This is a genomic window from Mesorhizobium sp. CA6 (assembly GCF_020165035.1).
In the GTDB taxonomy this organism is placed as follows: domain Bacteria; phylum Pseudomonadota; class Alphaproteobacteria; order Rhizobiales; family Rhizobiaceae; genus Mesorhizobium.
In genome coordinates, this window is record NZ_JAIUHI010000012.1 from 53580 (window position 1) to 110505 (window position 56926).

Annotated in this window: 52 protein-coding genes and 1 pseudogene (1 of these 53 running past the window's edge); 29 read left to right on the forward strand and 24 right to left on the reverse strand. The window is 62.1% G+C overall.

The window, feature by feature from the left end; all coding sequences use genetic code 11:
- Positions 1–159: 159 nt before the first annotated feature.
- From LB526_RS18995 to LB526_RS19025, 7 genes and pseudogenes are all read left to right on the forward strand, one after another.
- Positions 160–420 (forward strand): hypothetical protein, encoded by a 261-nt coding sequence (locus tag LB526_RS18995; RefSeq protein ID WP_140721212.1) that lies wholly within the window; start codon positions 160–162, stop codon positions 418–420.
- Positions 417–782: a hypothetical protein gene (locus LB526_RS19000; RefSeq protein WP_224629154.1), complete on the forward strand. Its 366-nt coding sequence runs from the start codon at positions 417–419 to the stop codon at positions 780–782. The genes LB526_RS18995 and LB526_RS19000 overlap by 4 nt, the downstream gene beginning before the upstream one ends.
- An 86-nt stretch (positions 783–868) precedes the next feature.
- Positions 869–1111, forward strand: a complete 243-nt coding sequence (locus LB526_RS19005; RefSeq protein ID WP_224629337.1) for a hypothetical protein — start codon at positions 869–871, stop codon at positions 1109–1111.
- 387 nt (positions 1112–1498) lie between these two features.
- Positions 1499–2317, forward strand: a complete 819-nt coding sequence (locus tag LB526_RS19010) for a transglutaminase-like domain-containing protein (RefSeq protein ID WP_224629156.1) — start codon at positions 1499–1501, stop codon at positions 2315–2317.
- Positions 2318–3368: 1051 nt separating this feature from the next.
- Positions 3369–3683, forward strand: a pseudogene (locus LB526_RS19015) (hypothetical protein); the annotation flags it as partial.
- A 1051-nt stretch (positions 3684–4734) separates the two neighbouring features.
- Positions 4735–7833: a CheR family methyltransferase gene (locus LB526_RS19020; protein ID WP_224629158.1), complete on the forward strand. Its 3099-nt coding sequence runs from the start codon at positions 4735–4737 to the stop codon at positions 7831–7833.
- Positions 7834–7852: 19 nt separating this feature from the next.
- Entirely contained in the window at positions 7853–8239 is a 387-nt protein-coding gene (locus LB526_RS19025) for a response regulator (RefSeq protein WP_224629161.1), read from the forward strand.
- A gap of 1158 nt (positions 8240–9397) precedes the next feature.
- Here LB526_RS19025 and LB526_RS19030 read toward each other — a convergent pair.
- Genes LB526_RS19030 through LB526_RS19050 form a run of 5 tightly spaced genes read right to left on the reverse strand, consistent with a single transcriptional unit; the run spans position 9398 to position 14667 of the window.
- Positions 9398–10504, reverse strand: a complete 1107-nt coding sequence (locus tag LB526_RS19030) for a class I SAM-dependent methyltransferase (RefSeq protein ID WP_224629164.1) — start codon at positions 10502–10504, stop codon at positions 9398–9400.
- 15 nt (positions 10505–10519) lie between these two features.
- Positions 10520–11098: a DUF3726 domain-containing protein gene (locus LB526_RS19035; protein WP_224629166.1), complete on the reverse strand. Its 579-nt coding sequence runs from the start codon at positions 11096–11098 to the stop codon at positions 10520–10522.
- A complete protein-coding gene (locus tag LB526_RS19040; protein WP_224629168.1) occupies positions 11095–12744 on the reverse strand; it encodes a hypothetical protein in 1650 nt (549 codons plus the stop codon). The genes LB526_RS19035 and LB526_RS19040 overlap by 4 nt, the downstream gene beginning before the upstream one ends.
- Entirely contained in the window at positions 12741–13745 is a 1005-nt protein-coding gene (locus LB526_RS19045) for an Ldh family oxidoreductase (protein WP_224629170.1), read from the reverse strand. The genes LB526_RS19040 and LB526_RS19045 overlap by 4 nt, the downstream gene beginning before the upstream one ends.
- A gap of 13 nt (positions 13746–13758) precedes the next feature.
- Entirely contained in the window at positions 13759–14667 is a 909-nt protein-coding gene (locus tag LB526_RS19050) for a LysR family transcriptional regulator (RefSeq protein WP_224629172.1), read from the reverse strand.
- 100 nt (positions 14668–14767) lie between these two features.
- Here LB526_RS19050 and LB526_RS19055 point away from each other — a divergent pair, with 100 nt between their 5' ends.
- The 3 genes from LB526_RS19055 to LB526_RS19065 all read left to right on the forward strand — a co-directional run bounded on the left by LB526_RS19055 (position 14768) and on the right by LB526_RS19065 (position 18364).
- Positions 14768–16216 (forward strand): aldehyde dehydrogenase family protein, encoded by a 1449-nt coding sequence (locus LB526_RS19055; RefSeq protein WP_224629174.1) that lies wholly within the window; start codon positions 14768–14770, stop codon positions 16214–16216.
- Positions 16213–17211, forward strand: coding sequence for a membrane dipeptidase (locus tag LB526_RS19060; RefSeq protein WP_224629176.1), 999 nt, complete (start codon positions 16213–16215; stop codon positions 17209–17211). Before LB526_RS19055 ends, LB526_RS19060 begins: the two co-directional genes overlap by 4 nt.
- Before the next feature lie 664 nt (positions 17212–17875).
- A complete protein-coding gene (locus tag LB526_RS19065; RefSeq protein WP_224629178.1) occupies positions 17876–18364 on the forward strand; it encodes a hypothetical protein in 489 nt (162 codons plus the stop codon).
- A 47-nt stretch (positions 18365–18411) separates the two neighbouring features.
- Here the strand turns inward: LB526_RS19065 and LB526_RS19070 are convergent, their stop codons facing one another.
- The gene (locus LB526_RS19070; RefSeq protein WP_224629180.1) at positions 18412–18726 is read right to left on the reverse strand and encodes a hypothetical protein; all 315 of its coding nucleotides are present in this window, start codon (positions 18724–18726) and stop codon (positions 18412–18414) included.
- A gap of 705 nt (positions 18727–19431) precedes the next feature.
- Positions 19432–21867 carry a putative bifunctional diguanylate cyclase/phosphodiesterase gene (locus tag LB526_RS19075; protein ID WP_224544522.1) on the reverse strand — a complete coding sequence of 812 codons (2436 nt, stop codon included), beginning with the start codon at positions 21865–21867 and terminating at the stop codon, positions 19432–19434.
- Positions 21868–22356: 489 nt separating this feature from the next.
- On the opposite strand from LB526_RS19075, the gene LB526_RS19080 reads away from it, so the two are divergent.
- The gene (locus tag LB526_RS19080; RefSeq protein ID WP_224629339.1) at positions 22357–22659 is read left to right on the forward strand and encodes a hypothetical protein; all 303 of its coding nucleotides are present in this window, start codon (positions 22357–22359) and stop codon (positions 22657–22659) included.
- A gap of 37 nt (positions 22660–22696) precedes the next feature.
- A complete protein-coding gene (locus tag LB526_RS19085; RefSeq protein ID WP_224544521.1) occupies positions 22697–22951 on the forward strand; it encodes a hypothetical protein in 255 nt (84 codons plus the stop codon).
- Positions 22952–23297: 346 nt separating this feature from the next.
- On the opposite strand, the gene LB526_RS19090 is transcribed toward LB526_RS19085, so the two are convergent.
- From LB526_RS19090 to LB526_RS19120, 7 genes are all read right to left on the reverse strand, one after another.
- Positions 23298–24269, reverse strand: coding sequence for an ABC transporter ATP-binding protein (locus tag LB526_RS19090; protein WP_224629194.1), 972 nt, complete (start codon positions 24267–24269; stop codon positions 23298–23300).
- Positions 24266–25276 carry an ABC transporter ATP-binding protein gene (locus LB526_RS19095; protein ID WP_224629341.1) on the reverse strand — a complete coding sequence of 337 codons (1011 nt, stop codon included), beginning with the start codon at positions 25274–25276 and terminating at the stop codon, positions 24266–24268. The genes LB526_RS19090 and LB526_RS19095 overlap by 4 nt, the downstream gene beginning before the upstream one ends.
- Positions 25276–26193 (reverse strand): dihydrodipicolinate synthase family protein, encoded by a 918-nt coding sequence (locus tag LB526_RS19100; protein ID WP_224544519.1) that lies wholly within the window; start codon positions 26191–26193, stop codon positions 25276–25278. Before LB526_RS19100 ends, LB526_RS19095 begins: the two co-directional genes overlap by 1 nt.
- 10 nt (positions 26194–26203) lie before the next feature.
- Positions 26204–27064, reverse strand: coding sequence for an ABC transporter permease (locus LB526_RS19105; protein ID WP_411967826.1), 861 nt, complete (start codon positions 27062–27064; stop codon positions 26204–26206).
- Between the two features lie 26 nt (positions 27065–27090).
- A complete protein-coding gene (locus tag LB526_RS19110) occupies positions 27091–28050 on the reverse strand; it encodes an ABC transporter permease (RefSeq protein WP_224629207.1) in 960 nt (319 codons plus the stop codon).
- Between the two features lie 78 nt (positions 28051–28128).
- Positions 28129–29703: an ABC transporter substrate-binding protein gene (locus LB526_RS19115; RefSeq protein ID WP_224629209.1), complete on the reverse strand. Its 1575-nt coding sequence runs from the start codon at positions 29701–29703 to the stop codon at positions 28129–28131.
- 21 nt (positions 29704–29724) lie between these two features.
- Complete coding sequence (locus LB526_RS19120; protein WP_224629212.1) at positions 29725–30438, reverse strand: FadR/GntR family transcriptional regulator; 714 nt, start codon at positions 30436–30438, stop codon at positions 29725–29727.
- Positions 30439–30555: 117 nt separating this feature from the next.
- Between LB526_RS19120 and LB526_RS19125 the strand changes: the two genes are divergently transcribed.
- The 5 genes from LB526_RS19125 (at position 30556) to LB526_RS19145 (ending at position 34971) form a co-directional block, all read left to right on the forward strand.
- A complete protein-coding gene (locus LB526_RS19125) occupies positions 30556–31527 on the forward strand; it encodes a Gfo/Idh/MocA family protein (protein WP_224629342.1) in 972 nt (323 codons plus the stop codon).
- On the forward strand, positions 31524–32519 hold the full coding sequence (locus tag LB526_RS19130; RefSeq protein WP_224629213.1) for a Gfo/Idh/MocA family protein: 996 nt from the start codon (positions 31524–31526) through the stop codon (positions 32517–32519). The genes LB526_RS19125 and LB526_RS19130 overlap by 4 nt, the downstream gene beginning before the upstream one ends.
- Positions 32509–33258, forward strand: a complete 750-nt coding sequence (locus LB526_RS19135; protein ID WP_224629215.1) for a hypothetical protein — start codon at positions 32509–32511, stop codon at positions 33256–33258. Before LB526_RS19130 ends, LB526_RS19135 begins: the two co-directional genes overlap by 11 nt.
- Positions 33259–33265: 7 nt before the next feature.
- Positions 33266–34204, forward strand: coding sequence for a dihydrodipicolinate synthase family protein (locus LB526_RS19140; RefSeq protein ID WP_224629217.1), 939 nt, complete (start codon positions 33266–33268; stop codon positions 34202–34204).
- Between the two features lie 476 nt (positions 34205–34680).
- On the forward strand, positions 34681–34971 hold the full coding sequence (locus LB526_RS19145) for a hypothetical protein (protein ID WP_224629219.1): 291 nt from the start codon (positions 34681–34683) through the stop codon (positions 34969–34971).
- Positions 34972–35437: 466 nt separating this feature from the next.
- Here the strand turns inward: LB526_RS19145 and LB526_RS19150 are convergent, their stop codons facing one another.
- From LB526_RS19150 to LB526_RS19175, 6 genes are read right to left on the reverse strand one after another with little or no spacing between them, the layout of a single operon-like run.
- A complete protein-coding gene (locus tag LB526_RS19150; RefSeq protein WP_224629221.1) occupies positions 35438–36697 on the reverse strand; it encodes an ABC transporter substrate-binding protein in 1260 nt (419 codons plus the stop codon).
- 47 nt (positions 36698–36744) lie between these two features.
- Positions 36745–37167 (reverse strand): hypothetical protein, encoded by a 423-nt coding sequence (locus tag LB526_RS19155; protein WP_224629222.1) that lies wholly within the window; start codon positions 37165–37167, stop codon positions 36745–36747.
- Positions 37168–37172: 5 nt separating this feature from the next.
- The gene (locus LB526_RS19160) at positions 37173–38228 is read right to left on the reverse strand and encodes an aldo/keto reductase (protein ID WP_224629224.1); all 1056 of its coding nucleotides are present in this window, start codon (positions 38226–38228) and stop codon (positions 37173–37175) included.
- Positions 38225–38578, reverse strand: a complete 354-nt coding sequence (locus LB526_RS19165) for a TIGR04076 family protein (RefSeq protein ID WP_224629226.1) — start codon at positions 38576–38578, stop codon at positions 38225–38227. The genes LB526_RS19160 and LB526_RS19165 overlap by 4 nt, the downstream gene beginning before the upstream one ends.
- Position 38579: 1 nt before the next feature.
- Positions 38580–39062, reverse strand: a complete 483-nt coding sequence (locus tag LB526_RS19170; protein WP_224629227.1) for a DUF3830 family protein — start codon at positions 39060–39062, stop codon at positions 38580–38582.
- Positions 39059–39793: a GntR family transcriptional regulator gene (locus tag LB526_RS19175; RefSeq protein ID WP_224629229.1), complete on the reverse strand. Its 735-nt coding sequence runs from the start codon at positions 39791–39793 to the stop codon at positions 39059–39061. Before LB526_RS19175 ends, LB526_RS19170 begins: the two co-directional genes overlap by 4 nt.
- A gap of 127 nt (positions 39794–39920) precedes the next feature.
- Here LB526_RS19175 and LB526_RS19180 point away from each other — a divergent pair, with 127 nt between their 5' ends.
- The 5 genes from LB526_RS19180 to LB526_RS19200 are packed head-to-tail and all read left to right on the forward strand — an operon-like array spanning position 39921 to position 44638.
- A complete protein-coding gene (locus tag LB526_RS19180) occupies positions 39921–40721 on the forward strand; it encodes an ABC transporter ATP-binding protein (RefSeq protein ID WP_224629231.1) in 801 nt (266 codons plus the stop codon).
- A complete protein-coding gene (locus tag LB526_RS19185) occupies positions 40718–41464 on the forward strand; it encodes an ABC transporter ATP-binding protein (protein ID WP_224629233.1) in 747 nt (248 codons plus the stop codon). The genes LB526_RS19180 and LB526_RS19185 overlap by 4 nt, the downstream gene beginning before the upstream one ends.
- Positions 41461–42369 carry a branched-chain amino acid ABC transporter permease gene (locus LB526_RS19190; RefSeq protein WP_224528553.1) on the forward strand — a complete coding sequence of 303 codons (909 nt, stop codon included), beginning with the start codon at positions 41461–41463 and terminating at the stop codon, positions 42367–42369. Before LB526_RS19185 ends, LB526_RS19190 begins: the two co-directional genes overlap by 4 nt.
- A complete protein-coding gene (locus tag LB526_RS19195) occupies positions 42366–43343 on the forward strand; it encodes a branched-chain amino acid ABC transporter permease (RefSeq protein WP_224528556.1) in 978 nt (325 codons plus the stop codon). The genes LB526_RS19190 and LB526_RS19195 overlap by 4 nt, the downstream gene beginning before the upstream one ends.
- Before the next feature lie 5 nt (positions 43344–43348).
- Positions 43349–44638, forward strand: coding sequence for an NAD(P)/FAD-dependent oxidoreductase (locus tag LB526_RS19200; RefSeq protein WP_224629236.1), 1290 nt, complete (start codon positions 43349–43351; stop codon positions 44636–44638).
- 365 nt (positions 44639–45003) lie between these two features.
- Here the strand turns inward: LB526_RS19200 and LB526_RS19205 are convergent, their stop codons facing one another.
- The 4 genes from LB526_RS19205 to nanR all read right to left on the reverse strand — a co-directional run bounded on the left by LB526_RS19205 (position 45004) and on the right by nanR (position 48915).
- Positions 45004–45804 carry a sugar phosphate isomerase/epimerase family protein gene (locus tag LB526_RS19205; RefSeq protein ID WP_224528564.1) on the reverse strand — a complete coding sequence of 267 codons (801 nt, stop codon included), beginning with the start codon at positions 45802–45804 and terminating at the stop codon, positions 45004–45006.
- Positions 45805–45864: 60 nt separating this feature from the next.
- Positions 45865–46710, reverse strand: coding sequence for a phosphogluconate dehydrogenase C-terminal domain-containing protein (locus LB526_RS19210; protein WP_224528568.1), 846 nt, complete (start codon positions 46708–46710; stop codon positions 45865–45867).
- 46 nt (positions 46711–46756) lie between these two features.
- Complete coding sequence (locus LB526_RS19215) at positions 46757–48052, reverse strand: ribulose-bisphosphate carboxylase large subunit family protein (RefSeq protein WP_224629238.1); 1296 nt, start codon at positions 48050–48052, stop codon at positions 46757–46759.
- Between the two features lie 80 nt (positions 48053–48132).
- Positions 48133–48915: a transcriptional regulator NanR gene (gene nanR, locus LB526_RS19220; RefSeq protein WP_224528574.1), complete on the reverse strand. Its 783-nt coding sequence runs from the start codon at positions 48913–48915 to the stop codon at positions 48133–48135.
- A 287-nt stretch (positions 48916–49202) separates the two neighbouring features.
- Here nanR and LB526_RS19225 point away from each other — a divergent pair, with 287 nt between their 5' ends.
- The 7 genes from LB526_RS19225 to LB526_RS19255 form a co-directional block, all read left to right on the forward strand.
- Positions 49203–50222, forward strand: a complete 1020-nt coding sequence (locus LB526_RS19225; RefSeq protein ID WP_224544499.1) for an ABC transporter substrate-binding protein — start codon at positions 49203–49205, stop codon at positions 50220–50222.
- A 72-nt stretch (positions 50223–50294) separates the two neighbouring features.
- The gene (locus LB526_RS19230; RefSeq protein WP_224629240.1) at positions 50295–52763 is read left to right on the forward strand and encodes an ATP-binding cassette domain-containing protein; all 2469 of its coding nucleotides are present in this window, start codon (positions 50295–50297) and stop codon (positions 52761–52763) included.
- Entirely contained in the window at positions 52760–53800 is a 1041-nt protein-coding gene (locus LB526_RS19235; protein ID WP_224629242.1) for an ABC transporter permease, read from the forward strand. Before LB526_RS19230 ends, LB526_RS19235 begins: the two co-directional genes overlap by 4 nt.
- 108 nt (positions 53801–53908) lie before the next feature.
- Positions 53909–54736: a phosphogluconate dehydrogenase C-terminal domain-containing protein gene (locus LB526_RS19240; protein WP_224629243.1), complete on the forward strand. Its 828-nt coding sequence runs from the start codon at positions 53909–53911 to the stop codon at positions 54734–54736.
- 262 nt (positions 54737–54998) lie between these two features.
- Positions 54999–55940, forward strand: coding sequence for a D-ribose ABC transporter substrate-binding protein (locus LB526_RS19245; protein WP_224629244.1), 942 nt, complete (start codon positions 54999–55001; stop codon positions 55938–55940).
- Between the two features lie 81 nt (positions 55941–56021).
- Positions 56022–56684, forward strand: coding sequence for a DUF2291 family protein (locus tag LB526_RS19250; protein WP_224629245.1), 663 nt, complete (start codon positions 56022–56024; stop codon positions 56682–56684).
- A protein-coding gene (locus tag LB526_RS19255; RefSeq protein WP_224629246.1) for a sugar ABC transporter ATP-binding protein crosses the window boundary here: on the forward strand, positions 56681–56926 show its 5' portion. The gene runs 1296 nt beyond the window's last position; the window shows 246 of its 1542 coding nt (coding positions 1–246); it begins with the start codon at positions 56681–56683; its stop codon lies off the right edge, out of view. The genes LB526_RS19250 and LB526_RS19255 overlap by 4 nt, the downstream gene beginning before the upstream one ends.

The following is a 56926-nucleotide window of genomic DNA, read 5'->3' on the forward strand; positions in this document are numbered from 1 at the left end:
GCAGCGCCGGTCCGGCGCACATTTCGTTCCGTTCGAACCCCTGGAATGACATCGACGCTGACCACGGATGTACTGGCAGCCTCGGGCATCATTCCGGTGGTTCGAGTGGGAATGATACGGAAACGCGCAGGCGCGGGTTTCCGCTGAAAGCCGCAACAAATGACCAGCCGCACCACACCAACTATCGTTCGCTTCAAGTCGGCGTTTTCGCTGCCCGGCTTTGATGCACCGCAACCACCCGGGGATTACCGCGTCGATCACGACGAGGAAGCCCTCGAAGGAGCTTCCCTGATCGCGTGGCGCCGCGTCGCCACCTTCATTCACCTGCCGGCGATCTCCGCAAGCGGTGCTACGCGGCAGATGGTGCCGATCGAACCGGCATCGCTCAAAGCCGCACTGGAGCAGGACCAGAGACAATGATGAGAACCACGATGATGCAACGCAACGCACACCCGGTCCGCCGCGAAGCCGCAACGCATCTATTTGCCCTCGGGCAGGCTGTCCGGCTGAAGGGCGGCTTCGGCACGTTTCCAAAGACTTCGGAAATCTACCGGATCACAGCCAGACTCCCGCCGAGGGAAGATTCGGCGCAGTACCGCATCCGCAACGACGGCGAACTTCATGAACGGGTGGCGACGCAAGACAGTCTCGAACCGGTCGCCACATCGCCGGGTGACACCATAGCGCTCATCGACAGGACGTTCGCACATGGCAAAGGGACCGAAACGCTCGAGCCGGGAAATCAGGAAGCCGAAGCAGGAAAAGGCCCTGCCCAAGCCTAAAAGCGTGTTCGGCGCCCACACCAGACTTCCTAACATCAGTACCCCTCGCGGCTAAGGCGAGAACTGACACAGCGAGATGGATGATGATGAAGGTCATGATCGAATTCTATCGCACCCGAGAAGCGGACGATGCGCATGCCGTGCTCGGCCGCGAGACGGCGGAAGCCGCCGACCTCGACGATGCGATCGAAATTGCCAGGCTTTTGGCTGGGACCCTGAACATGCCGCAGCGGCCGGACGCCATGACGATCGCCGATGCGAATGGCGCAACGCTCTATTCGGGCGTTCTCGCCGGGGAGGCGAGTAATGAGGAAAGGCTAACATCATGAGTGGCCATAACAACGAAAGCTGTCGGACCCGCAACTTCGCCGCGCTTGCGGTCTGGGAAAATGAGGGCGGCGCGTCCGGGCGCGATTTCTATGGACCATCAAATGGCCGTCGAGTGGAAGTTGGTCGCTCCTGGACCGACTTCCACGTTTTCAGCGCGCAACGCCGTCCGCCTCACCGATCATGACGGCTTGCTTCTTGGTCGATGTCGAGGCGCTCGCGAAATCGGATATCGCTTTGGCCGAGACCGGGCCTGCTGAAACAAGGTACCTTTCAGCATTCGAGGCCTTGCTGGTGTCCATCCATGATGTTGCTTGCCAAGCCTACTCCCGCAACCGTCGCGAATCCTGCACTCTGACCCCCGCTGATTTCCGGCAGGAAAGATCCACATGCTGATCCGCTACGGCTATGAGATCACGCTGACCTGCCAGCAACCGACCGCATTGGTATGCCTGCTATCGGTCCACGACGACCGCGCGGCCGACATCAGGATCCCCGAAACGGTCTTCACCACGCCCGATGTTCCGACATCGACCTACCATGATGTCTTTGGCAACCGATGCCGCCGGCTTGTCGCGCCCGCGGGCGACCTGACGATGTGGGGCGATGCAACGATCGAGGATGACGGCAAGATAGACAGGCTGCTGCCAGCTGCCCGCGAAGTAGCGGTGTGGGATTTGCCGGACGACTGCCCTGTCTATCTAATGGGCAGCCGCTACTGCGAAACCGATCGTCTCAGCCAGGCGGCGTGGGACATGTTTGGCGCCACTGCCCCAGGTTGGGGCCGCGTGCAAGCAATCTGCGACTTCGTCCACGGTCATATTCCATTCGACTACATGCAGGCCAGATCGACGCGAACGGCCTTCGAGGCGTACCAGGAACGCATAGGCGTCTGCCGCGACTTCGCCCATCTCGCGCTGACTTTGTGCCGCTGCCTCAATATTCCTGCACGCTACGTCAACGGACATCTCGGCGACATCGGGGTCCCGGTCGTCGACCCCATGGACTTCAGCGCCTGGATCGAGGTCTTCCTGGACGGTGCTTGGCATACTTTTGATCCCCGAAACAACACGCCCAGGATTGGCAGGATCGTCGTCGCCCGCGGCCGCGATGCGGCCGACATTCCGCTCATCAACTCCTTCGGCCCGCATGTTCTCAAAGGGTTTCGGGTCTGGACCTACGAAGTGCAGAACCTTCATCTCACATGAACAATTTGCAGGCGGGGCGCGGCCTCTCGATCTGTTGAACTAGGGGCCGTTGCTGGCGCCAAGCGGATCGTCTGCTAGTGGCGTACCATGACTTCCAGCGCGGTCGCCTGGGACGTCCGCTTTTAGACAGGGGCACAGCTAACTTTGAGGACCGAAATTGGGCGCGAAGCGGACATTCTCTGATTAGGGTGGCGCAAACGTCCACGCTTCTGGCGCATCGAAGTGATTGATGGTTGTGGCAATGCAAGCTGCAAAGTTACGCGATGTGAGGTCCGATGTCGCCAGCCCTGACCCCTTCGTTTCATTTGCGATCAGGCAATCCGTCCCTATCCGCAGACGCTCCATATAGGCTCGGTAGGCAAACTGCGGTCACGCTTCTTGCCGGTCGTTTCGACGAGAATTCCAGCTTCAGCCAGCGCTTCGATCGCGAGGGTTGCCGTTGCCTTGCTGGCAGCAAGGCACGGCCATGTTCCTTGCCTGATCCACTAGATACAATCTCTTTACTAACAACGATTGTGAGTCAAGAGATCGTTTCTTAGCGAAAGCCGCTGGAAAAGGCTTCGTCTACAGGACGTTGCCTGGCAAATTTTGACGACGCCAAACCGGAAGAATCGGCTATTGGCCGCCCGCATCTCCCAATGCTCCTATCAGTGCCTGAAATTTTCGAATATGAAACTGCTCTCCCGTAAAATATCCGATTTCTGCCGCCTCCGTATCTCCAGCGTTCTGCCGCCTCATGAGGCTGAGCGCGTTCGGGAGTATATGCTGGATCTGATTGCACAGCGTCGGCAGCCGCCCCGCAAGGTCCGTGTCTACGACTGGAATGAAATCGCCTCTCACTGCGACGTCGACACAGACGCATTAGCCCGCGCACGGAAAGCTATCGAGCCGGGGCTTGACGCTATTGCGCGCGCCCTGAAAAACGACCCAAAGCCTGCCATCCCCTCCCCCCGATCGCACTCTGCAGAAGTGCCCGGCCGGGCTCGAAACGATAGGGGTAAAGGATTACCCGGCCGGCCACCCATTGGTCAGCCCAGCGAGGCACCGAAACAGGAGCACCAGCAAAGATGCGTCTTACGACCAGAACACCTTCTACGAGGCTCGGCGGCTGACGATCCAGCGCTATGGGATCTACAATCCTTACACGAAGCGGGGCGCCATTGCCGGGCTTTTGCCGCACGGACCGCATAATGTGCGTGACGTCCTGGCGACCCATATTCTGAAGCAGACCGGCTCCTACGAGCAGGCCAGCTATGCCATTCAGGACACGCCCGACATGGTCGCCCACCACTACGGGCGCTTTCTACCCCAAGACAAGGCAGCACTCGCTGCGCGAATTCTGAACCAGGTTTGGGAAGCGGCGTGAGTCAGCCCGGACTCTTCGACCATGCGAACGACTGCTGGCGTCATCGAAATCTCTTCTCCTATCAACGCGACGCTCACGGACCGCCTTATTCGTACGCTTTCGAGAAGCTCTGCGTTAAGTGTTGCTGGTGCGATAGCAGAAGAAGGAAACTGGACAACCGGAACGACAATTGAGCAGGCCGGCCGAGCTAACCACCTGTGATGGCACACTAAAATCTGAGGATTTTCGCGTAACCCCTTGATATTTATCATACGGTTGGCCCGGAGGTGTAGTAAGAATTTTGATTTCATTGCGTTTTTCGTGGGCCAAATCTACGACGCTCCCCGTGTCGCTCCGTATGCTTCCGCGAAGCAACCGACGACTACCTGCCCGAAGTCTCCATTGCCGCCGTCTCAGGCCTTGGTTCACAGGTTCAAATAATGGACGCCCAGCCACTGAAACCGACATTCGCTGGTCGTCTGGGTTTGATCGGCCATGGACTCCGAGATGGCGCGGATACCCGGAACTCTCCACCGCTTTCCGGATTGTGATTTTCGGCAGACCACCGCCAAACCGAGTGCTTACCGCGTTATCGCCGCATTCCGAGCTAGCCTCGAGGGACCGGCCTCCCAATGAATGTTCGAGATGATCGAATTGGGGCCAACACCGGACCGGCAGGTCTTGACCGCAATCAGGGAAAAGCAGCGGTTAGGCGAAACACCTTAGTTCGCAGCTTCGGCAGCAGAGAGCCCATGAAAGTCGCAATCAATGCCTGCATGCAAGATGCTGACTGCCTTGAACGTGATTGTCCATTCCGGCAAATCCTGGCAAACCACCCCGGCAGTTGATCGAAATCACAGCCGCTCTTGTACGGTGGTCTTCCAAACGGTACCGGCGACTATAGGGGAAAGGTAGAAAGCCGGTCATTTCGCCCATCCGGCCCCAAAGCGCCGCTGGATATAGAAGCCGCTCAGCCGAACATCGATTCTCTCAGCGACTAAGGCGGGCTCCGCATGTGCCTCAACAATCGGCCTCCGTTGTCGGTGTCATCGCACAGCGCTAGATTAAGCTTATGACATCGCAGACTCCGCTCGTTGTGGGTATCGGCGCCTCGGCCGGGGGTATTCCGGCACTTGAGGGTTTTTTCCGAGAACTTCCGAACGACAGCGGGATGGCATTTATCATTGTAACCCATCTCAGCCCCGAACGGCGTAGCCTGCTGCACGAGGTCATCGGCCGTTATACTGCGATTTCCGTTCTTGTTGCCGAAGAGGGCGCGGAGCTGCGGGCGAACACCGTACATGTCATGCCCGAGGGCAAGATCCTTACGGTAAGGGATGGCAGACTGCGGCTGACGGACGACGATCCCGTGCACCGGGAACGCAAGCCGATCGATATCCTCTTCGCCTCGTTGGCCCAAGATCAGGGCGAGAATGCAGTTGGCATCGTGCTCTCCGGGGGAGATTCCGATGGAACGCTGGGGGTCAAGGCGATCAAGGAGAGCGGCGGCATTACCATGGCGCAGGCGCAAGATGGTTCGGGTCCGCGAAATCCGGAAATGCCCGCCAGCGCCATGGCAAGCGGTCTGATCGACTTTGCCGAGCCGGTCGAGCATATGCCTGAACGACTGCTCCAGATCCGGGACAGCCTCAGCGCATTCGATGGTCTCATCAATCATCAACAGGACCGGCAACGCGACGAAGTTCAGCGCGTTCAAAAAGAGGTTTCGAGCCTGCTGCGCAGCCACGCGGGACACGACTTTTCCGGATATAAGCCTCGGACCTTTATGCGCCGTGTCGCCAGACGGATGAAGGTTGTTCACTTGCAAACGCTCGAGGCCTACCTGCAGCGCCTCCACGATGACCCTTCCGAGGTGCTGGCGCTGTTCCGGGACCTGCTCATCAACGTCACCAATTTCTTCCGCGACAACGATGCCTTCTCAGCACTGAAGGAACAAGTCGTGCCGAGGCTGTTCGACGGGCGCGGTGCCGACGAAACGATCCGGCTGTGGGTGCCCGGATGCGCGACCGGGGAAGAAGTCTATTCGCTGGGCATTCTGATGCGCGAGCAGATGGAGAGACTCGAGATCACGCCCCGGGTTCAGATCTTTGCCACGGATATCGATGAGGAGGCGCTGTCGGTCGCACGGGCTGGACGCTATCCGCCCGCCCTTTTGGCGGACGTGAATGCCGAGAGGCTCAAGCGCTTTTTCCGCCGCGACGGTGTCAGTTATGTCGTCTCCAAGGATGTGCGCGAGATCTGCATCTTTTCTCCGCACAACGTCATCTCCGATCCGCCGTTCTCGCGCATGGACCTCGTCTCCTGCCGGAACCTGTTGATCTACCTCGGCGGTGAACTCCAGAATCAGGTGATCCCGACTTTTCACTACGCTCTCAAGCCGGGGGGCTATCTCTTCCTCGGTACCTCTGAAGGCGTCGCCCGGCACGCCGATTTGTTTGCGCCGCTCGACAAGCAAAACCGTATCTTCCAGGCCCGCGACCATGGCGGCGTGTCGCGGTTGCGCCGTCTACCAATGGCCGTAGACCATTCAGGCCTGCGGCAGCGGGGCGTTACGTCTGATCGGGACCATTTTGATGCAAACGGCGTCCAGCTGCGCCAGCGGGCCGAGTTGCAGGTTCTCGAACGGCATGCGCCGGCGCATGTAGTGATTACTCACGATGGAGAGATCCTCCACTATTCCTCGAACACCGACCGCTTCCTCGGAATGCCGAAGGGCGCGCCCAACCGGCACCTGTTCGATCTAGCACGGCGCGAGCTGCGAGCCGATCTTCGGGCGGCTCTGCGTCAGGCAATGGAAACAGGACGCTCCGCCAGCCGTCAGGTGTTGATGCTCGACCAGAACGGCGAGAGCGGCAATATCACCAACCTGACGATAGAGCCTCTAGGCGGGCCTAAAGGGCGTGAATCGCTGTATCTTGTGCTGTTCACGCCGGTCGGGCACCGGCGGCACCCGTCCACCGTCGAAGGCGCGGAGCGGCAAGCAGAAGAAGCAGAGGCGGCGGCGGAAGGCGAGCTGCAGGAGTTGCGCGAACGTCTCCAGTCCACAATCGAGGAATACGAGACCGCCATTGAGGAGCTTAAGTCGTCCAACGAAGAACTGGTTTCCGTCAACGAGGAGGCTCAGTCGACGAACGAAGAGCTTGAGGCCTCCAAGGAGGAGATGCAGTCGCTCAACGAGGAACTGACGACGATCAACGCAGAACTAGCGAGCAGCGTTGAGGATCTCGATCGCGCGAACACCGATCTGAGGAACCTGTACGCCGCCACGCAGATCGCCACGGTATTCCTCGACGGCAATCTCGTGATTCGTAACTTTACTCCCGCCGCGGCCGATTTCTTCGGCCTGCGTCAGGCGGACATCGGAAGGCCCCTGACCGAATTGGCGGGGGCGTTGCAGTATCCCGATCTCGATACGCAGGTGCGCAAGGTCTTTCGCTCAGGCGAAGGCATCGAACGCCAGCTTTCCGCTGAAGACAGCGGAACGCACTACCTTGTGCGCCTCGCTCCATACCGCAACCACGATGAGGAGGTCGGCGGTGTCGTCATCACCATCGTGGACGTCGCCTCGCTCGTGCGAGCGGAGCAACAGCAGAAGGTTCTGATTTCGGAATTGAACCACCGGGTCAAGAATATGCTCGCGGTGGTCATCAGCATTGCAAAGAGCACACGCAAGACGGCGCCCTCCCTAGAGCAATTTTCGGACACCCTGATTGGTCGCTTACATGGGATGGCCCGCGCCTATTCGCTTCTGTCCGAGGCCGACTGGACGAAGGTGTCGATCCGGGATCTCGTCCGTGCGGAGGCTGAGACGTTCGGCGTAGAGCGCCTGGAGCTGGATGGGGCCGAGGTCGCCCTTGCGCCGCAGCACGCGCTTTCGCTGGGCATGGTGATTCATGAAATTGCGACAAACGCAGCCAAATACGGTGCTCTATCGAACGGGACCGGCGGTGTCTCTGTTAATTGGAAGCATGAGCACGGACGCATCCGGCTTCAATGGATCGAAAAAGGCGGCCCCAAAGTCCAAGCGCCGGAACGAAAGGGCTTCGGCCTTGTTCTGGTCGAGGGACAGGTGAAACAGCAATTGGGCGGCGAGTTGGACGTAAGGTTTCCCCCAGAAGGATTTGTTCTCGAATTGAGCTTTCCGCTGTAAGGCTAAAAGTAATGGACCAATGGTAGAGGGTGAAAAAGATGGCAGGCTGCGGCAGCTTGCTGTCCTGATCGTTGAAGATGAGTGGCTTGTTGCCATGGACCTGGCCGACGAATTGGCGGCGGCGGGATATCGTGTAATCGGACCGGCGCTTTCCGTCTCGCAGGCTCTTGAGCTCCTTGAGCAAACGACAGTCGATGGAGCCCTTCTTGACGTCAATCTGGGGGGAGAGACTTCATATCCCGTCGCGGAGAGCCTACTGGCAAAGGGCATTTCCTTTGCGTTCGTCAGCGGATATGCGGCTAGCCAGCTTCGGGCGGACTTCAAAGATTTCCTTCTGCTCAGCAAGCCCGTGCAGGCCGATGCGCTGCGTAGCGGCCTTGAACGAATGCTGCAACAGGACGTCTAGCCAAACCACATGCCAAAGAAGGTGCGGCACATTCTGTGGGTCTTGCCAGTGTGTGTTGGAAAATGCGTGCTGTTCCTGATCTCCTTTCAATGCAGCCGATGCCCGTGGGTGTCGTCCGCTTACATTTCAGTCCCAACCTTTCTGTACGAGCGACACGAGGCGCAAAGCGGCCGCTTCCGTGACCGGTTCTAACATGCCGCAACACTTTCTCTCGTCGGCCTCTATGAGGGCACAATCACCGAGTGCAGCACAGCTTTAGCAACCCGCCTCACCAGCTTCATGTGTATCAAAGGTCACTCGCGCCTCTCAAAGCAAAAAACCGCCCCGGCTAAATCGGGACGGTTATTGATTTATGATAAAATTGGTTGCGGGGACGGGCGGCACACTGGGAGCCTTCCTACGGCCTTCTGTGAATCAGCACCCTGGCTATCCCGTCATCACCCTGCTCAATGGAAAAGCGCTCATTGCCGGGCCCCGGCGGCCGCGATAGGCTGGCGACCTTCACATCCTCTAGCGATCTTGATCTAGAAGCTGCTTCCCCCGTGCGGTCTTTTGACGTTCCAATTGATCGATAATGATCCCCGACATCGCGTTGTCCAGTGAACGCTGCACAAAGATATCGCCGTAAGTTACCTCCATTTCAAGCCTGCCAGCGGAAGCTCTCTGGCGGCAATGTCTCGACATACACTCCGCGCACTGAAGAAGTTGGCTGGCCGTGACTGCCGCCGAATCTCTTCGACCACGACGCTGCGCATGGACTGCTCACGCCGCTTCTGCGTCTGCTTGGCAAGATCGCCAAATCAAGAGGACGCCATGATCCTCTGATGACTGCACCGCTCCGTTGGCCGCGAACATATGCGAGAAACGGGCCAGTGGCCCCGACGCCATCGGCGAGTGCCTCAAGCTTGCACTACAGCGGGGCCTGCATCCCCGACTTCCTTCACCAATGCCCGCAGTTCGGCTGGCGGCGCGAGGCAGAAAGTTCGAAAGGCTTCCAGGAACCCCAGTCGAAGGCCAATTGTAGACCCACCTGTCCACCGCTTTGGGCCGAAAGCCGACCGGCAGCTAGATGCCGTGAATCTTCTAGAATGGACAGCTGGCCCGGAGGATCGTCATCTGAACGTTTTCAGGAAGCGGCGCGCAAACTCTCGGTACCCCTTACGATTTGACGATCTCCGCCACGCAGTGGACGTAGTCCATGCGGTGACCTTCGGGAGCGTGTGCGACCTCGGCTTCATAAGCGCCGTAAAGATCGTCGACGATTGCGGCACGGTCATTGGCGGGACGCGAGGGATCGAGCGCGTTCGCAAAAACGGTTTCCGACCAGGAGCGGAGCGTCGGCACATAGGCCCTGGCGAAATCCTGCGCGTTGCGATGGACCCGGAAGGCCTCGGCATAGGGGCACGGCGTCACCATGGTGAAGATGTTTTCCAGCCTCAGCCCGGCCTGAGACACCGGCGAAACGGGATCGCGAAAGGGTGCTGCGAACTCGTCCGGCGTCTTGTAGAATTGCTGGAACGTCGCGTTGACATATTCCGCCTCGCTGATCCGCCCCGCCGCAAGCAAATCGCGCCAATGGCGCGCGAAGCTGTCGAACATGTCGACCCCGGTCGTATGTCCGAGATAGCGGCCTTCCTCGTCGACGCAGAAATTGGCCAGCGCCAGCCGGCCGCCGGGCCTCAGCTCACGGGCCCTTGCCAACAGGATCGTCTCCCAGTCGCGCAGCCCCTGGGCGCGAAACTGCGCCCGTTCGGCCTCGGTCGCGCCGACCGCCTGGACATGGTCGGCGATCATGCAGGGCCGCTTGCTGATCCAGTGCATCGCCGTGGCGGAAAAGCCGAACGAGAGAGAATTGTCCGGCAGGATCTGGCGGTAGAAGCTGGTGCCGCTGCCGAAGATGTAAAGGCCGGGCGTCTCGGCCAGCGGAACCTCGGCGGAGGTTCCCAAAAGTCCCTGGCTCAGCCGGAACAGGGTCGAGAAGTCATTATGGGGCAGGTCGGTGTAGGTGATCGATATCGCCCGGTCCGGTTCCCTCTCCCGAACCGCGGAGACCAGCCGCCGCATCATGTCCATCGAGGTGCCACCGTCCGCCGCGCCGAAATCGGCGACGGCGAATGGCTGGCCATCGGCCAGCCGAGGCATCCCGGCGACTGCCTTGACGACGAGATCGCCGACCTTGTCGATGACGTATTTGGCGCCGACGGTGTTGGCCGAGTAGTAGCCCGCCCCACGCATGGCGATCTTCTGGCCGTCGGCTGCGCTCATTTTATTCTCCCCTTCTTATTCGTCGTCCACCCGGCCGCCGCCTGCGCCGCGCATGCGCGATCGCTCGCTTTCCGGCACATAGGTTCTGGCGGCGCAGGAACTGAGCGCTGCAAGGGTTTGCTCGTCTATCGCGCCGCGCCGGCCTGTGGCCGGCTGCTCGATTTCGGCGCGATGTTCGATGACGACATCGGCGCGCTTCGCCAGCCCCGCAGGTCGCGCGACGCGCATGGCCGAGCGGCGCAGCATGGCGTCGAGCCAGACCGGCAGACCGACACCAATGATCGTCAGCGGCAGCGCGCTCGCCGGAAGCGGAGCGTCGAGCAGCAAAGCCGCTGTTCGGATCGGACAGAGCGGCGTTTGGGCAGGCTTGTCGGCCTCGCCCTTTCGCCAGCGCGCTGCGCGAGCAGGATCGGGCGCCGTGAGGGATTGCGCGTTTTCGGCAAGGCTCAGCATGGCCATGCCCCAACTGTCGTCCTCGACGGCGATCCGGCGTGCGGCGCGGCCAATATCCTCGGCTAGTCCCCATGAAAACCCGGCGCCCCGCGCCGCCTTGGCGCTCAGCGTTTCCACCTCGTTGAGCGACAGGTCGATCACGCGGCCTCTCCCGCCATCGTGGCGACATCCTCGATCAGCGGCTCGCCGCTGAACAGCGCGATCCGCAGCCAGCGGTCCGAGCGGGGATCGAAGCTGCGCGCGCCGAAGAAGGCCAGCTTGGCGCGCAATATGTCGACGGGCCGCAACTCGGCGCCGATCAGATTGTCGTGGATCTCGGCATAGGGGAATTTCGCCACGATCTGGGTGCGCCGCACCGCATGGCGCCATTCAGGCCGGCGCAGCAGGAAGTCCGCGACACTGGCCGAGGCCGGCTCCTGCGCGAGCGCGGCCGCCAGGCTGAGCGCGTCGCGCGCGGTGGCCAAAGGTTGTTCGAGCTCGGCGCCGTCCTCCTCGAAGCGTTCGCCAAGCCGGGGCTCGAGCTTCTCCGCCGATACATACCAGAAGCGCGCGTTGGCGGCCGGCTGAGCAAAGTCGATTGCCCTCGCCCATGAATAGCAGTCGAGAAGCGCCTGGCGCAGCGAGCCGCAGTCCATGCCGCCTTTGATGGCATGGCCGGGCGTCTCGTCGGCTTTCATCGTGTCGCCGAGCTCGTCGACCAGCGCCCCGTGCGGCTCGAGGATCAGGGAGACGCAGGCCTCCTGCCCTTCCAGGGAGAAGTGCTCTTCCGCGAAGCAGTAGAGCGCGTCCCAGGGCTGCGGTGTCGCCAGTAGCCGGCCGAGGTTTTCGGCCAGCCTATCGAGATCGGCGGCCAAGGACCGGGTCGCGGCGGCCTGGCGGTTGTCGTCGCTGTGCCAGCGGGCCACGCCCCGCGACAGGTCGGCGAGCGCCCGCTCGAAAATCCCCCGTTCCGCCTCGCCTGCCTGCGGCTCGGCGCGCACCCGCGCCAGCGCGGTTTCGCGGGCGAGGAACCAGCTATGCGTCAGCAGCGGGTGGCGCACGAGGAACGGCGCCATGCCGAGTCCCGTCGCGTTTCCCACGCCGAGCGCCCGGCGCAACTGCGGCGCCAGCCTCGCCGCGCCGGCCGGGTTGCGGCGACGGGCGATATGGTCGACAAGGTCGAGCGTGAAGGATCGGATCAGCCAGACGGTGAGCATCTCGGCCTGGAAGGATCCGGCAAGCTCCGGGCGTGCGGCGATCTCGTCGCGGTCGGCAATACCGAACTTGCCGTTGCCGTAAACGGCCGTGGTGCGCAGCAGATAGCCGACGCCGAGAAGTTGCTCCTCGTCCGGCTGTTGTCCCCGCGCCAGCGCCGACGCAACGTCCTCGAACAGCCGCACGCTCTTGTTGGCGCGCGCCAGCACCAGCTCGCTTCTGGTGTAGCGGCCTGCCTCCTGTAGCGGCGCATTTGCCTCCAGTCGCGCGATTTCGGCGGCGTCCGGCAATCCGTCGTAAAGCACGTAGCTGGTATCCCAGGCCTGCGCGATCACCCGGTCGGATCGCTTCTCGTCGTCGAGCGGCGTCGAGAAGGCGACCAGGCTGTAGGTTCTGGCCGGCGTCTCGACCGCGTAGACCGCGCGCCCAAATCCGTTGTCGTTGAGGTCGAACAGGTGCTTGCGGACACGCCATTTCTCCCTGGAGGCGCGGCGGATCAGCTGGCGCAGGAAACTGAGCCGCGTCGGATGCGCCGCGCCCAGCCGCTTAAGGCGCATGACGACCTCCGGCGGGCGCAGCGCGATCGCCGTCATGCGGCGGTCCCGGCCAGCTTCTCGAGCGTGGCGAGCGTTTCGGCGGCCACCGCGATGCCTTCGGTTGCGTTCCGCTCTCGCGCGTCAAAGCGCTTCGTGCCCGGAAGCCTCGCTTCACCGACAAAGGCGCCGGCGACGGCTTCCAGATTCCCCGCGAATGCCCCGGCCGAGGTCGCATCGGGCGAGATTGCCAGGAAGAACTGCCCGGTTCCCGGCGGGCCACCGGCCGTGCCGGAGAAGGGGCTGGCGACAAGCCCGGGGTTGGCTCCCGTCAGGCATGCGGCGAAGATCTCCACCAAGAGCGCCGAGCCGACGCCCTTGTAGCCGCCCGCCGGCGCCATCGTGCCCTTCAACGCTTCGCCGGCATCGGTGGTCGTCTCGCCGCTTGCGTCGAAAGCCCAGCCGGGTGGGATCGGCTCGCCGGCGCGGGCGCGCTTGATGACCTCGCTCTTGGCGACGACGCTGGCGCTCTGGTCGATGACGAAGCGCGCCCCGCCCTGCCCGTCCGGAACAGCTAGCGACCAGGGATTGGTGCCCAGCGCCGCCTTACGGCCGCCCCAGGGTGCGATTGAGGCCGGCGCGTTGGTGAAGCCTAAACCAACCAGGCCGGCCTGGGCGATCCGCTCGGTGTGGTAGCCGAGCGCGCCGCAATTGTAGGAGTTGCAGATGGCGAGCGCCGCGACACCTTGCAAGCGAGCCGCCTCGATCAGCGCCGTCAGGCCGAGGGCGATGGCCGCATGCGCGAAGCCGTTGGCGGCGTCGACCGTGACGACCGCCGGAGCCGGCCGCGTCAGGCGCGGCTCGGCCTGCCCCAGCACCTTGCCGCAGATCAGGTGTTCGCAATAGGTCGATAGATACATGAGCCCATGCGATTTCAGGCCGTCGCGTTCGGCCGCGGCGATGCCGGCGGCCAGCGCCTCGGCCTGGCCCTCGCTAGCGCCGTGGCGCAGCAACGCGGCGCGGGCGAGCGTTTCGATCCGGGCTTGCGTCAGGCGTGTCATCTCTCACTCACGATCATGCAGCGGCATAGCCGAACTCTCTCTCGCTCGCCCGCGTCTGCAGGCGGATGCACTCGATGAAGCGCAGCGACGCCGGCTGCAGGTTCCGGCCCTTCTTGGCGATCCAGCCGACGGTGCGGCTCGAACGCGGATCGGCAAGCGGCAGGAAGCGCACCGCGTGGCTGGATTTCCAGCGGCAGAGCCTGGGCAGGATGGTGACGCCAAGACCCGCCTCCACCATCGCCAGGTTGGAGCTCACATTCGTCGCGGTGAGTTTCGAGCCGGCGGCAAGCGCTTCCGTCTCGGCAAGCCCGAGCGCGGCGGCCGCGCCGTTGCGGATGAAGCTCTCGCCGTCGAGCTCAGCCCATTTCAGCGGACGCTTCGATTTTGCCAGGGGATGGTCAATCGGGCAGACGAAATCGAGCGGCTCATGGAACAGCGGCTCGAAACGAAGCTGTGGCCGCCTGATCGCAAGCACGCACAAGCCCACCTCCACCATGCCGTTCTCGACCGCCTCGACGATAGCGCTGGAATCGCTGTCGCGGACGTGGATGTCGAACCGGCTGCCTTCGGCGCGGAGCTTGGCGATGGCGCGAGGCAGCAAGGTCACCGCGACTGAAGGCACGCTGGCCACCTCGCAGCGCCCCTGCCGGTCCGCCGCGTAGCTGGTCATTGCCAGACAGGCGCGGTCGTAGTGGGCGATCATCGCGCGCGCCTCGTCGAGCACGACACGGCCGACAAGCGAGAGCGCGCCCTTGCGTTCGCTCTCGAACAGCGGCGCGCCGATATCGTCCTCCAGTTGCTTCAGGGTCATCGACACGGCGGACGGCGTGCGGCCGATCTGGTCGGCGGCGGCGCGCACGCCGCCGGTCTCATAGACCGCGACGAAGCTGCGCATGCCGGTCAGGCTGATGGTTTTGGTCACTGTTAAGCTTGCCTGAACATTTGTGCCAAAAATTGAGCTTGATTGAAGTTCACCGCATTGGTTAGGTCGTTGTCAACCGAATTGATGCAGGTCGAACACGATGCTGAGCGGTCAGAACTTCGTTGCAGGCGAGTGGCGCGACGGTGCGGACTGGGTCGAGGATATCAATCCGTCCGACGTGACCGATGTTGTCGGGCGTTTCGCGCAGGCACGGCCGTCCGACATCCATGACGCCGTCGCGGCGGCGCAAGGCGCGCAACGGGAATGGGCGGCGGCCGGGCTGGAAGCGCGAGCCGCCGTTCTGGACGCCATCGGACGCGAGTTGATGGCGCGCTCGAAGGAGCTTGGCGAGTTGCTGTCGCGCGAGGAGGGCAAGACCCTTCCCGAGGGCGTCGGCGAGGTCTATCGCGCCGGCCAGTTCTTCACCTATTTCGCCGCGGAGGCCTTGCGCAATCTGGGTTCCTCGTCCGATTCCGTCAGGGCCGGCGTGGATGTGCTGATCGAGCGCGAGCCGCTTGGCGTCGTCGCGATCATTTCGCCCTGGAATTTCCCCACCGCCACCGCCTCCTGGAAGATCGCGCCGGCGCTAGCCTTCGGCAATGCGGTGGTCTGGAAACCGGCCAGCATCACGCCGGCCAGCGCCTGGGCGCTCACCGAGATCATCAGCCGGCAGGCGATCCCGAAGGGCCTGTTCAACCTGGTGATGGGTTCAGGATCGACGATCGGCCGCGAGCTTGCCGCCAATGCCGACATACAAGGGCTGAGCTTCACCGGCTCCGGCGCCATCGGCTCCGGCATCGCCGCGCTCGCCGCCGCGCGCTTCGTGAAGCTGCAGCTCGAAATGGGGTCGAAGAATCCATTTGTGATCATGGACGATGCAGACCTCGATCGCGCCGTCGACCTTGCCGTGAACGGCGCCTTCGGCGGCACCGGCCAGAAGTGCACGGCCTCGTCCCGCCTGATCGTCCACCGGCCGGTGCATGACGCCTTTGTCGAGAAGCTGCTGGCGAAAACCAGGGCCCTGAAGGTCGGCCATGCGCTCGAGGCCGGCGTCCAGATGGGGCCGGTCGTCAGCGCCGAGCAGCTCTCGGCCAATCTCGATTATGTGACGCTCGGCATCAGCGAAGGCGCCGAGCTAACGACCGGCGGCGAGGCGCTCGATCTGGCGCATCGCGGCCACTACATGGCGCCCGCAGTGTTCCTCAACGGCCGTTCGCGCATGCGCATCAACCAGGAGGAGATGTTCGCGCCGATCACCTGCGTGATGACCGCCGACGATCTCGACGAGGCGATCTTCCTTGCCAACGATACGCCCTATGGGCTGACGGCCGGCATCGCCACGCGCTCGCTGGCGCGCGCCACGAAGTTCCGCCACGCCTCGCGCTCCGGCTGCGTAATGGTCAACCTGGCGACGGCCGGCACCGACTATCACGTGCCGTTTGGCGGCGTCCGCGCCTCGAGCTATGGGCCGCGCGAGCAAGGCCGCGCCGCGGTCGAGTTCTACACCCAGGTCAAAACGTCCTACATCCACGCGGGCGCGCCCGAATGACCAGCGACGCGGCGCAGGTGCTCATCGATGGGCTGCAATACTGCAACTGGTCGCGCGCAATTTTCGAGGAGATGCGCCGGGGCGGGCTGACCGCGGTCCATGCCACGGTCGGCTATCACGAGGGTTTCCGCGAGACGGTGCGCCATCTCGTCGACTGGCGAACGCGCTTCCGCGACAATGAGGACCTGATCCTCCTGGCGCGCGATGCCGGCGACATCGAGCGCGCGCGGGTCACGAACCGGACGGCGATCCTGCTTGGTCTGCAGAACCCGATGCCGATCGAGGACGATATCGGCCTGATCGAGATGCTTTTCGATCTCGGCATCCGCTTCATGCAGCTCACCTACAACAACCAGTCGCTGCTGGGCTGCGGCTGGATGGAAAAGGAGGACAGCGGCGTGACGCGGATGGGGCGCGAGGCGATCGCCGAGATGAACCGGCTCGGCATGATCATCGATCTGTCGCATGCCGGCGAGCGCACGACACAGGAAACGATCGCGCTCTCGCAGCGGCCGGTGGTCATCAGCCACGCCAATCCGCGCTGGCTGCGCGGCAGCAACCGCAATGTGTCCCGGGCTGTCCTGCAAGCGCTGCGCGAAAGGGATGGATTGCTCGGCCTTTCGCTCTATCCATTGCATCTTCCGAACGGGTCGGACACGACGCTCAACCAATTTGGGAACATGGCTAAGGAAGCAGCTGATCTCATGGGGGCAGATCATCTCGGCATTGGCTCGGATCTCTGCCAGGATCAGCCCGACAGCGTCGTGCGCTGGATGCGCGAGGGCCGCTGGACCCGCGAAATTCAGGCGGCGGCCAATTTCCCGCCGCAGCCATCCTGGTTCAGATCGAACCTCGATTTTCCAGCGCTTTCGGAAGGGCTTCTCTCGGCGGGCTTCAACAAGACGCAAACGGCGCTCGTGCTCGGCGGCGCCTGGCATCGCTTCCTCGAGGCCAATCTGCCTTCGACCCGGAATTCGCAAGCCACCAGCAGTTAGATTTGCCCCGCATGCGTACACGCTAAGCACGGTCTCAGGTTAATACCACGCCAGATCCCGTTAGCACCGCGGCCACTCTGGTCGCCGCCAACGTCTGCTTCCGTCGAGCGGCAAGCCCTGTTTCTACGACCGATTTGAAGCGCACGGCCCGCCAACCTTGGGGCCGCGAGCAGAAAGTCGGCTTTTGGCCTGGTGGACGGCTATCGCGCGAAGGGCGTGACGCATGTGGAAAGCGACGCAGTCCCAAGCGCCGGCCATTACGCGGTGGCCGACAATCCGGACGGTGTGGCCGAGGTGATTGAACGGTACCCCGCGCGATGAGAAGAAGGTGATGACCGAGGTTACAAGCGAGAATATGGCAGCTCCCAAAATCGTCGATCGGAATACGTTCCAGGCCGAACTGGACCTCTAGCGGGAGCGCGAGAAGGCCCAAATGCACGAGGGCGACGCCATCGTTTATACCGATGTTTACGTTCTGGATGCCGAGGAACTTTTCCGCTTGGACCAAGTTGGATCGTATTGGTTGGGAAACAAGGTCATAAGGCATCGCAAAGTCGTAAGTCCGTCAAGGCAGCGCTTACCAATCAGATCGATGCGGTTCGGCTCAGTATTCAGGCGTTTGCCTTGGGGCGGGCGCATCAGCCGCCAAGTAGCAGGAGCTTAGTTGAAACTAGCCGACGAGGTCCGTCATAGCTCTGAAGATATCAGCGACCTCGTCCTGTCCGATGTCGTGTCTGCACTTAATCGACGAGTTAAGGTCAGCCACGAGTTCGATATTCCCTACATTGCTGGGTACAGCAGGGATGCAACGAAGATTTACATCGACCAACATCTGCCGCGCACCATCAGGTGGAGAGGCAAGGACGTGCGGCTCGAACCATTTCTGGTGTGCCACGAAATTGTTGAAAAAGCTCTCCTGGACGAGTTGCGGCTTCATTATCTGCACGCCCACCAAATTGCCTCGCGCATCGAAAGGGACGCCGTCAGAGGGGCTGGCCTGACCTGGCGGCACTACCAAAGCGTCATCAAGGGCCATGAGAAAGCGATCGATGACGAACAGCTTCGCTGTGTGCCGGGAGATTTAGATCTCACACCTTACAAGGATCTGAAGGACTACCCGTTGCTCCGACGCCTGGTCAAAGCATCGCAGTAGTCGTTGCATCGGCGCCGAGACCGCGGGGATCGAAACAGGTGCCCCTGTCAAATTTTCTCGCCAGTGGAACTTCCCGAAGGAGCCATCGCTGTGCGCATCGAGGCCGCGCTCGAACACTGATCCACCCCTACGGGCAGGTGAATACCCGTTGAATGATACGTCACGGGCCTGTCGACCCAGGGCAGAGCATCATGACGACCTACTATTTCCACGTCGACTACGGCTAATTCATCCCCGACGAAGATGGTGTCGATCTCCCGCGGCAAGGAAGGAGCCGTGCAGACTGCCGGCGAGATGATAAACGAGAGCAAGCGCTTTTTCTGGAAGTATATGAAGCCATGTTGACGGACGATGAAGATCATCTCCTGTTCACGCTTCAGTTCGCGGCGAAAGTCCCATCAGGGAATGCGCTCCACATACCGCAAACGGAGGCTGTGCACGGCTAGGCCGCCGTCCGACAAAAAGCCGCCGGCCAGAGCCAGCGGGCAGTACTGGAGTAGCCTGGGGGCGCGAAGTGGCAACGTGCGCGGCAGGCTACTCGGGAACAGCGCTAATGCCCGAGTTGTTCCCCCGACACCTGTGTCTTGCCCGTCAGTCGTAACACGCGTCGGCCAGACGTCTTATCGGCAAACTCATAAGTCCCGACGACGCAACATATTCCGCAGATCTTCATTTGGGAGTGCTGGCGAGCATAGTCCCTTCATCGCCAGTTCATGGATGCCCACCATTACCTGCGATGATGGTGGCATCCATCAGCCTAAAGGTGCCGGATTGCCGATTCCTCAAGAGCTTGACGACGAATATCTCACCTTTGAGTGCCCACGGTGCGAACGCCCCATCGTTCGAAAAGGCACATGGTTTAAAACCATATCCTCATTCAAATGCCCGTCCTGCAACGCGGCGCTGAGGCTCGGATACCCCGAAAAGCTGCACCTGTTCGAGAAGCACAAGCGTCTGTCCGGGGGACCTCACGAACCGGCGAACCCGCCTGCCTGAACCAAGCCATGGCTAGCCGTACGACCTGTATGGATCGCATCGCACGCCAATCTTGCTCAATTGATCGATTATCAAGCTCTCAAATGGGCTGCTTCTTCGAATAGGGCAAAGACCTTAGACTGAGGTAGGGGGCGACCGAACAGCCAGCCCTGTACGTCGGTACAGCCATTCTCCCTGATCAACTGATACTGTTCCTCAGTTTCGACGCCCTCGGCTGTCGTGGTCATGCCGAGAGTGGCCCCAAGTTCGGCGACGGCCTTGACGATCGCCCGGCTTTCGCTGCTTTCGCATATCAGGCTGACAAAGCTACGATCGATCTTGATGCGGTCGAAAGGGAAAGAGCGCAGATAGCTGAGCGATGAATAGCCGGTTCCGAAATCGTCCATCGCGATGCTGATTCCGAGGTCGCGTAGGCTGTGCAATGTCTGGAGCGTATTTTCATTGTGCGCCAATAGCACCGACTCGGTGATTTCAAGCTCGAGTCGTGATGCCAACAAGCCTGACGAGCCCAATGCCGAGGCTACTTGAAGCGCCAGCCCCGGCTGCTTGAACTGCGCAGGCGAGAGGTTTATGGCAACCTTGACGTGGGAAGGCCATCTCGACGCGTCGCTACAGGCCTGTTTTAGGATCCATTCCCCCAGACCGTCGATAACCCCTGACTCCTCGGCGAGGTGGATGAACTCTGCAGGCGGCAGAAGTCCACGCACTGGGTGGTTCCATCTAACCAGCGCCTCGAAACCGGTGAGCTTCGAGGTCCTCGTATCATGCAGAGGCTGGTAGTGGAGCACGAACTGGTCTTTCGACACGGCCTGCGCCAACTCGGCTTCGAACTGGCGCTGCTCCTGCAGCCGTGCGTCCATTCCAGGTTCAAACGACCTGCATGTGCCACGGCCCTCGGTTTTGGCCTTGTATAGGGCAAGGTCGGCGTTGCGGATCAACGTTTCCGGGCTTTGTCCGTCGTTCGGGAAAACAGCAATGCCGACACTGCAACCGATGTTGATATTGTGGCCCTGGATGGAGAATGAAGCGGACAAGGCATGAATGACCCGGCCGGCAAGCGCCCCGGCCTGATCATTGCCATTAAGCAGAAGCTGAACGAGAACGAACTCGTCGCCGCCCACCCTGGCGGCCATGGCGGTCTCGCCTACATGATGCCTCAGCCGGTCCGCGACAGCTCTCAGCAACTCGTCGCCGATGGGGTGACCTAAGGTGTCGTTGACCGGTTTGAAGCGATCAAGATCGATGCAGTGGACGGCAAGCTTCTCGCCTTGCCTGAGGATGCGTAGGGCTTCGTCCATCGTGTCGGCCAGTAGACCGCGGTTGGGAAGTCCGGTCAGAATGTCGTGTGTTGCCAGATGCTGGATCTGGGCGGTGCGTTCTTCTACCCTCTGTTCAAGAGTCTCAGCCGCGTGCGCTTGCATCATCATGGTGCGACCGATGGAGTACCAACAAATCAGCGCCAGCAATGTGACAATCCCGACGGCCACATACCCAGCCAGTTCGAATTCCCGCACCGATCGAACATCGACATTGCTCGTGAATTGCGTGTCGGGAAAGCCAGCCCAAAGGCGCCAGGCGCTTCTCGGATCGTTGAGCGACAGCGGGATGACCTCGGAATAGATCAGCCTGGGATCAGGTTCCGTGAAAGATCTAGTATTGGTCACCAGCGATTCTGACATCCGGCGCTGGTCGGACTCGAAGCCATATCCGGCATTGACGATCACATAGCCACTGCCAGGCAGCAGCTTTCGCAGCGCCGAGGTGAGCATGATCGCCGAAACGGAGCCGCGCAGGGTTCCGTCCTGTCCAAAGACCGGAACCGAAAGAATGAAGCCAGACCGGTCGGCATCATCGCCGGTGCGAATGAAATTCGTGTTGTCGCAGGTGATCAGCTCTTTGGTCCCGATGATCGGCACGTTTAGCCCGTCAAGGGTGCTTGAGTTAGGGTAGTTTGCCTTAAGCCAGGCAAGCTGTTTCGCCAGCTCGTGGTATTCATAGGTCTCGACCTCCTCAGGGGGGCGAGTCAGCGCATTCTCGTCCAGCTTCCTGGATTTGGGCGCTGCCGCAGCTTCGGATCTCGCCTTGGCATTGACGATTAGCTGGTCGAACTGAAGAATTGGCTCCTCCAGCTTGCCGGTCACGGCGTCGAACCGATCGGGATCGAAATCCAGAGGCAGGAAGTAGACCTCCGAGATCGAGACGTTGTCGGCGAGGTTGTTGTAAATCTGCTGGATCGTTGCTCGCCCTTCGTCGCCGAGGTTGGTGCCGTGTCGGTCAAGGGCCCGGACGCTCGGCAGGAACGTCAGGGTTCGGACATTCTGATAGATCGCGTTCAGAGCGTCTTCGACGGTCTTTGCAGTCGCCCTCGAAGTTGCCCGTGAATTTTCCAGATATCGTTCCTTGGCAAGCGCAAATTCCCTGCTCGCGTCAACACGCAACCCCACCAGGGTGACAACGCTAATCAACAGGATCAGGCCGAAGCCTATTGTTCGCCTGAAGGCATTCATCCGGGGCTCCCCTACCAATCGGCAGAGGTTAGTGTTGTCCGGTTTAGGAACCGCTAATGATCCACCAAGATTATAGATTTATAATCTAGCAAAATAGGACCCTTACTCGCCGCAGCCACTGAGCGCGAACGGCCGGTAACGGCTGCAAATAGAAGCCCTTATCTTTAAAGGCGGGCTAGCTCCCTCCGCCCGCTCGCCGCGCTGTCGGAGGCTATCGAACGAAACAGACCGCCGGCTCTAACTCTATTGATTTCCTGCCCGACAGCTCGATTGCCACCACAGGCGTGAATGAGCCGTGTCATGCCACCACCAAGTTTTAACGTCGCGCATGCTCCTCCGGCATTTGCGGCAGCGAACCGTCCGCACGAGGGCAGACACAATCCAGAAACATTCAGGAAAAACTGCAGAAATCATTCAAGCGTATCATGCTCTGGAGGGATCAGTTCATCGGCTGCGGCAGTGCTGCACTTGCTCGGGTTGCGACAAGCGATGCACAGAATCTCGATCAACTTGATGGGTGCGTTGCTCAGCTTGTCGCTCGCTACGGCAGCGACCGGAGCCTCCACCTCAAAGGCGGCGCCGCTCACCCGGACCGAGCGTTGCACCATTCTCAGCCGTCAAGTTGACGAAGCCCTCAAAACGCATGCCGCGGCAACGCAGGTCACCGCGGCGAAGGCTCTTCAGAGAAAGGGAAACCGGTACTGCGCCAAGAAGAAGGAGGCGCAGGGAATCCGGATGCTCGCGAAAGCTTTGAAGCTGCTTGGAGTGACACCCATCGATCCTGATGGGTGACGCTCAACCCCCGACTTGCCAAACAAGGAATAGACACATGAAAAAGTCTCTTCTGTCTGCCGTCGGTCTTGCATTCGCGCTCGCCGTCTCGATACCAGTTCTCAGCCCTAACGACGCCGCCGCGGCGACGAAGCCAGCGCCAGCAGCGACGGCCGCAACTAGCTCTGCACCCGCTTCGGATGCTATGACCATGAAGAAGGCTAAGAAGCACGTAACGAAGGCCTGCAAGGCGACCAAGAAGCACAAGTGCCCGGTGAAGCACAGGAGGAGCGCCGCGAAGAAGGCCTATTAAGGTTTGAAGTATTGCAAAGAAGGCCGTCCACCTCCGCATTTACCGGGATGGCCTTTTTTGCTCCCGGCTGCGACTGAGTGGGCGCAACGACCGGCTCTTCGTGCCGGCCCGCTCTTTTCGTCATGGACAGCAGCAGGCTCGTTACGCGCCCTTTGCGGCGTCCTCGATCAACCTGACCACGAAGTTGCGGCATCTCTGGCCCGGACTTATCCCCTATATTTCCAACCTCCTCCGCCCCCATTGCGGGTACAGAAACGGACACCTCCCCGCTCAACTGCCAACTGCGCGCTGACTGTGAATGTCCCAAAAACGTATCAGAACTACTCCAATTTTTAGGCTGCCATGTTCAGCCTATGTCGTCGCGAATGCATGCCTTCATACGTCCAGGAGCTATCTCCCGTAGCCGTGGCACGGCGCCGGCACAGGCAGCCATCGCTGCGGGACAGCGGGTTCTGAAAACACATCCCGACGGCGGATTGGCGGGACTTGGGATGTCGCCTTTCAGTATCTGCCGTTGCTTCCTGGCGAACGCATCTGGCGATGGGACGGCCGACAGCAATGCCCGTGTGTAGGGATGCTCCGGCCGGACATAGAGATCGGCGGCGGGCGCGACTTCCATGATGCGTCCGAGATAGAGAACGATGACCGTGTCGCAGATATATTCGACAACGGCGAGGTCATGCGAAATGAACAGCATGGTGAGGCCAAGCCGGACCTGGAGATCGCGAAGAAGATTGATCACCTGGGCCTGAATAGACACGTCGAGTGCCGAGACCGGTTCGTCCGCGACGATAAACTCGGGCTCCAGCATAAGGGCTCGCGCGATGCCGATGCGCTGGCGCTGGCCGCCCGAGAATTCATGCGCGTAGCGGTCATAGGCATCGACCGGCAGTTCGACGGTGGCGAGCGCCTTTTCGGCGCGGGCGCGGCGCTCGGGCCGACTACCGATGCCCTGGATATCGAGGCCCTCGGTGAGGATCTGGCCGATAGTCATGCGCGGCGACAGACTGGCGAAGGGATCCTGGAAGATATACTGCATGTTGCGACGTTGACGTCGAAGCTCCCTCGCCCCGAGCTTGACGATGTCCTTGCCGTCGAAGCGTATCTCGCCTGAGGTCGGCTCGATCAGCCGCAACACGGAACGGCCAATTGTCGTCTTGCCGGAACCGGATTCGCCGACCAGCCCGACCACCTGACCACGTGGAATGTCGAATGAAATATCCTGCAGTGCCTTGACCACAGGTCCGCGCGAGAACGCTGTCGGCGGGAAATGCTTGGTCAGGTTGCGAACGGACAGATAAGGAGCCGGCGCGCTCATAGCTCCTCCCAGCGGATGCAGCGGCTCGTCTGTGTCGGCGATACCTGCAACAGCGGCGGCACGGCGGCGCGGCAGGAGTCGATCGCCATCGGGCACCTTGGAGCAAAAGAACAGCCTCCGGGCAGCATGGCCAGCGAGGGGACATTGCCGGCAATCGTCGGCAGCGGTGTGCCGGCCGCCTTCAGCACCGTTGCTTGGCCAAGTCGCGGTGCCGATCGCATCAGGCCTGTCGTGTAAGGATGGCGCGGACGGGCAAAGACTTCGGCAACCGGGCCGGTCTCGACGATGCGGCCGGCATACATGACGGCCACGCGGTCGGCGATTTCCGCAACAACGCCAAGATTGTGGGTGACGAAGAGGATGCCCATGCCGCGTTCGGACTGGAGAGTGGCAAGCAGATCGAGGATCTGCGCCTGGATCGTCACGTCAAGCGCCGTCGTCGGTTCGTCGGCAATCAGCAATGTCGGGTTGCATGCGAGCGCCATGGCAATGGTGGCCCGCTGACGCATGCCGCCCGAGAGTTCGTGCGGGTATTGTTTCGCGCGCCGCGCGGGGTCCGGGATGCCGACCTGCATCAGCAAGCGCACCGCTTCGGCTGCCGCCTCGCGATGCGATTTGCCAAGATGGATGCGCATCGGCTCGGCGATCTGCTCGCCGATAGTGTAAACCGGGTTCAGGCTGGTCATCGGCTCCTGAAACACCATGCCGATGTCGTTGCCGCGCACGCGGCGCAGTTGCTCCGCGTCCAGCCCGGTCAGCTCGGTGACGGAACCGTCGCGTCGTCTGATCGAGATATGGCCGTGAGCGATATGGCCGATCTTCGGCGCCAGGAGCCCCATGATGGAGAGGCTGGTGACTGACTTGCCCGAACCGGACTCGCCGACCAGCGCCACGGTCTCGCCGGAGCCGATCTCGAGATCAACGTCCTGTACGGCCGCAATGTCGCGCCCCGCAATGCGAAACACCGCACGCAATCCTGCAATCTGGAGGATCGGCGCTTCCATGATCAGCCAAGCAGGCCGACGTCGCGCAGGATCGCGTCGACCTTGGCGGTTTCCTCGGCATTGAGATCGCGCTGCGGGCGGGCCATCCTGTTGGTGGCGATGATGCCGAGGCTGCGCATGGCGGTCTTGAAGGAGCCGACGCCGGCTGAACCGGCGCTGGTGCGCCCGAGCGCGATCCAGACGATCTCGAACAGCTTCAGCAGGCGTTCCTGCTCGACGCGGGCCTCGGCATGCTTGCCGGCCTGCATCAGGTTCCACATCTTGACGTAGCCGTGCGGGTCGACATTGGCGATGCCCGGCACAACACCATGCGCGCCCATGGCGAGAGCAGTATCGACCATGATCTCGGAGCCGGTCATGCCGAAGAAGCCGGCATCGCCGGCCATGTCTTTCAGCACATAACGCAGATTGCCATCGTCGCCGCTGGAATCTTTCAGGCCGGCCACGGTGCCTTCCTTGGCAAGCGTCACCGTCGTCTTGCGATCGAGCTTGATATGGACGCAGACCGGGATGTCATAGGCAATGATCGGGATGTCGATCGCATCCTTGATATAGCGGAAATGATCGATGATCTCCGGCTGGCTGGTGCGCGTGTAAAAGGGCGCGGTGACGACGATTGCGTCGGCCCCGGCCGATCTGGCGATCTTCGAATGGTTGATGACACGGTCGGTGGTCGGATCGATGACGCCGGCGAAGATCGGAACGCGGCCGTTGTTGACCTTCACCGCGTGCTCGATGATCGCCTTGCGCACGGCTTGGTCGTGGAAAACCACCTCGCTGGTCGAGCCAAGCACGAACAGTCCGTGGACGCCGCCGTCGAGCAGGTTCTCCAGCGTCCGGGTGAACGACGGAAAGTCGATGCTGTAGTCGTTGTTGAGGGGGGTAACGACTGGCGGCACGACGCCGGTAAAAAGTGCCATTTTGAAACCTTCAGTTGAGATCGGATCGGGGATCGAAAGCGTCACGCAGCCCATCGCCAATGAAATTGATGGCGAGGACCGTGAGTACGAGGGCGGCACCGGGGAACATCCACTGCCAGGGGTATTGTTCGAGGACGACGGTGGAGCGGGCAAGATTGAGCATATTGCCCCAGCTCGCTTCGGGTGGTGCGATGCCGAGGCCGAGGAAAGAGAGGCCAGCTTCCAACAGGATCGCGTTGGCGATCTGCAAAGTTGCGTAGACGACGAGGATGTCCATGCAATTGGGCAGGCCGTGGCGAAACAGGAGATGCGGCAGCCTTGCCCCCATGCCGCGCGCGGCAACGACGAAATCGCGCTCGCGCAGTTCGAGGAGGCGGGCCCTGACCATGCGCGACAGAACTGGCCACGATAGCAGCGAGATGACGAGGATTGTCGGCGCGATGCCGGTGCCGGCGATCGAGGCAAGAACCAGCAAGAAGATGACTGGCGGCAAGGTCATGGCGAGATCGACGAAGCGCATCGCGGTTGCATCGACGACGCGGCCGCCGAAGCTCGCGATAGCACCGATGAGGAAGCCAATAACGGTGGAGATCGCGACCGAGCAGACGGCAACCAGCAGCGAGATGCGACCACCCTGCAGAAGCCGCGCGAAAACATCCCGCCCGACGCCGTCGCTGCCGAGCCAATGGGTGGCGGACGGTCCCTTGTTCATGGCCTTCAGGTCGATGGCGTTGGGAGCGTATGGCCACCACCAGTGGTAGGTCATGACCGCTACCAGCACGGGGATCACGATGACCAGACCGGCCCGCGCGGCGCGGTTCTCGATGAAGCGGCCGAGTGCGCGGCGCAACGGACCCTTGGTGCGCTGCATGGGTGGTTCGATCTCGGCAATCGTCATCACCCCACCTGGATGCGCGGGTCGACAAAGGCGTAGACAACATCGGTGAGAATGTTGACCAGAATGACGCAGACACCGATCACCAGCGTGGCACCCATGATGACGGGATAGTCACGCGTGCCGACGGCATTGACCAGCAGCAAGCCCATGCCTGGCCAGTTGAAGACGCTCTCCAGGAAGATCGCGCCGCCGATCGCGATGCCAATGGTCGACCCGATCAGCGTGATGACCGGCAAGAGCGCGTTGCGGGTGGCGTGCTTGATGATCACCCAGAACTCTCGCACGCCTTTGGCCCGGGCGGTTCGGACATAATCCTGGTTGAGCACTTCGAGCAGCGAAGCGCGCATATAACGCATGATCAGCGCCGCGTGGCCGATCGACAGCAGGCATGCCGGCAGAATTAGATGGGCAAGCACATCGGAGATCGAGAATGGCGCGCCCGCGGTCTGCATGCCGCCTGACGGCGCCCAGCGCAGCAGAACCGAGAAAAAATAGAGGCCAAGCAGAGCGGTCAGGAAGGCCGGACTCGATATGCCGATGAACGACAGCACGGACATCGCAATGTCGGGCCAGGCGTTGCGGCGCACGGCGCTGTAGATACCGGTCGTAATACCGACGACAATGGCGATCGCCAGCCCCGCGCCCATCAGGAGAGCCGTGGGTCCGATGCGCTCCATCACCAGCGGCAACACCTGCACGCCGTTGCGCTGGATCGAATAGCCGAAATCCCCCGACAGAGCCGCACGCACCCAGCCGAAATACTGAAGCGGCAGCGGCCGATCGAGACCGAGGCGGTCGCGCAGGGTCTCGAGATCGGAAGCCGACATCGGCACGGAAGGATTGATGTATGCGTCGATCGGATCGCCCGGCGACAGGCGCAACAAGATGAAGATGAGGAGGCTCAAGGCAACCAGCATCAACAGTCCTGTGGCGCAGCGGCGGGCTATGAAGCTCAGCATTGGCTTTCCGCAAGTGGATGGTGTGGGCCGAATCCCAGAGGAAACCGGCCCTTGTGGCGGGCCGGGAGACCCGCCTGCTCACTGAATGTCCCAGGCCTCGGGATGAGCGGCGTAAGGACCGCCGGCGGGCGCAGGCGTCCAGACGAAATCCTTCAGCTTATTGGAGGCAACGCCGTAGCGATTGGCCACCCACAGCGTTGCCCACGGAAGATCCTTGTTCATCACCTTGCAAACATCCTGCCAAGCGGCATCGAGCTTCGATGCATCGGTTTCACCGAGCGCCTTGTCTAAAGCCGCGCTCAGGTCGTCGAACTTGATTCGCATGGTGTTGAAGCCGGCGGGCGGAATCTGCGACTTGTTCAGGCCCGGATTGATGCCAGCCGGGTTCGGGCCATTCTGCAGGCCGGCATAGACCATGGGAAATGCGTTCCAGTCCGGCGTGCCTCCCTTGTAGACGATGCCATTGTAGGTCGGCGTATCGACGACACGCGGCACGACGTTAATGCCGACCTGTGACAGCATGGACTGGATGGCTGCCATGACATTGGCAGCCTGCGGAGAGCCGTAATAGGTCAGCAACGTGATGGGCTTGTCGCCGTTGATCTTGTCCCAGCCCGCCTCTGCCAACAGCGCTTTGGCCTTGGCCGGATCGTAGGCGTAGGTTTCCAGCCCTTCGGGGACCAGTTGCGGCGCCACAAAGCCGCAGTTGGCTGGTTTGGCTGCGCCGCCATAGAGGCTCTCGATGATCGCGTTACGGTCGATGGCGTACATGATCGCCTGACGAACCTTGAGATCCTTGAACAGGTCGACCTGCTGGTTGAGACCGATATAGTTGACCACGTAGGAGCCGCCTTCGATCACCTTGAAGTTGGAATCGGTCTTGAACGACGCCGCGTCGTCAGGCTCGACATAGGTGAATTGGATCTCACCAGCACGCAGCGCCGCGACCGCCGCGGCCGGGCTCTCGAAATAGCGGTTAATCAGCACGTCGACTTTCGGCTTGCCGCCACGATAATCGTCATCCGCGGCCAGTTCGACATATTGGTCGGTGACGTATTTCTTGAACTTGAACGGACCTGTGCCGACCGGATTGGTCGACCACCAGGTGCTGGTTGCCAGCGACTCCGGCGGCATTCCGGCAAGAGCATGCTCCGGCAGGATCAGCACCTGCGAAAGAATGGACAGAAAGGAGGCGTTCGGCTTCGACAGCTTGATGATTACGGTGCTGTCGTCGGGCGCCTCGACCGAAGCGATATCGCCGAGGCGTGCCGCGAACAGGCTGCCGGAAGCTTTGTTCTTGGCAAGATCGATGGTGAATTTCACGTCCTTCGACGTGAACGGCTTGCCGTCGTGCCAGCTCTCCTTGACCAGGTTGAACGTATAGGTCAGCTGGTCGGCGCTCACCGTGTAGTTCTTGGCCAGGTCGCCTTCGAGTTGGGTCAGCCCTGCATTCCAGATGACCAGCGGTTCAAAATAGGTGCTGAGCCAGGTAAAGCCGCCCGTCGCGACTAGCGGGTTGAAGTTCTTGGGGAAGCCGCCGGGACCGACGTCGAAACCACCCGCAATGGTCTTTGGACTTTGCGCCTGCACGATGGTCGGCAGGCCGGTGCCGAACAGCAGCGCGGCAGCGATGGCTATCGTCTTGATGCGCATGGTTTCCTCCCTTGGCATTTTTCAGGTTGTGCGGTTTTTGGCGATAACTTGCTGGATGCCTCTGTAGTGATCGTCGAGCCGGCTACGTGCCCTGTCGACATCCTTGGCGGCGACCGCCTCGACGATTTCATGATGATCGCGCCAGGTGGCGAGCGGCGTCGGATTGTCGAGATTGGTGAAATCCGAGGCCTTGTTGAACGCCACCCAAAAGATATCGATTAATGCGCTGAGCATGTGGTTGTTCTGGCAGCGGAACAGCATCTGATGGAATTGCTGGTCCTCTTCGGCAAAGCTCTCGCTGCGCTCCGCGCGCTGGCGCATGCTTTCGGTCAACCGGCGAAGCTCGTCGATGTCTTGGGCGCTGATCATCTCGATGGTCTTGGAGATCAGCCCGGTCTCGAGCACACGGCGAATCTCGCGCAGTTCCTCGACATCGCGCAGCGAGTCCTGCAGGCCATAAGCCAGATTGTCGAGTAGTGGCTTGAAGGAGAATTCCTTGACGAACACGCCGATGCCACGACGCGTCTCCAGGATGCCGATCGATTCCAGCGCCTTGATCGCTTCGCGGACCGAATTGCGGCCAACGCCGAGCTGCTGCGCCAGGAAGGTCTCCGGGGGCAACGGGTCGCCTGCCTTGAGCCTGTTCGCCTCGATATAGTTCCGCAGGCTCTCCTGGACGGTCACATGCAAAAGCGGTGGTCGGCTAAGCGGTTCGATCGACTTCAATACCGGCATCTTGTTTCCTGTTTCCACTGTTGTCCGACGCCGACACCCACTTCGCTTGAGAGGCTGACGACTTGTCCTATAACCACTTGTAGGATATCCTGCAAGTGCAGGAGGAAATATCAGGAGATGAAAATCGTTTTGGCCGGCATTAGCCATTGGCATGCCGACTTGCATCTCGATGCGGCGCGCGATGCCGGCGCTGAAATCATCGGCGTGTGGGATGAGGACGAGGCGCATGCAAGGGGCTTTGCAGCGCGCAACTCGCTGAGCGCGATTGCTGCATTCGAAGACATCCTTGCAACACCTGCGGATCTGATCTTGCTGATGGGACACCCTTCGAACGTGCCGGCCAGGGCGCGCAGGATAATCGAAGCCGGCGTCCCGCTTATCCTTGACAAGCCGGCAGCGACCGGCACGGCGCCGTTGATGCAACTGAGAGACCTAGCCCATCAACGAAATGCCTTCGTCGGCGTGCCTTTGCCCAATCGCTTTGGCCCGGCGGTGATCGCCTTTGAGAGACTGCGAAGGGAAGGCCGCGTCGGCCAAGTCGCGCACGGCCATTTCCGCGTCGTCAACGGGCCGCCCGAGCGTTATGCCGCCGATGGTGTCGGCTGGGTGGTCGATCCCGCGATTGGCGGAGGCGGCGCATTGCGCAATCTGGGCATCCACGGTGTCGATGCAGCGCTGAGCCTGGCCAGTGGAGAGCTCCATCTCAAAGCTGTATCGATGGGCAACCGCATCCACAGGGCTTCGGTTGAGGACTACGCATTGCTGGTGCTCGAGGACAATGCCGGCGCGGTGTTCACCATTGAGGCGGGCTATACCTTCGCTTCAATGCTCCCTGGCGGGGATTTCGAATGGCGCATCGTCTCCGCCAACGCCACGCTCATCGACCGTGGCGACAAGGCGATCTGCGCAACTCTCGACGACGCTACGGTTGTGGACCTGCCGGTCGAACTGCCGGCTACTCGCTACCGCCTCAGCATGCGCGACACATTCGAACGGTTGCGGCGAAACGCTGCGCCGGCAATCTCCATAGACGACTATGTTGCGGCGATGTCGCTGATCGACGCCGCATATCAGAAGGCAGGACGATGATTGCACTAGGCATTATCGGCGCGGGCGATTTCGGCGCCGCGCATGCACGCGCAATCAAGGAGGTCGACGGCATCCGCCTCGTCGCAGCCTGCCGTGGAAACGCGACGGCGCTGGCGGCTTTCACGGCCGAATATGGCGGCAAGGGCTACACCGACTGGCGCGAACTTCTCGAAGACAGCGGCGTCGATGCCGTCGTTATCGCTGCCCCGCACGCGCTGCATGCCGAAATGGCGATCGGCGCGGCCAAGGCCGGCAAGCACATTCTGCTCGAAAAGCCGATGGCGCGAACTGTAGCCGAATGCGATGCAATCAATGCGGCTGTGGCGCAGAGCGGCGTCAAGCTGATGGTCGCCCACCTCCTGCACTTCTCGAAACCTTGCATGGCAGCCAAGAAGGTCATCGAGGCAGGCGAGATCGGACGGCCGCTGATCGCGTCGAGCTGGATGATCAAGCTCTGGATGGAGCACAACCGGCGCGACTGGCACCTGCGCAACGCTACCGGTGGCGGCATGCTGATGACGGCCGGCATTCACGCGCTCGACCGTCTCGTCTGGCTGATGGATGACGAAGTCATCTCTGTGAGCGCCATGCTCGGCGCAAAATTCCATCAACAGGAAGCGGATGACACGTCGATGCTGGCGCTGCGTTTCAAACGTGGCGGCCTGGGCCAGGTACAGAGTATTGGCTATCGCAACGGTGCGGTCGGCTTTGCGATGGATCTCGTCTGCGAGCGCGGCACGCTACGCATCGACATGGATCGCGGCACGATGATTGGTCGCGATACCGTGTGGACCGACCTGCCGGATTCGTTCGAGCCCGCCTGGATGCACAATGCGGTGAAACGCGAATGGGCAGCGTTGCGCGACGCTATCGTCGACGACAAGCCGGTACCGGTGACGGGCGTCTATGGGCGCAACCTCATCGGCATCATCGAGGCAGCCCACGCCTCGGACAAATCCCGCCGCGAGGAAACAATCGCTGATGCCGGCTGACATAGATACAATTTCCGAGGCCATCGCCGAGGCTCACAGGAACCCGCGTGGTCGGGTACCGGGGTCGCGTTTGGTCGACCTGACGCGCGGCGATGCGATGGCCGTTCAAGGCGCGGTGTTGAAGCAGCTCCGAGAGCGCGTGCCCGTCGCCAAGGTGGCCATGCCGCCCGATGGTATCGCGATGGCTGCGCCGATCCCCGCCGGAATGGTTATCGACGATGGCGGAACGATCGAACTTTGCGAACGCGACCTCGCCGGGCTCGAGATCGAAGTGGCTGTCAGGCTCGGCGCCGACCTGACGCCTGAGATCGCCAAAGCTGACCGCTCGGCCGTGTTGCAGACCATCCAGCATTTCATTCTCGGCATCGAGCTCATCGGCTCTCGCATCGACGACCGGACCAAAGCCGGCCCGTTCGGGCCGCTGGCCGACAATATGGTCACAGGCGGTTACGTCATCGGCAGGCAGACACTGGCGCAAGCGCCGAAGGTCGACGGTATGGTGATCACGCTTTCCAGCGACGAAGCGATCAGCCAGCGCGAGACCGCCAAATACCCGTTTGGCGACGCCCTTTCTCCCATCATCGCTTTCGCCGGAATGGCCGACGATCATTTCGGCAGCTTCAAAAAAGGCATGGTGATCACCACCGGATCGTTGTCGCCGCTGCTGATCGTTCCAAGGAGGGGTCGCATAGAGGTCAATCTTGGAGACTTCATACCGCTCTCCTTCACGCTGCGCTAGTAGGACCATGAGTGATCATCTCTCCGCCCTCCCCGAACACGCGCCGCGCGGCATCTGGGGCGCCGTGATGCTGGCCGTGGGCCTGGATGGCAATATCGACTGGAGCGCTACGCAAGAAACCGTCGCGCGGCTCTGCGCATCCGGCGTTCACGGCGTCTATTCCAACGGCACGGCATGTGAATTCCATTGCCAGACTGAAGCAGAATTCGACCGGCTGAGCGAGATGGTAGCGGCAGTCGCCGGTGCCGCGAGAATCCCATTCCAGATCGGCATCAGCCAGTCCAATCCGCGAGTTGCATGCGAGCGATTGAAGCGGGTTGCGGGATTGGGACTCTCGGGAGTGCAATTCACCTTGCCGGACTGGTGGCCACCAAGCGACGAAGAAGTGCTGCGTTTCGTCTCGGGCTTGGCCGAGGCAGCGCCGAGCACTCCTCTGGTGCTCTATAACCCGCCCCACGCCAAGCGGCGGCTGACTCTAGAAAGTATTGCCGCATTGGGCACCGCGGTACCCTCGCTTGTCGGGGCAAAACTCCCCGGCGGTGACGCCAGCTGGTACGCCGGCGTGCGGCGCGAACTGTCGGGCCTTTCGGTGTTCGTGCCAGGCCACACGCTGGCAACCGGTTACGCGAACGGTGCGCATGGCAGCTATTCGAACATCGCCTGCCTTAGCCCGAAAGGCGCACTGCAGTGGTGGGCGCAGATACGAGCCAGGGAACAAGCGGCCTTCGAGATGCAAGCACGCGTACAGGCCTTTCTCGCGGACCACGTCCTACCATTTCGGGCACGCTACGCCGTCAGCGACGCCGCCCTCGACAAGGCAATGGCGGCAGCCGGCAGTTGGAGTTCGATCAGGGCCCAGCTATTGTGGCCCTATTCTTCGGTCCCCGACGAGGACATCCCACCGCTGGCGACGGCGGCACGCGTTGCCTTCCCTGGATGGTTCTAGCATGGCGCGCTTGCCGAATGGTACTGACGGGGACACTTTGGCGAATGGGGCAGCTGCGGCTGCTTTTCGTACTCGGGCGCTATGCGCGATCAGGAAAGTCGGCGTGACGATCTCGACGCTTTCCTTGCCCGCCTTCAACGCCACCGACTCTGCGCCGACACGGTTTGGTCGGCTCGGCTTTCAGTCGCGGTGAAACCGCGGCCTGGCGGCATCCATCGGGCTGGCGGTCATGTTCGTGGGGTTCGAGAACTCACCATGGAATGCCGACGGAGGAATCGCGCGACAACGCCGAGCGCGGCGCTGCCATGGCCCGCGTAGCCGCTAGTTATGCGGAGCGGCCACTTGCATCGGCTCATCAGCCATGGTTTCGTTGGAATTGCGTCAGCTGACCAGTGTCCCATTTTGTCCATGAGCACCCTCAATTCGGACTGAGGCGCGACCCAGAAAGTTCGAAAGCTTCCAAGAACCCCAGGCAAATGGATGCCGCCTCGGACATTGAGCTCACGGCTATCGCCGCGAACGTCCGCGATGGAGTGGCCAATATCGCCGGCAAAAGAGCGCCCGAATTGGACTGTCGGCGGCTCCGTCCTGGGAAACGAAAAAAGAAGAGAAGCAGAATTTTCACGTGCGATTTTTGCACAGGACGCTGGGCGACCGAAACCGAGCGCCAGGTCGATCGCGGTGAGATTCCGACCAAGTCCCGCATAGCTCGCCTGAAAATATTCGGCGAACTCATCGACTTCATATCGACGACATGCGCGATGTAGGCAAGTCCGCTCGCCGCTCCAAGGCCGCAGCCCTGGATATGCGCCAATGTGGATTTCAGCCTCGTCCAACCATACCCGTGGCACGCCATGTGCCAGGAGATCCTTGCGCAACCGGCGCACGAACGGTTTGTCGATACCCGTATGGCGAAGAAAAAGACCGTGATAGTTGTCGTTAGCAGGGTCCGCTTTCTCCACGCCAGGCTATCGCGCACAAGCTGGGTCTGAGCCTCTTGTGAGACCGGCAGCGTCAGCAGCCAGCCCGTCGTCCCCCCGAAGCTTACCTTGCGGCCCGGCATTAGCCTTCGGGCGTCGCAGCGATCGAGGCATAGCCTTCGCCAGGAATCGTTCAATTGCAGCCGCCGATCCTATTCGCGATCGCATGCCGTGCAAGTGATATCGGCCCGCCTCAAGCGATGCCGGCATCAATCGCGATGAAATGCTGTCGATGCCGGTAGCACTGTCCAGCTTACTGCAGCTTGGCCTGCAGGGCATTGACATCGTCGGTGGTCATTTCACCATCGGTGGTCACTTTGCCGTCGACAATCTTCCACAACCGGAACGGACCGGTGATGTCGCCGAATTTGTCGAAGGCGACCGGACCGATGACGCCTTCATAGCGGATCGGTTTGCCGTCCTTGATCAGGCCGAGTGCCTTGGCGAACTCCTCCTTCCCGGCAAAGATCGGCGTGCCGGCCGGGTCGACCGCCTTGTATATGGCATCCCTGATCTTGGCCGGATCCTCTGAGCCGGCTATGGCAATGGCAAGGCCAACGATGGCACCGGCGTCATAGGAGCGGTCGGCCGCCGGATTCGAGGGCTCGATACCGGAGAACGCCTTGTAGTTCTTGGTGAAATACTCGGTCGATGCGGTCGGGCTGGTGCCGGACGATGTGCCATAGGCATCCTTCAAATAGTCGGCACCGACCGACTCGATGAAGTCAGGGCTGTTCATGCCGTCATTGAGTAGAAATTTCTGCACGCCCCCTTGCGATATCCAGGTGCGGGCGATGGTGGCGCCATCGACCGGCGTGCTGACGAGATAAAGTCCGTCCGGCTCGCCTCCCATCGCTGCCGTCACTTCCGAGGCATAGCTCGACTGCTTCTCATTGTAGGGCGTGTCGGAAACGATGGTGCCGCCGAGCGCTTTATAGGCGCGCGAGAATTCGGCCACCATGTTGACGCCGAAATCGTTGTTGACGTAAATGATCGCCAGCTTTTTGAAGCCCCTGTCGAGGGCGTATTTGGCCGCGGCCACGCCCTGCAGCGCGTCCGAGGTGATGGTGCGGAAGAAGATGCCGTTGGTCTTGCCCTCGCGGCCGAGTGCCGTCAGCGTCGGCGAGGACGAAGCCGGCGAGACCTGGACGATCTTGGCCGGCGCGGTGACCGAGGTCAGGATCGGGATCGACACCGAGGAGATGATGCCGCCGATGATGACCGGCACCTTCTTGACCTGAACCAGCTGGGTCGCGGCATCGACCGCGATGTTGCCCTGGCTCTGGCTGTCGCGCGTGTCGGTGACGAGATCGCAGCCGCGCACGCCACCGGCGTCGTTGATGTCGCGGAAGGCCATTTCGACAGACTTGGCGCCGGCCTGGCCGTATTCGCCGGCGGGACCGGTCAGCTCCATGACGAGGCCGACGGTGATCTTGCAATCGGCGGCCTGCGCGGCGCTGGCAATCGTGACGAGAGCGAGCGCGGTGGTGAGTTGGAGTATCGTCTTTCTCATTGTTGTTCCCCTTGAGTTGCACGAACTGGTTTGACGTCTCGAAAGTGTCAGTGTTCCGGCACCTGCAGCCAGGTTTCATGCAGATGCCGCCATTGAACGCCATTGGGCGCCGATGAACTAGCAGTGAAGACGGCACTCGACTGGCGGCGGCTGTGCTTGCCGCCACGCAACTGCGCCTCGACATAGAGGATGACGATCGTATCGCGGGCCTGCCAGCCGGGCTTGATGTCCTCGATCGAGATGGCGAAGCCATCGTCGCATGTGGCGCGGCTGGAGCGGACATGCTCAACGACGGCCTTACGGTCGAGGATCTGACCGGTTGGTGCGATCATCGTCAAGCCTTCCCCCATGGCGGCTTCGAAGCGGCCGAAATGCACTCTATCGGCGCGCGCAGCAACGAACCAGTCGGCGAAGAAGCGATGCAGGTCGATGACTTCGGCACTGGCCCGCGAAAACAGCTTTCCGTCCATCGTTTTCAAACCCGGCCCGCGTTGAGATTGTAGTGCATGATCGAGCCGTGGCGGCCGTGGCGGTCACGCTCCAGCGCGTAGACATCGCCCTCGAGACTGGCGCCTTGCGCGATGACGGCAGCGATCCGTGCGCGGTCGTCGGCATCGAGCTCGATGTCCATGATGTTCGCATTTGCCAATGCATGCGCCTGGTTGCGGGCACCGACGATCACGGCGGCCACTCGCGGCTGCTCCAGCACCCATGCGCTGGCGATGGTGGCAATGTCGGCCCGATGGCGATCACCGACGGACTTGAGCGCCCGCAGCATTTGCTGGAACAGATCCCAGCCGCCGAAATCATCGATAATCAGCTTGTATTTGACCAGCGAGCGGTTTTCGAGCGGCGTGGTGGGTTCGGCCACGCCAAGCCATTTCTCGCTGAGGAAGCCGCCGGCCACCGAGCCGTAGCAGAGGAAGCTGACGCCGTTTGTCTTCGCAACTGCGGCGAGGCTGTGCGCAGGCCGCTGGTCGAGCACCGAATATTGCAGCTGCTGGCTGACCACCGGGATGCCGGCGGCCAGGATTTCAGCGAGCCGGGGCGTGTCGAAATTGGTGGTGCCGAGATTGTGCACCTTGCCCTCGCATCGAAGCTCGTCCAGCCATCCCATCGCTTCGACGTAACGAGGCTGCGCATAGTCCCACCAGTGGAACTGCACGAGATCAAGCCGCTCGGTCTTCAGCCTGAGCAGCGACTGGTCGACGATGCCCCTGATGTAGTTGCGGCTGATGGTGGCCAGCCGCTCGAGGTCGGGCACCAGCTTGGTGTGCACCTTCATCCTGGCCGCTGCATCCAGGCCGCGCTCATCGGCCAGCCGCAGGCGGGCGGCGCCGATCAGTTCCTCGACGCCGGTGTAGATGTCGGCGCAGTCATAGGTCCAGATGCCGGCATCGAAGGTAGCGATGAGGTCGGCCACCGCCTGGTTACCGTCGATGGCGCCATGGCCGCCGGCGAGTTGCCACCCACCGCGAATGACGCGCGAGATCTTGTAGCCTGGGCCGAGCTCGAAGGTCTTAGCACTCATCCGTCGTTATTCTCCTTCGGCAGCGGCTCGGCCGTGGTTTCGGCATGGCTGAATCGCCGCTTGGCCAGCCTGACGATCCTGAGCCGACTGGAGCAATTGGGGTCGGGACAAGCGATCTCGGCGTCCGAGGTCATCCAGTCATTCTTCTGGGTCGGGCGCTGCTTTGCCGCAAGCAGCGGCAGCACGGCGGCAAGCGAATAGATCGAAAAGCCTTGCCCTGCCGGCATCGACAGCGTTTCGCCCTTGAGCTCGAAATAGTCGCCGGCCTTGGCGCCGCAATAAATCGGCTTGCCTTCGGGGACGATCGCCTCGACGCGAAGATCGAAGAGCTCGAAGCTGTCGTCGGTCATGTCAGGCCTCCACCACGATGAAGCTGATATCGCAGGCGCCGTTGCGGCGGATCGCCCCGCATGCGGCGGCGAACTGATCACTCTCTTCGGCGCGCACCTGCGCCACCACGCTGCCGGCCAGCCAGCCGATCGGGAACAGAAGCCGCGCCCCTTGCCCGTAGAACAGGCCGATGTCGAAGACGGCATTGGGGTTGCCACCCCACATGTGCGGGGGCACGTAGGACAAGACGATATCGCCGGGCTGCGGCGTCAGCGTCGCGTTTTCCGCCGGCAGCGGCCGGGCATAGGCTTGGCCTTCGAGGTCGGCTGATGGAACCGGACAGGAAATTTCAGGTCCAGTCCACATGGCGTGGATGCCTGGGACGACGCGTGGCGTGGCGAGATACGCCGTGAGAAAAGCGGCGTTTTCCGGCGCCTTCTCGGGCAGTAACAGCGCCGTGACGGCAAGCTGCGAGCGTGGCTCGGTGATCCGGATAGAGGTCATGTCTGATCTTTCCCAGCCGCGGATTGCAGCTTGCTGCGCAAGAAGGTGAAGGGCCGGCTGATGTCGGCGACCAGCGCGTCGCGCGCCGCCCGTGCGTCCTGCGTGGCCAGCGCCTCGACAATGCGGCGGTGATACTGGGCGGTGTCGACCTCACCGGCTTCCGAAAAGGCGTAGATGGCGACGCGGATGCATGGCCCCGATTGCAGCCACAGGCTCTCGATCATCGGGATCAGTACGGCCGAGCCACAGGAGCGGTAAATCTCGAAATGAAAGCTCTGGTTGAGCGTCACTTCGCGGTCGACATCTTTCTTGTGCTTCAGCGCCCGCATCTCATCCCATTCGCCGAGAATGGTTTCGATTGTGGAGATCTGGCGGGGCACCATGCGAGCGGCGGCAAGCGCTATCGCCTCGCCTTCGATCAGGATGCGGGCTCGCAAGAGATCGTCGAGGCGATCCAGCGTGATCGGCGGCACGCGCACCGAACGGTTGGGCAGCGCCTCCAGCGCCTTTTCCGTGATCAGCCGCCCGAGCGCCTCGCGCACCGGCATCGTCGAGGTGACCAGCGCATCGGCCAGGCCGCGGATGGTCAGCACCTGGCTTGGTTCGAACAGGCCGCCAATCAAGGCCCGTCGCAGTTCGGAATAGACGCGATCCTGCACTGTTTCGCGGCCCACCGGCGCAAGCTGGGCCGCGATCGCCTCGTTGTTCCTTTCGATGGCAGTCTTGTGCATGGAATTCCGCTCTGGGCCCGGTTTTCGGCTTGCGGAGGAAATTAAAGCCGAATAGCGTGATCAAAGCAAGTGTGATCACAAATCAAAATCGGGAGGCGACGACGCGCTTCTTCGGCCAGAGGGTTTGATGAGCGAGGCAACCAGACGGCAGGGGCGGGAGAGCCGTGCGCCGGTCCTGACGGCAAGGAACGTCGTCAGGCGGTTCGGCGGTCTCGTCGCCGTCAACGATGTCTCCTTCGATGTCAAAGCCGGAGAAATCCTTGGCCTGATTGGACCGAACGGTGCCGGCAAGACGACCATGTTCGATCTGCTGGCCGGCAGCATATTGCCGAACAGCGGCGATATCTTTCTCAACGGCACGCGCATCTCCGGTGAAGCCGCTCACCTGCGCATCGGTCGAGGGCTCGGCCGCACTTTTCAGATTCCACGACCGCTGCCCAACCTGACGCTGATCGAAAACATCATGCTGGCAGCGCAGGGGCAGACCGGTGAAAGGCTGCTCGCCAACTTCGTCACGCCTTGGCGAGTGGCGGCGCAGGAAAGAGCCGCCCGGACAAAGGCGCTCGAACTGCTGGAGCTCGTCGCCCTCACCCACCTCGCGTATGAGCCGGCGCGCGTGCTGTCCGGCGGCCAGCGCAAGCTGCTCGAACTCGCCCGTATCATGATGGCCGACCCGGCGATCATCCTGCTCGATGAACCGGCGGCCGGCGTCAACGCGACGCTCCTGGAGGTCATCATCGATCGGATCCACGACATCAATGCGCGAGGCATCACCTTCCTGCTGATCGAACACAATATCGACATGGTGGCTCGGCTCTGCCACCGCGTCCTGGTAATGGCGAGCGGTCAGCTGCTCAGCGAGGGCACGGCGGAAGCAGTCGCCCGCGATCCACGCGTCATCGAAGCCTATCTGGGAGGCGCCGCATGAGCGAGACCGTCCTCGATGTCCGCAATCTCGAAGCCAGCTATGAACCCGGCATGCCGATCGTGCGCGGCGCTTCGATCACGGTCGGCAAGGGTGAGATCGTCGTCGTCCTCGGCCCCAACGGCGCCGGCAAGTCCACCTTCATCAAGGCGATCGCCGGCCTCGTCCCGATTACCGGCGGCACGGTTTTCCTGGACGGGAAGAACATCACCGCAGCACCCGCCCACACAATGGTGCGGCTTGGCCTTGCCTTCGTGCCGCAGACCGAAAACATCTTTCCGCTGATGTCGGTCGAGGACAATCTCAAAGTAGCCTGCGGCATCCTCGAGCGGCGGGAAATCCCCGCCCGCATCGAGGAGATGTATGCCGCCTTCCCCGACCTCGTCCGCCAGCGCCGCACCGCCGCCGGCAATCTGTCCGGCGGGCAACGGCAGATGCTCGCCGTCGCGAGGGCGCTGATCGTCCACCCCAAGGTACTGGTGCTGGACGAGCCGTCGGCCGGCTTGTCGCCAAAATTCGTGTCGGTCGTGTTCGAGATGCTGGCCGGCATCCGCAGATCCGGCGTCACCGTTCTGTTGGTCGAGCAGAACGCCAAGGCAGCGCTTGCCATCGGCGACCGCGCTTATGTCCTAGTCGAGGGCAAGGACCGGCATGAGGGCGTCGCCTCCGAATTGTGGAGCGATCCGGTCGTCGCCGAACTCTATCTCGGCCAGCGCCCCCAGCATCACAAGGGAGGCGCGGCATGAGCCTGCAATTCATCGTCGACGGATTGCTGACCGGCTCCATGATCGGCCTCGGCGCCATCGGCGTGACGCTCACCTATTCTATCCTGCGTTTCTCCAACTTCGCCCATGGCGACTTCATGGCCTGGGGAACCTATGCGACGCTGGCCGTGGTCAGCGCCATCGGCGCGACCTTCGGCAAGGTGGCGCCGATCGGGCCACTGTCCTTCGGCTGGTCGCTGCTCGTCGCCCTGGTCGTCGGCATGGCGTTCACTGCCCTGCTGGCGCTGCTGCTCGACAAGGTGCTGTTCTCGCGGCTGCGCTCGCAAGGCCAGGCAATCATCGTCGTGATGGCGAGCTTCGGCGCCTCCATGGCGCTGCGCAGCCTGTTGGAGTTCACCTTCACCTCACGGCCGACCTATTTCAGCCGCGCGATCCAGATCGCCATGCCGATCGGCTTCGGCATCCGCATCACGCCTGACCAGATCGCCTTGCTGCTGCTGACCGCCGTGCTTGTGCTCGGCGTGCATCTGCTGATGACGCGCACGCAGACCGGCCGCTCGATGCAGGCGCTAAGCCAGAACGCGGCGCTGGCCCGCATTGTCGGCATCGACGTCGCCAAGGTGGTGCGCGTCACCTGGATCGTCGGCGGCTCGCTTGCCTGCGTGGCCGGCGTGATGATTGGCATTCTGGTGCAGATCCGACCGTTCATGGGCTTCGACATGCTGCTGCCGATGTTCGCCGCCGCCATTCTTGGCGGCATCGGCAGCATCCCGGGCGCGGTACTCGGCGGCCTGATCATCGGGCTCGCCGAAGCCGGCGCGGTGCAGTTGATCGGTGCCGAATGGCGCGCCGCCGTCTCCTTCATCATCCTGATGGCGGTGCTGTTCGTGCGGCCGATCGGCCTTTTCGGAGTTGGGGAAAGATGATCGATCTCATCGGCTATGGCGCCTTCTTCCTGAGCACTGCACTGATCTTCTCGCTGGTCACGCTGGGGCTCAATTTGCAATGGGGGCTGACGGGCCTGTTCAATGTCGGCCTCGCCGGTTTCGTCGCCATCGGCGCCTACACATCGGCGCTGCTGACGACACCGGACGACCCCGCGCGCCTCGGCGGTTTCGGCCTGCCGATCCTTGCCGGCTGGGCCGGCGCCATGGTGGTGGGCGGCGTTGCCGCAGCCCTTACCGGCATAGCGACGCTGCGTCTGCGGTCCGACTATCTAGCGATCACCACGTTCGGTGTCGCGGTGGTCGTGCAACTGGTCGCACTCAACGCGCAGAAGCTGACCGGCGGGCCGTTCGGCATCGGTTTCATCCCGCGTCCCTTCGGCAGCCTCGCCGAAACTCCGCTGCTGTTCAATCTGTCGAACCTTGCTGTCGTCTCGGCTGTCACGCTGATCGCCTATCTGGCCTTGGAGCATCTGTCACGCAGCCCATGGGGCCGTGTGCTCAAGGCGCTGCGGGAGGACGAACGAGCGGCGATTTCGCTCGGCAAGAGCGCGCGCTTCTACCGCGTCCAGGCCTTCGCCGTCGGCGGCGCTATCATGGCGCTGGCCGGCGCACTTCAGGCGCATTTCATCGGCTTCATCGCTCCCGACAATTACCTGTCGATCCTCACCTTCCAGGTCTGGGTAATGCTGATCGTCGGCGGCTCTGGGAGTAACGCCGGCGCCGTTGCAGGCAGCGTACTGGTCTGGGCGATATGGGCGGGTTCAGGCGCGCTCACGAGCGTGCTCTTCGCACCGGAACAACAGGCGCGAGCCGCATCACTGCAAATCGTCGCCATCGGCGTTATGCTATGCGTTATCCTGTTGGTTCGGCCGAACGGCGTATTTGGTGAGCGGCCACGTCGGGCGCGTTTCGGCAAGCGGACGAAAGCCACAGCCAGCGAAAGTGGATCCTGAACGCAATGGCGCGGCACGAAGCGCTTTCCCTGTGGCACGCGGTCGGCCGCCACCACTGCCTCCGACCCGCGCTGGAAGATCACCTCGATGTCGATCTTGCCGTCGTCGGCGGCGGCTTTGCCGGCCTGTCGACCGCACTGCATGGCGCCAGCAAAGGCCTTTCGGTGGCTGTGCTCGAAGCAGAGATCATCGCCTGGGGCGCCACAGGCCGCAACGCTGGCTTCATCGTGCCAAACTTCGCCAAAATGGATCCGGACGCGATCCTGGCGCATCTCGGTGCCGAGCGCGGCGAGCGGCTGATCGCGGTCGCCGCGGGCAGCGCCGACCTCGTGTTCAACCTGATCGCGCGGCATAGCATCGCCTGCGACGCCGTCCAGAACGGCTGGATACAAGCGGCGCACTCATCGGCTGCTCTCGAGAGAATCCAATCCCGCGCCAGGCAATGGGCGGAGCGCGGCCGGCCGGCGGTGATACTGGACAGCCACCAGACCGAAGCGTTGACCGGCGCGCGAGGCTATGCCGGCGGCTGGATGGACCGCTCAGGCGGCGTGCTCAATCCGGTCCATTTCGCGCGCGGACTGGCCGATGCGGCCGAGAACGCCGGCGCACGGATTTTCGAGCACTCGCGTGTCACATCGATCGACCGATTGTCCGACGGCTGGACGTTGACGACTCCGTCCGGCTCGCTGCGTGCCGGCAAGGTGCTGATCGCCACCAACGCCTATGGCGGCGCGCTTAATCCGACATTGCAGCGGACCTATTTTCCGCTGAAGGTGTTCCAGATCGCGACGGCGCCGCTGCCGTCGAAGGCGCGCCAGCGCTTGCTGCCTGGAGACCAGGGTTTCTCCGACACCAGACGCAATCTTCTCACCTTCCGCTTCGATGCCCAGAACCGGCTCATCAGCGGCGGCATGCATGTGGTAAGCGCGGGCGCCGACAGGCGCGTGCCGCGGACAATCTGGCGGCGACTGGCGAGACGGCTGGAACTGCCCGACTTGCCACCGCTTGAGTATAGCTGGTCGGGGATCGCCGCCGTGGAGCCGGATTTCCTGCCGCATCTGATCGACCTCGGCCCAGGTCTGATGGCGGCCCGTGCCTGCAATGGACGCGGCATCGCCATGACCACGGCCATGGGCAGGGTGCTCGCCGAGTGGGCCGCCGGGACAGAAGGGCGCGACCTGCCGTTGCCATTTGCGCCGCCGGCGCCGATGCCCCTTCACGGCTTGCTGCGCTACGCGCCCAACATGCTGCTGCCTTGGAGCATGTTGCGCGACCGGTTTGATCGGCCCGGTTAGGACGGTTTCAATCACAGCCAGATTCAAACCATCGCCGCTCATTTCGACAGATGGAAAGCAGGTGGTCTGCGCCGCTCCCGATCGAGAAAGAAGCGCATCGCCCATATCTGTCGAGTTTCAGCGGGCGTTTCGTTCCGACCTTCTTGCCCGCGTTCCATGCGCGGCGATCGTGAGCGGTGGGGTCATAAAGGGAATGTCCCATTTCGTTTCTCCTTCGGGCATGATTGGCCACGGGAGGAACGCCTACGTACTTACTCGGTTGGAGTCTGGGGCCGCAAGAAGACCGACAGCTTCTGGCCTCGTAAATGCGATAGCAGCCATTCGGCACGGCTGGACCAACATCGCCTGGACAAAACCGTCGCGGCTCACACAGCGCTGTTCCTGGCGGCCTCCAGCGAATTCACGAAACGCAGTGAGCGCTGCAGCGTGGCCCGAATGGTCGGGATATCGACAGGGGTCTTTCGCCGTTGCGGGTCGCGGCGCTGAGGGCGCTCCAATCGCAATGGCATTTCGATGCTGACTGGAAGCGCCGGAGGGAGCATCCGCCAATATTTCAGGTAATCGACAGCGCCCTCGCCGAGAGCACAGAACGTCCATCCTGCGTCGCGGCTGACAACGTCCTTGAGATGTGCATGACCAATCGTGTCGATGGCTGTCGCGATATCTTCTGCGGGCTGCGTTGCCTCATGGCTATAGGTGAAGACGTTTCCGGCGTCGTGATTGAGGCGGACTAGGCGCGATCCGATGTCGCGTACGAAGCTTGCTCCCATCCGAGCATTGCCAAGTAAATCGCCCCTGCCATGTCCAGGGTTCTCGAGCGCAAGAGCGACACCGGATTGCTCCAGCCTCGGCAGAACGGCATCGATCGCCTTTCGTATGCCCGCCCTTTTTGTCATCGGCCCGGCATTGGTAATCAGGGAGGATGCGCCTAAACCGGCAGCAAAGGCGATGCGCCGCGACAAGGCATCCACCGCATCCGGCCCCGAAAGGTCGAGATGAGCCGATACGGCCTTGATCCCAAGCCCGGCAGCTTCCGCCGTCGCCCTCAGCCTTGAGGCGTTCGTGGTGGTGAACATGCCCTCTTCGAAATCGACATAACCGCGAATGAAGGCCGGCTCGACATGGATGGCGCCGGCCAGCGCGATTTCCCCGATGGCCAGTTCCATCGAATAGCCGTCAAAGAGCGCAGTCGATACCGATATGGTCCTGGGCATCGGAGGCAGCGCTCAGGCTCCTTTGCCGTAGACGATCAGTTCGGAGGCTTCCTTCACCTTGGCTGGAGAGAGGGCCTCGCGCCAATCGTCGCGGACCACGACGCCTTTTGCGAAGCGCATCAGGCGCAGCGCGGCGTCCGAGGGCACTTTCGGAGAGAAGCCGAACCACATGGCTATCTCGACATTCAGATGGCCGATGAGGAAGTCAAGAGCGGCTTGTCTGGGAATGCCATATCTACGCTCGCATTCCTCCACAGCCTCGACCATCGTGTCGACGAAGGGCATCGCAACCATCTCGGACAGGCCCGGCTCGAGTATCGCCAGTTGCTCGACCGTGACCCGGTGGCTTTCGATGATCGGCGACCACATCGTTTTGCACACCTCTTCGCCAAGCGCGTAGTGCTCCTCCGGGCCTTGCATCAGGGCGCAGACGATGGACTGCCTGGCGATGCCGCCGTGATAATCGCGACGCGCCGCCCACTCCGTCTCGTCATTGAACAAAGGCGGATGGCAGGGGTGGCCGATGAAGTAGGTCAGGTCTGGCCGATCCCCGGGAAGATCGCCGGCGTAGGGTGCCGCGGCGTCCAGAATGAGGATCATAGTGCCTTTGGCCAACATCGGCGATATCTGCCGCATCACCTGGCCGATGATGTTGTCAGGCAAAGCCATCACTAGGACTTTGGCGCCGGGAATGCCTTCCTCCATGGCGACGGCGCTGAGGTTGGCGTCGGCCAGCCGCTTGCGGCCTGCCTCGCCGACTTCCACGGCGCGGACATCGTAGCCCGCGTCCACCAGCTTGCGGGTCACGCGGAAGCCCATCTTCCCTCCGGCTCCAAGCACCGCTACGGATGTCCTCATTTCTTCTCTCCCATTTTCACGTTGATGGCGCCCGGATGGCGCAGATTCAGCCGAACGCCTGCAGCGCGACCTCGAGTTCCGGATGGTTGGCGGCATAGTCGCGTGCCGGAATGCCTGCGGCAGCGGCGTCGAAAGCATCATGCAGGCTTCGCACGCCTGCAGCCGGCCCACCCGGATGCGCCATGATGCCGCCGCCGCAGCAATAGATGAAATCGTTCGAGCCGAGCCTGCCAAAGGTGTCGGCCGCTTGCACCGCAGTCTGTCCGGACGAAAATACCGGCATGACCATGTCGGGACGGTCCGCGCGCCCAAACATCGGCGTGAGACAGGCATGGGCCGAGGCCATCACCGACGCATCCTGCTCGCAGAATTTGTTGGACAGCCCGTTGACGTGCATGTGGTCGATCCCGGCCAGCCGCCAGAATTTCTGATAGGCGAGATAGCTCATGCCGATATCGACAGAACGGCTGAAAAGGCCCCAGCCTGCGCGATGCCCGTGAAGAGGGACAGCTGAATGTCGGCGAACGTCGATGACGCCCGACAGACCGACGGAATTCAAGACGAGCATGGCGCAGGTCCCGCCGCGCCGACCGATCATATCCAACCGACGCCGCATGGCGTCGACATCTCCCGAAATGTTGGCCGCGTACATAACCTTGCGACCGGTTCTGTCGGCATGTCTGTCTATAACCGCCATCACCGCTTCGAACCGCTGCTCGAATGGCGAATGCGGAGGATCTCCCATCAATTCGTCGTCCTTGATGAAATCGACACCGGCGGCAATCAACGTATCGGCAAGGGCAGCCGTCTCTTCCGGCGTGAGACCGACGCTCGGCTTGATGATCGTGCCGATCAAGGGGCGCCCTTCCACGCCGGTCAGCCGACGCGTTCCCTCCACGGCGAAAGCCGGCCCGGAGTAAGCGTCCGTAAAAAAATCCGGAAAGGTAACGTCCAGCAGCCGCATGGCCGAGAAATGATGCAGCTCGAACAAGTTGCCGAGAACTGTCGACCAAACCGAGGCAAGGACGGTCCCCGTATTCTCGATATTCCAGGAGAGTCCGACCTTTGCCCGGAGCGGCTTGCCGGCCTTCAGGGTTTTCGGAGACCGCGAAAATGGCAAGGCCTCATTCTCGACTTCCACGACATCGTCGATGAATTCGACGCGCGCTCCAAATCTCCTCAGCAGCTCCGGTGTCTCTCCCGGAACGGCACGGAAGGTCCCGCTGGATTGTTCGCCGGCCATTGCGGTTGCGGCGACCTCTAACGGATAGCGGGTTTCGATCAAATAGGTGGCGCAGAGACGACCATTCGATGCGGCTATTCCAGCTGTGACATCACTCATGGAGGGAGCGTTAGCACCAAAATGACATTATGTCATCACATGAGTTTTGGGTGGCAAAAAAGTTTTCAGAAGCGCGCAATTTAGCCGCCGGCACCGCCGGCCAACTTCGAATAGAGTTCATTGGCGCGGCCAATGTGTTCAGCCATAGCGGCGCTCGCGCCTTCCGCATCGCCGCTGGCAATCGCCTTGTATATTCGTTCATGCTCCTCGACTGTGAGGCGTTCGGCGCCCTTCATGGCGACGAGATCCCGCTTGAACCGGGAAAGCCACTCGAGCATTCCCTTGGCCACAGCTGCGATCATCGAATTCCCGCTCATCTCCGCGATGACGGCGTGAAACTCCATGTCTGCGGTCACAAATCGCGCCTGATCGGTCTTTGCCTCGCGCAAATGGCGCAAGGTCTCGGCAAGTCGCTCCAGGCCCTTGGCCGTGGCGCGCCGCGTCGCGATCCTGACCAGACCGGTTTCCAGCAAGAGCCTGACTTCTTTCAGTTCTTCGAGCCCGCGGGAGTTCGTCGCCAGCATCATGACCATCGCCGCTGAGACCTGGTCGACAATCACCTCGGGCGTCGGATTGATTACGCGTGCGCGTTCGCCATGCGAAATCCTGATAAGGCCCATCTGCTGCAGCGACTGCATCGCTTCGCGGATCGACGGCCGGCCCACGCCAATCATCGTCATCAGTTCCTTCTCCGACGGCAATTGCGAACCGGGCGGAAACTCCGATGTCGAGATCGCGGCCAACAGCCGGTCGAGCACCTCGACATACAGCTTCTTCTTCTGGACCGGTTCCATCCGCCCCTCCGTAATCCTTGTTGGCATATCGACAGCGAGTCGCACGGGCAAACAAGCCCTGCCGGTCAATTGACATTACATATATGATGACCTAATGTCCACCTTGCGTGGAGCCACAAACCGGCGCGCAGGATGCCGCAGGGCCGGCACCGAAGCCGGCCCGCAGACTGAGGACAGACTTAACCGACAGGCCCATTTCGTTCCCGACGATCGGAAGCGAACAAGTTCCGCTACCGGCTTGCCTATTTGGTATGCTGGTATAACATGTAGATGGTATGGCATCTTCGGAAGAGACGCTGTAAGGGAAATGACAGACGACCGACCGGGTTGGGCGGTTTTTTTGGGAGGAGATATCCATGAAGTTTGCAACTGTGGCGGCATTTGCCGCCGCGCTGGCGAGTGTTTCGGTTCTACCGGCAATGGCGTCGCAGGACGCGCCGGTCATCGCGCTGGCCAACGCCTATTATGGCAACACCTGGCGGCACCAGATGGTGGAGGCGTTCGAAGCCTCCGCCAAGGAAGCCAAGGCCGCCGGGCAAATCGCCGACTACATCGTCATGAACGGCGACGGCTCGGTCGCGCAGCAGAACAGCCAGATCGCCGAACTAATCCTCAAGAAGGTTGACGTGCTCGCCGTCGACGCGGCCTCGGAGACCGCCGTCAACGGCGTGATCGAGAAGGCCTGCAAAGCCGGGATCATCGTGATCTCCTTCGATTCCGTCGCATCGGCGCCGTGCAACTACCAGCTCAATTTCGACTTCAAGGGCTACAAGGCGGCCCAGGCCGAAGCCGTATTTAAGATGCTCGGCGGTAAGGGCAATGTCATCCAGGTGCGCGGTGTGAAGGGCTCGGCGCCCGACAACGACATGTTCAATGCGCAACAGTCGGTGCTGGCCAAGTATCCGGACATCCAGGTGGTAGCCACGGTCTACGGCCAGGCGACCGCTTCGGTTGCGCAGGCGGCCATCGCCAATGTGCTGCCCTCGCTGCCGCATGTCGACGCCGTGCTCGGCCAAGGCGGCAGCGACGATGTCGGCATCGCCCAGGCCTTCGTCCAGTATGGCGGCGACTACAAGGACAAGATGCCGATCATCGAAGGCGGCGGCGGCACCGACTTCGTCAAATGGTGGGCCGAGGAGAACGCCAAGAACGGCTACCAAACGGTTTCGATGAACACCACGCCTGGCATCGGCGGCGCCGCTTTCTGGCTCGGGCTGTCGCTGCTTAAGGGCGCCAATGCGCCCAAGCTGATGATCATGCCGGTGGCGACGGTCGATGCGAGCAACTTGAAGGACTATGCAAAGCTGCCGGGCGGGCAGATCATCAGCCCGAGCTACTCGCTGGACTGGGTCAAGCAGAACCTGCTCAGCAAATAAGCCAGGCAGTTCGGGATCGGGCGCTGCCGCACGGCCGCGCCCGATCGTTGTCCGCGCAAAACCGGAGGACGAATGTCCCACATCGCCGTTGCCGTACAGGGCACCGCTGCCGCCCCTGCTGGACCGAGCGTCGTTTCGCTGAGCGGGATCACCAAGAGTTTTGGGCCGACGCTGGCCAATGCGGGGATCGACCTGTCTGTGCGGGCCGGCGACGTGATCGGGCTCGTCGGCGGCAACGGTGCCGGCAAGTCGACGCTGATGCGCATTCTGTGCGGCGCGATGTGGCCGACGCTAGGCGCGATTTCCTTTGCCGGCGAAGAGGTTCCTTTCGCAGCCTACAACACTGGCGAAGCGCAGCGCCGTGGCATCCGCATGGTGCATCAGGAGCTGTCGCTATGCGCCAACCTGTCTGTCGCCGAGAATTTCTTCCTGGAGACCCCTGGCGACTCGGCAAGCCGGCCGGGCTGGCGGGCGTTGTACCGAACCCGCGCCCGCGCGGCGCTCGACGCCGTCTTCCCGGGCAACGGCATCGACGCCGATACCGAGGTCGGCCATCTCACCATTGCCGAACGTCAGATGGTCGAGATCGCACGCGCCGCGGCGACGCCCAGCGTCACGCTGATCGTGCTCGACGAGCCGACCTCTTCTCTCGACCTCGACCGCTCGAAGCAGCTGAGAGCCTTTGTCCGCGGACGCGCAAAGGCCGGACTCGCCTTCATCTTCATCAGCCACAAGCTGCAGGAGATCATCGACGTCGCCACCGAAGTCGTGGTGCTGCGCAACGGCCGCATGGCCTGGCAGGGCCACGCCTCGAATGCCTCGATCGGCAAGCTGGTGCAGTTGATGGGTGGCGACGCCAATCCGATCCATCAGCACAGCGTCGCCGCGGCATCCTCGCAGGACGTGCTGGTGCGGCTCTCGGGAGCGCTGACGTCGGAGCTCGGCCGCGACCTCGACATCGTGCGCGGCGAGATCGTCGGGTTGGCCGGGCTCGAGGGCAGCGGCCAGAAGGATCTGCTGCACGCGATCTTCAAGCCCGACCGGAAACAGCAGGCGACCGTCGCCAGGTATGCCGAGGCAGGCTTCATCGCCGGTGACCGGCAGAAGGAAGGCGTGTTCCCGCTGTGGAGCGTGCTCAGCAACATCAGCATTGGCGCGCTTGCCCGCCGGTCGGCGCTGGGCGTCGTTTCCGAGCGCGCCAACAGCGATACGGCGAAAGGCGCCGCCAGCAAGCTGCGGCTCGACGACACGCGCTTTCAGTCCAACATCACCGAGCTCAGCGGCGGCAACCAGCAGAAGGCACTGGTGGCGCGGGCGCTGGTCGCTGACACGCCGATCATCCTGCTCGACGATCCGACACGCGGCGTCGACATAGCCACCAAACAGGATTTCTATCGGCTCTGCAACGAAGTCGCGCGTGGCGGCAGAGCGCTGATCTGGCATACGACCGAGGATGCGGAACTGCTTGCCTGCGACCGCGTGCTGGTCTTTTCCGGCGGCCGTATCGTCAGCGAGCTGGCGGGCGAGGCTATTACCGAGCAAGCCATCGTCGGTGCCTCCTTCGCGCAACCGGCGGCCGGCCAATCCAATACCCCCAGCAAGCGGACCGTCATGGCGGGACTCGGGCGCAAACTGGTCAATGCCGCGCCGTTCATCGGGCTTGCCGCCGTGCTTGCCATCATGATCGCGATCAATCCGGCTGTCGCCTCGACTTTCGGGCTCGATCTTCTCTTGATGCCGGCGCTGTCGCTGGTGCTGGTGACGGCGGCGCAGATGTTCATCGTCGGGGGCAGCGAGATCGACCTCGGCGTCGGCGCCTTCGCCGGCCTGGTCAGCGTGCTCAGCGCCACACTGCTCTACGACCAGCCATGGCTCGGCACGCTGGCGCTGGTGGCCGCGCTCGCCGCCTATGCCGGCCTTGGCGGCGTTATCCAGGCGCGCAAGATCCCGGCCATCGTCGTCACGCTGGGCGCATCCTTCATCTGGGTCGGCATCGGCTACGCGCTGCAGCCGACACCCGGCGGCGCAAGCCCGGACTGGCTGATCACCCTCTTCGGCTGGTCGATCGGCTTCATGCCGACGTCGATCATCATGATCGCAACCGTGGCACTGATCGTGCTCGCCATTGACCGGTTGCCGCTCGGTGTGGTGCTGCGTGGCTTCGGTAACAACCCGGCTGCGATGATCCGCTCAGGATGGTCGCCGACCCGCTATGCACTGGTGCGCTATCTCATCGCCGGTCTGTTCGCGGGCGCTGCCGGCCTGTCGCTGACGGCCATCAACACGGCGAGCGACATCAACTCCGGCAATTCCTTCACGCTGCTCAGCGTCGCCGCGGTGGTGATGGGCGGCTGCTCGCTCCTCGGCGGCATCATTTCGCCGGTCGGCGCCGTCGCCGGCGCGGTGACGCTCTCGCTGATCGGCGCACTTCTGGGCACCCTCAGCGTCAGCAGCGACTACAACGCCGCCACGCAAGGGTTGATCCTGATCGCGCTGCTCACCTTGCGCAGCCTGACCGCAGACCGCCGGAGCGAGTCATGAACGCATTTGCCAGCTTCGGCATCTGGGCGCAGCGGAACCGCTGGATCTGGGCGGCGATCGGCGTGCTTGTGTTGTGGCTGGTGCTCTCCGTGGTCACCAACCGCTTCAGCCTGTCCAGCTTGTCCGGAGTCATTTTGTCGGCATCTTTCCTGACGATCGTCGGCATCGGCCAGATGTTCGTGGTGACCACCGGGCGCGGCAACGTCGATCTCTCCGTCGCTTCGGTAATCACGCTCAGCGCCTTCGTCGCGTTGCTCACCATCAAGGGACAGGATGCCAACCTGGCCATCGGCGTCATCGCCGCGATCCTGCTCGGCCTGGCCGTCGGGGCGCTCAATTCGCTGCTTGTCGTCGGGCTCGGCATTCCGGCGATCATCGCGACGCTGGCGACCGGCTATGTGTTGGCGACCGCAACGCTCTTATCGAACAAGGCGATCCCGGGTTTCGCGGTCAGCCCGGCACTGAAGCAACTGGCGACTGGCCGTATCTCCGGCGTGCCGATCATGGCCGTCATCGCCATTCTCGGCGTCGCCGCAACCTCCTTCGTTTTGCGCTACACGGTGTTCGGGCAACTGCTGTCAGCGGTCGGCCAGAACCGCGCCGCGGCCCGGCTCGCAGGCATCAGCAACGGTCCGGTGGTCGCATCGGCCTTCGTCATCTCCTCGGTGCTGGCATCGCTCGACGGTCTGTTGCTCGGAGCCTATATCGGCGGCGCCTTCCTGGAGATGGGCCAGCCCTATCTGCTGCAGTCGATTGCCGCGGTGGTGCTAGGCGGAACGCTGATCTTCGGCGGATCGGCGACGGCTTTAGGGACGCTCTTCGCCAGCATCCTGCTCATCCTCATCGTCACCACCATGCAGATCATCGGTCTGCCTCCGGGCGCGCAAGACATCGTGCAAGGCATCGTCGTTATCTTCGTGCTTGCGCTGGCCGGGCGCCAGGCAATGGCACGGCGCACGCCCGCCGACCTCGCGGACGGCGACAAGGACCCGGAGGCGACGACGAAAGTGCCGGCGGCGAAGGTCCAGCCGAGATGACAGACAAGTCATAGACAATTCCTCTTGCCAAACTCTGGTAGAGTGATCATACCAGTATGCGAGATGACGATTGGCGCGGCCCCTCGTCTGAACATCAGGAGCAGATTGATGACAACGATTGCGCTATTGGGTGCCGGCGGCAAAATGGGCTATCGCCTGTCGACCAATTTTCGCGGCTCGCCCTACACCATCCGCCATGTCGAGATCAGCGAGCCGGGCAAGGAGCGCCTGAAGACCGGGCTCGGCATCGACACGGTCGGCGTCGATGAAGCGCTCAAGGGTGCCGACGTGGTGATCCTGGCGGTTCCCGACACGCATATCGGCAAGGTCTCGGCCGGCATCGAGAGCAAACTCGTCCCGGGAACGATGCTGATAGTGCTCGATGCCGCAGCCCCCTTTGCCGGCCATCTGCCGAAGCGCTCCGACCTCACCTATTTCGTCACCCATCCCTGCCATCCGCCGATCTTCAATGACGAAACCGACATGGCGGCCAAGAAGGACTTCTTCGGCGGCGTCAAGGCCAAGCAGCACTTCGTCAGCGCCCTGATGCAGGGTCCGGAGCAGGACTATGCCAAGGGCGAGGAGATCGCTCGGATCATCTGGGCGCCCGTGATGCGCTCGCATCGCTTGACCGTTGAGCAAATGGCGCTACTGGAGCCTGGTCTGTCGGAGACGGTATGTGCTTCGCTGCTCGTCGTCATGAAAGAAGCCGTCGACGAGGTGGTGGCGCGCGGCGTCGACAGGCAGGCAGCGCTCGACTTCCTGCTTGGCCACATGAACGTGCTCGGCGCCGTCATCTTCGGTGAAACCAAGGGTGTGTTCTCGGACGCCTGCAACAAGGCTATCGAATTCGGCAAGCCGGTGCTCATGCGCGACGACTGGAAGCGGGTCTTCGAACCGGAAGAGATCGCAGCCAGCATCCAGCGCATAACCTGATGCGAAGTCGAGGTTAGGTACAGATCACCTGAATTAGTGGTTGACTCATCATACCAGCTAGCTTTAGCTGCCCTGGCTCGGATTTTTGGGAAATCCGACCACGAAGGAGTGACGGGCGGCGGGGAGAGCAGCGAGACAAGGTTCGGATGAAAGCCGGCAAAGACCTTCAAAATCCGAGCGGCGCGGCCCACACTGCCTAACTAATTCAGACGCAGACAATCGCCTCGGCCGTCCGGGGCAGGTTTTTCAACGGGAGGACTTCATGAAACTCAATCGCAGAATGACGCTTGCGGCTTTCGCCGGCGTGCTCGCACTCGGCACCGCGATGCCTGCCTATGCGGCGGACCTGATCGCCATCATCACGCCTTCGCACGACAATCCGTTCTTCAAGGCGGAAGCCATCGGCGCCGAGGCCAAGGCCAAGGAGCTCGGCTACGATACGCTGGTCCTGGTGCATGACGACGATGCCAACAAGCAGTCGGAGCTGATAGACACGGCGATAGGTCGCGGCGCCAAGGCGATCATCCTCGACAATGCCGGCGCCGACGCCACTGTCGCGGCCGTGCAGAAAGCCAAGGACGCCGGCGTCCCCTCCTTCCTCATCGACCGCGAGATCAACGCCACTGGCGTCGCCGTGGCGCAGATCGTCTCCAACAACTACCAGGGCGCCCAGCTCGGCGCGCAGGAATTCGTCAAGCTGATGGGCGAGAAGGGCAACTATGTCGAACTGGTCGGTAAGGAGTCCGACACCAATGCCGGCATTCGCTCCAAGGGCTATCACGACGTGATCGACGACTATCCGGACCTGAAGAAGGTCGCGCAGCAGTCGGCCAACTGGAGCCAGACCGAGGCCTATTCCAAGATGGAGTCCATCCTGCAGGCCAACCCGGACATCAAGGGCGTGATCTCCGGCAACGACACGATGGCGATGGGCGCCTATGCGGCGTTGGCCGCAGCCGGCCGCAAGGACGTCATCGTCGTCGGCTTCGACGGGTCGAACGATGTGCGCGATTCCATCACGTCAGGCGGCATTAAGGCGACGGTGCTGCAGCCGGCCTACGCCCAGGCGCAGATGGCCGTCGAGCAGGCCAGCGACTTCATCAAGAACAAGAAGTCGCCGGAGAAGGAAAAGCAGCTGATGGACTGCGTGCTGATCAACGGCGACAATGCTCCCAAGCTGGAGACCTTCGCGCTTAAGAACTGAGCCGGCGCGATAGAAGCTGCGAGGGGCGAACGCGTTCGTCCCTCGCCTCCATTTTCACTATCCGGGTGCCTTTCGAACGCCATGCCGAACAAGTTGACCTGGCTCACCCTTGGGCTGACCGTTGCCGCGCTCGTTGGTCTCAGCCTCAGCGCCTGCAAGATCCTGCCGACACTGCCGGCGCAAGGCGGCGATAGCGCCAACAGCACGGTCTTCAATCCCGACAAGATGGTCGAGGACATCTGGGTCTCGAAGGTCATTCCCTATTTGCAGCAGAAGGCAGGACCGTTCGCAGAGGTCCATGCGCTGGCCAAGACCGATCAAGTCGCCGCCGGCGCCAGATACGGCAATGCGAAGAAGCAGGCGAATTCGCCATGGACTTTCGCGGTTCGGGTCGAAGGCAAGATCGTCGCCGCCAACACGCAATCGCGCGCGGCGACCATCGATGTCGACGTCGATGGCGACGGCAAAGCGGATGCGCGTGTGCAGATCGGGCCGGCGATGCGCGGCACCGCACTTCGCGACAGCCTGGACTTCGTGCAGTTCAACGACTTCACCAACCAGATCGACTTCGCCCAGTTCGGCAAGGCCTTCAATGCCCATGCCGACAAGACCGTGCTGTCCAAGCTGCCGCGTGATACACTTGAGGGCCGGACCGCGAAGGTGCTCGGCGCCTACACGATCGAAAGCAGCCAGAACCTGCCGCTGGTGACGCCGGCGGAGGCCGAGATCGGGCCGAAGTCATGAGCTCCGATCACGACGTCATACTCAAGCTGGAAGACATCTCCAAGGTCTATGCCGGCACCGTGGCGGTCAAGCACGCCAATTTCGAGGTGCGCAAGGGCGCCGTCAACGTGCTGGTCGGCGAGAACGGCGCCGGCAAGTCGACGCTGATGAAGATCATCGCCGGCGTTGAACGGCCAACCGCCGGCCGAATCCTGCTCGACGGCAACGAGGTTTCGTTCTCGTCCTCGGGAGATGCAGTCGGC

What these genes read in the sequence shown, in the direction of transcription:
- LB526_RS18995 (WP_140721212.1), top strand. Translation starts at nt 160, where the DNA reads ATGACCAGCCGCACCACACCAACTATCGTTCGCTTCAAGTCGGCGTTT.
- LB526_RS19000 (WP_224629154.1), top strand. Translation starts at nt 417, where the DNA reads ATGATGAGAACCACGATGATGCAACGCAACGCACACCCGGTCCGCCGC.
- LB526_RS19005 (WP_224629337.1), top strand. Translation starts at nt 869, where the DNA reads ATGAAGGTCATGATCGAATTCTATCGCACCCGAGAAGCGGACGATGCG.
- LB526_RS19010 (WP_224629156.1), top strand. Translation starts at nt 1,499, where the DNA reads ATGCTGATCCGCTACGGCTATGAGATCACGCTGACCTGCCAGCAACCG.
- LB526_RS19020 (WP_224629158.1), top strand. Translation starts at nt 4,735, where the DNA reads ATGACATCGCAGACTCCGCTCGTTGTGGGTATCGGCGCCTCGGCCGGG.
- LB526_RS19025 (WP_224629161.1), top strand. Translation starts at nt 7,853, where the DNA reads ATGGTAGAGGGTGAAAAAGATGGCAGGCTGCGGCAGCTTGCTGTCCTG.
- LB526_RS19030 (WP_224629164.1), bottom strand. Translation starts at nt 10,504, where the DNA reads ATGAGCGCAGCCGACGGCCAGAAGATCGCCATGCGTGGGGCGGGCTAC.
- LB526_RS19040 (WP_224629168.1), bottom strand. Translation starts at nt 12,744, where the DNA reads ATGACGGCGATCGCGCTGCGCCCGCCGGAGGTCGTCATGCGCCTTAAG.
- LB526_RS19045 (WP_224629170.1), bottom strand. Translation starts at nt 13,745, where the DNA reads ATGACACGCCTGACGCAAGCCCGGATCGAAACGCTCGCCCGCGCCGCG.
- LB526_RS19055 (WP_224629174.1), top strand. Translation starts at nt 14,768, where the DNA reads ATGCTGAGCGGTCAGAACTTCGTTGCAGGCGAGTGGCGCGACGGTGCG.
- LB526_RS19060 (WP_224629176.1), top strand. Translation starts at nt 16,213, where the DNA reads ATGACCAGCGACGCGGCGCAGGTGCTCATCGATGGGCTGCAATACTGC.
- LB526_RS19070 (WP_224629180.1), bottom strand. Translation starts at nt 18,726, where the DNA reads ATGATCTTCATCGTCCGTCAACATGGCTTCATATACTTCCAGAAAAAG.
- LB526_RS19075 (WP_224544522.1), bottom strand. Translation starts at nt 21,867, where the DNA reads ATGAATGCCTTCAGGCGAACAATAGGCTTCGGCCTGATCCTGTTGATT.
- LB526_RS19080 (WP_224629339.1), top strand. Translation starts at nt 22,357, where the DNA reads ATGCACAGAATCTCGATCAACTTGATGGGTGCGTTGCTCAGCTTGTCG.
- LB526_RS19085 (WP_224544521.1), top strand. Translation starts at nt 22,697, where the DNA reads ATGAAAAAGTCTCTTCTGTCTGCCGTCGGTCTTGCATTCGCGCTCGCC.
- LB526_RS19090 (WP_224629194.1), bottom strand. Translation starts at nt 24,269, where the DNA reads ATGAGCGCGCCGGCTCCTTATCTGTCCGTTCGCAACCTGACCAAGCAT.
- LB526_RS19100 (WP_224544519.1), bottom strand. Translation starts at nt 26,193, where the DNA reads ATGGCACTTTTTACCGGCGTCGTGCCGCCAGTCGTTACCCCCCTCAAC.
- LB526_RS19105 (WP_411967826.1), bottom strand. Translation starts at nt 27,064, where the DNA reads ATGCAGCGCACCAAGGGTCCGTTGCGCCGCGCACTCGGCCGCTTCATC.
- LB526_RS19110 (WP_224629207.1), bottom strand. Translation starts at nt 28,050, where the DNA reads ATGCTGAGCTTCATAGCCCGCCGCTGCGCCACAGGACTGTTGATGCTG.
- LB526_RS19115 (WP_224629209.1), bottom strand. Translation starts at nt 29,703, where the DNA reads ATGCGCATCAAGACGATAGCCATCGCTGCCGCGCTGCTGTTCGGCACC.
- LB526_RS19120 (WP_224629212.1), bottom strand. Translation starts at nt 30,438, where the DNA reads ATGCCGGTATTGAAGTCGATCGAACCGCTTAGCCGACCACCGCTTTTG.
- LB526_RS19125 (WP_224629342.1), top strand. Translation starts at nt 30,556, where the DNA reads ATGAAAATCGTTTTGGCCGGCATTAGCCATTGGCATGCCGACTTGCAT.
- LB526_RS19130 (WP_224629213.1), top strand. Translation starts at nt 31,524, where the DNA reads ATGATTGCACTAGGCATTATCGGCGCGGGCGATTTCGGCGCCGCGCAT.
- LB526_RS19135 (WP_224629215.1), top strand. Translation starts at nt 32,509, where the DNA reads ATGCCGGCTGACATAGATACAATTTCCGAGGCCATCGCCGAGGCTCAC.
- LB526_RS19140 (WP_224629217.1), top strand. Translation starts at nt 33,266, where the DNA reads ATGAGTGATCATCTCTCCGCCCTCCCCGAACACGCGCCGCGCGGCATC.
- LB526_RS19145 (WP_224629219.1), top strand. Translation starts at nt 34,681, where the DNA reads ATGGATGCCGCCTCGGACATTGAGCTCACGGCTATCGCCGCGAACGTC.
- LB526_RS19150 (WP_224629221.1), bottom strand. Translation starts at nt 36,697, where the DNA reads ATGAGAAAGACGATACTCCAACTCACCACCGCGCTCGCTCTCGTCACG.
- LB526_RS19155 (WP_224629222.1), bottom strand. Translation starts at nt 37,167, where the DNA reads ATGGACGGAAAGCTGTTTTCGCGGGCCAGTGCCGAAGTCATCGACCTG.
- LB526_RS19160 (WP_224629224.1), bottom strand. Translation starts at nt 38,228, where the DNA reads ATGAGTGCTAAGACCTTCGAGCTCGGCCCAGGCTACAAGATCTCGCGC.
- LB526_RS19165 (WP_224629226.1), bottom strand. Translation starts at nt 38,578, where the DNA reads ATGACCGACGACAGCTTCGAGCTCTTCGATCTTCGCGTCGAGGCGATC.
- LB526_RS19170 (WP_224629227.1), bottom strand. Translation starts at nt 39,062, where the DNA reads ATGACCTCTATCCGGATCACCGAGCCACGCTCGCAGCTTGCCGTCACG.
- LB526_RS19175 (WP_224629229.1), bottom strand. Translation starts at nt 39,793, where the DNA reads ATGCACAAGACTGCCATCGAAAGGAACAACGAGGCGATCGCGGCCCAG.
- LB526_RS19180 (WP_224629231.1), top strand. Translation starts at nt 39,921, where the DNA reads ATGAGCGAGGCAACCAGACGGCAGGGGCGGGAGAGCCGTGCGCCGGTC.
- LB526_RS19185 (WP_224629233.1), top strand. Translation starts at nt 40,718, where the DNA reads ATGAGCGAGACCGTCCTCGATGTCCGCAATCTCGAAGCCAGCTATGAA.
- LB526_RS19190 (WP_224528553.1), top strand. Translation starts at nt 41,461, where the DNA reads ATGAGCCTGCAATTCATCGTCGACGGATTGCTGACCGGCTCCATGATC.
- LB526_RS19195 (WP_224528556.1), top strand. Translation starts at nt 42,366, where the DNA reads ATGATCGATCTCATCGGCTATGGCGCCTTCTTCCTGAGCACTGCACTG.
- LB526_RS19200 (WP_224629236.1), top strand. Translation starts at nt 43,349, where the DNA reads ATGGCGCGGCACGAAGCGCTTTCCCTGTGGCACGCGGTCGGCCGCCAC.
- LB526_RS19205 (WP_224528564.1), bottom strand. Translation starts at nt 45,804, where the DNA reads ATGGAACTGGCCATCGGGGAAATCGCGCTGGCCGGCGCCATCCATGTC.
- LB526_RS19210 (WP_224528568.1), bottom strand. Translation starts at nt 46,710, where the DNA reads ATGAGGACATCCGTAGCGGTGCTTGGAGCCGGAGGGAAGATGGGCTTC.
- LB526_RS19215 (WP_224629238.1), bottom strand. Translation starts at nt 48,052, where the DNA reads ATGAGTGATGTCACAGCTGGAATAGCCGCATCGAATGGTCGTCTCTGC.
- LB526_RS19225 (WP_224544499.1), top strand. Translation starts at nt 49,203, where the DNA reads ATGAAGTTTGCAACTGTGGCGGCATTTGCCGCCGCGCTGGCGAGTGTT.
- LB526_RS19230 (WP_224629240.1), top strand. Translation starts at nt 50,295, where the DNA reads ATGTCCCACATCGCCGTTGCCGTACAGGGCACCGCTGCCGCCCCTGCT.
- LB526_RS19235 (WP_224629242.1), top strand. Translation starts at nt 52,760, where the DNA reads ATGAACGCATTTGCCAGCTTCGGCATCTGGGCGCAGCGGAACCGCTGG.
- LB526_RS19240 (WP_224629243.1), top strand. Translation starts at nt 53,909, where the DNA reads ATGACAACGATTGCGCTATTGGGTGCCGGCGGCAAAATGGGCTATCGC.
- LB526_RS19245 (WP_224629244.1), top strand. Translation starts at nt 54,999, where the DNA reads ATGAAACTCAATCGCAGAATGACGCTTGCGGCTTTCGCCGGCGTGCTC.
- LB526_RS19250 (WP_224629245.1), top strand. Translation starts at nt 56,022, where the DNA reads ATGCCGAACAAGTTGACCTGGCTCACCCTTGGGCTGACCGTTGCCGCG.